Raw genomic sequence first — 56,845 nt, 5'->3', positions numbered from 1 at the left:
CGGTCTCGAGGACAGTGGCGGCAAAATGTCGGCGGCCGATGGCGAACGCATCGTACGGCTCGTCGCCCATCATGTCGGCGCCGAAGTGCATCCTGGATCGCCGCGCGTCTCGGCGGAACTGCCCGAGACGGGGGAGAGATTCGAAGGACTTCTTCCTCCCGTCGTGGCGGCGCCCGCCTTCGCGATTCGTAAGCCTGCCGTCGCGGTGTTCACGCTCGACGACTACGCCCGCGCGGGCGTGATGACAGCCGGGCAGGCCGATGCGTTGCGAAAGGCCGTGGCAGATCGCAAGAACATTCTCGTCGTCGGCGGCACATCGACCGGCAAGACAACGCTCGCCAACGCGCTGCTCGCCGAAATCGCGCACACGTCCGACCGCATCGTGCTGATCGAGGATACGCGCGAGCTGCAATGCCGCGCGCCGAACCTCGTCGCTCTGCGCACGAAAGACGGCGTCGTCTCCCTTTCGGACCTCGTACGCTCATCGCTTCGACTGCGGCCCGATCGCATCCCGATCGGCGAGGTGCGCGGCGCGGAAGCCCTCGACCTGCTGAAGGCCTGGGGCACCGGACATCCCGGCGGCATCGCCACCATTCACGCCGGCGCGGCGCTCGGGGCGCTGCGCCGTCTCGAGCAGCTCATTCAGGAAGCCGTGATCACCGTGCCGCGCGCGCTGATCGCCGAGACCATCGATGTCATCGCCGTTCTGCAGGGTCGCGGCGGCGAGCGGCGCCTCGCCGAGCTCGCGACCGTCGACGGCCTCGATCCATCCACCGGCGATTACCGAGTCCTTTCGATCGCCGCAAATGTCGCAGGAGACCAATCATGACGCCCCTTGCTCCGAATAGCCGATTTGGCCGACGCATCGCCATTCTCGCCGCCATCGTCGTCTACGAGGCGATTTATTCTTCTTCGGCCCGAGCCTCCGGCTCTTCCATGCCGTGGGAGACGCCGCTCAACCAAATTCTCGAATCCATCCAGGGCCCGGTCGCCAAAATCATCTCCGTGATCATCATCACGGTCACCGGCCTCACGCTCGCCTTCGGCGACACGTCGGGCGGTTTCCGCCGGCTGATCCAGATCGTCTTCGGCCTCTCGATCGCTTTCGCCGCCAGCTCCTTCTTCCTCTCCTTCTTCTCCTTCTCCGGCGGAGCGCTGATCTGATGAGCGGGTTCAACAGCGCCGAGGATGTGCCCGGCTTCTTCGTCCCCGTGCATCGGGCGCTGACCGATCCGATCCTGCTCGGCGGCGCGCCGCGGGCGGTTGCGATCGCCAATGGCACGCTCGCCGCGGCCATCGCGCTCGGCCTTCGCCTCTGGATTCCCGGCGCTCTGTTCTGGGCCGTCAGCCACAGCGCCGCGGTCTGGGCCGCGAAGCGCGATCCGCAATTCATCGAGGTCGTGCGCCGCCACCTGCGCTATCCCGCTTTTTTCGGCGTGTGAGGCCGCGATGCTGAACCTCGCCGAATATCGCGGCCGACCGACGAGCCTCGCCGATTTCCTGCCCTGGGCCGCCCTCGTCGCCGAAGGCGTCGTCCTCAACAAGGACGGCTCGTTTCAGCGCACAGCGCGCTTCCGCGGACCGGATCTCGACAGCGCGACGCCGGCCGAGCTCGTCGGCGTGGCCGCCCGCCTCAACAATGTGCTGCGCCGCCTCGGCTCCGGCTGGGCGATTTTTGTCGAAGCCGATCGCCTGCCGGCGCGGCATTATCCGCACGACCGCTTTCCCGACGCGGCCTCGGCGCTCGTCGACCTCGAGCGACAAAACGCCTTCGAAGAGGCCGGCGTGCATTTCGAGAGCCGGTATTTCCTGACGCTCCTCTGGCTACCGCCGGAAGAGGACGCGTCACGCGCCGAGAATTGGCTCTATGAAGGTCGCGCGCAAGATGGCGTCGACCCTTGGGAGCTGCTGCGGGAGTTCATCGATCGCGCCAATCGTGTGCTGCAATTGGTCGAGAGCTTCATGCCCGAGGCCGAATGGCTCGACGACGGCGAGACGCTGACCTTCCTGCATTCGACGATCTCGACGCGCCGTCAGCGCGTTCGTGTCCCAGAAACGCCGATGCATCTCGACGCTCTGCTCGCCGACCAGCCGCTCACCGGCGGGCTGGAGCCGCGGCTCGGAAACGCGCATCTGCGCATTCTGACCATCGTCGGCTTTCCGACCGTGACCCATCCCGGCATTCTCGACGAGCTCAATCGTCTCGCCTTCCCCTATCGCTGGTCGACGCGCGCCATCCTCCTCGACAAAACGGAAGCCGTCCGGCTGCTGACCAAGATCCGCCGGCAGTGGTTCGCCAAGCGCAAATCCGTCGCCGCCATCATCAAGGAGGTGATGACCAATGAGGCTTCGACCCTCGTCGACTCCGACGCGGCGAACAAGGCCGCCGACGCCGATGTCGCGCTGCAAGAGCTCGGCGCGGATGACGTCGGCGAAGCCTATGTCACCGCTACCGTCGCCGTCTGGGACGAAGACGCGGCGATCGCGACCGAAAGGCTCCGCCTCGTCGAGAAGGCGATCCAGGGCCGCGACTTCAGCTGCATCGCCGAAGGCGTGAATGCGGTCGAAGCCTGGCTCGGCTCTCTTCCCGGTCACGCCTACGCCAATATCCGCCAGCCGCCGATCTCGACGCTCAATCTCGCCCATATGATTCCGCTCTCCGCCATCTGGGCGGGAGCAGACCAAGACGAGCATCTTCGCGCCTCTCCCTTGCTCTTCGGCAAGACCGAGGGGTCGACGCCGTTCCGCTTCTCGCTGCATATCGGCGACGTCGGCCATACGCTGATCGTCGGCCCGACCGGCGCCGGCAAATCCGTGCTGCTGTCGCTGATGGCGATGCAGTTTCGCCGCTATGCGCGCGCGCAGATCTTCGCCTTCGATTTCGGCGGCTCGATCCGCGCGGCGGCGCTCTCCTGCGGCGGCGATTGGCACGATCTCGGCGGCGGCCTGTCTGCGGCCTCCGAGGACAGCCTGTCGCTGCAGGCGCTCGCCCGCATCGACGACGCGGCCGAGCGCGCATGGGCGGCCGAATGGGTAACCGCGATCCTCGCCAAGGAAGGCGCCGCCATCGACCCGACGGCGAAAGAGCATGTCTGGTCGGCGCTCACCTCGCTCGCCTCTTCGCCGCCCGGTGAACGCACACTCACCGGCCTCGCCGTCCTGCTCCAATCGACGGCCCTGAAGCAGGCGCTTCAGCCCTATTGCGTCGGCGGTCCCTTCGGCCGGCTGCTCGACGCCGAAGAGGAGCGCCTCGGCTATTCCAATTTCCAGGCCTTCGAGACGGAAGGCCTCATCGGCGCAGGCGCCGCCACGGCCGTGCTCACCTATCTTTTTCATCGCCTCGAACAGCGCCTGGATGGACGGCCGACCTTGCTCGTCATCGACGAAGGCTGGCTCGTCCTCGACGATCCCGCCTTCGCGCGCCAGCTGCGCGAATGGCTCAAGACCCTGCGGAAGAAGAACGCCTCTGTAGTCTTTGCTACCCAGTCGCTCTCCGACATCGACAACAGCCCGATAGCGCCGGCGATCGTCGAGAGCTGTCCGACCCGCATCTTCCTTCCGAATGAACGCGCGATCGAGCCGCAGATCACCGCGATCTATCGCCGCTTCGGGCTCAATGATCGCCAGATCGAGATCATCGCCAGCGCGACGCCCAAGCGCGACTATTACTGTCAATCGCGACGCGGCAATCGCCTCTTCGAATTGGGGCTCGGACCGATCGGCCTCGCCTTCTGCGCCGCCTCCTCCAAGATCGATCACGCCGCGATCGAGCGCATCCTCGCCGAGCACGGGCCGGATGGATTCCTGCGCGCCTGGTTGATCGAGCGTGGACTCGAATGGGCGGCCGACCTCATCCCCGACCTCACCAATCTGGAGTTCTCCTGATGGCTGCTCGTTTTCATCGTCGCGCGGCGCTGTTCGGCGCTGCGGCTCTTTGCTTCTCGCTCGTCGCCGACTCCGCGCTCGCGCAGATCGTCGTCTATGACCCGAGCAATTTCTCGCAGAACGTGCTCACCGCCGCGCGCGAGCTGCAGCAGGTCAACAATCAGATCCAGAGCCTCGCCAATGAGGCTCAAATGCTGACCAATCAGGCGCGCAATCTCGCCAGCCTGCCGCTCTCGACGCTGAGCCAGCTCCAGATCACCATCCAAAAGACGCAGTCGCTGCTCGCGCAGGCGCAGCACATCGCCTTCGATGTCCAGCAGATCGAATCCGCCTTCGCGACGGCCTATGGTTCGGCGTCGACCAGCGCCTCCAGTTCTGGATTGATGGCCACGGCGCAGACCCGCTGGCGCAATTCCGTCGCGGCCTTCGAGGATTCCTTGAAGGTCCAGGCCGGCGTCGTCGGCAATATTTCCAGCAACGGCTCCGCCATGTCGTCGCTGACCTCCGCCAGCCAGACGGCGACCGGCGCGCTCCAGGCGGCGCAGGCCGGCAATCAGCTGCTCGCGCTGCAATCGCAGCAGCTCTCCGATCTCGTCGCCGTGGTCGCGGCGAAGAGCCGCGCCGATGCGCTCGAACAATCGCGCATCACGGCCGCCGAGTCGCAAGGGCAGGAGCAATATCGGCGTTTTTCGACGCGCTCCGGCTATCAGCCGGGCAATGTCACCATGTTCCACGGCAATTGAGGCGCGGCCATGGAACGATGGGACATGTGGCGCGCCGGCGCGATCCTCATTCTGATCGCCACATTGATCGCGACGATCTCCGCGATCGATCTCGATGCGCCTGCGCCAGTCGTCCGTGACACCGGCGTCGCCTTTGTCAATGAACCAGACATTCTTTCCGCGGAGCTGCGCCGCTGCGGCGCGCTCGCGCTCCAGGATGCCGAAGACCAGCGCTGCGAGGCGGTCTGGACGGAGAACCGCCGCCGCTTCTTCGGCAGGCCGGCGCGGCCGACGCCTCCCACGGCCGCGCCGGCCGCAGCTACATCGAAAGGCGCCGCGCGATGAACAATGTCGGCGTCATCGATACATTCCTCAACACTTTCACCACCTATATCGATTCCGGCTTCGGCCTGCTGAAGGGCGAGGTCGCCTATCTCTCCTCCACGCTGATCGCGATCGACATCACGCTCGCCGGCCTGTTCTGGGCCTGGGGCGCCGACGAGGACGTGATCCAGAGGCTCGTGAGGAAGACGCTCTACATCGGCTTCTTCGCTTTCCTGATCACCAACTTCAACAAGCTCTCGGGAATCGTCTTCAATAGTTTCGCTGGCGTCGGCCTCGAGGCCGGTGGCTCTTCGGTGTCGACCGCCGATTTCCTGCGGCCCGGCCGTCTCGCCCAGGTCGGTCTCGACGCCGGCCAGCCACTGATCGACGCGGCGAGTCAGATGATGGGCTTTGCGTCCTTCTTCGCCAATTTCGTTCAGATCGCCGTGCTGATAATTTCCTGGCTGCTGATCATCATCGCCTTCTTCATTCTCTCCGTGCAGCTCTTCGTTACGCTGATCGAGTTCAAGCTGACGACGCTCGCCGGCTTCGTGCTCATTCCCTTCGCGCTCTTCAACAAGACCGCCTTTCTCGCCGAGAAGGTGCTCGGCAATATCGTGGCGTCGGGCGTGAAGGTGATGACGCTCGCCGTCATCGTCGGCGTCGGCTCGGGTCTCTTCTCACAATTCACGACGAGCTACGGCGGCGAGCAGCCGACGATCGAGCAGACGCTCTCCGTCGTGCTCGCCGCGCTCGCCATGCTCGGTCTCGGCATATTCGGTCCCGGCATCGCCACCGGCCTCGTCTCCGGCGCGCCGCAGCTCGGCGCCGGCGCAGCGGTCGGAACCGGCGTCGCCGTCGCAGGCGCAGGAATGCTCGGAGGCGCGGCGCTCGGCCTCGCCGGAAGGGGAGCAACGGCCGCCGCCTCGGGAGCCGCCGCCACCGCGCGCGGCGGCGCGAGGCTCGCCGGCGGAGCGGCGTCGGCCTATGCGCTCGGCTCGGCCGGGGAGTCCGGGCCTTCGGCTGTCGCCGCAGGGCTCGCCGGCGTCGGCAAGGCGGCGGGCGCCGTCGCAGCGGCTCCCTTCCGGCGCGCGGCCGCTCGCGCGACGAATTCCTTGGCCGAGAACTATTCCGCCGGCGCCCGCGCCGCCTTCACGGCGACCGGCGGCTCGGCGACCACAGGCGCAGGTGGTGACGGAGCAATCAGCGCTCCGCCCGGGAATGCGCCGCCCGCCTGGGCGCGGCGCATGAAGCGCAATCAGCTCGCAAGCCACGGCGCGACGACCGCCGCGCATGTCATTCAGTCCGGCGACAGCCACGGCGGCGGCCATTCCGTCGATCTCTCACAAGAGGAATAGACCATGTTCCGACGCGCCTCGGTGCGCTATGGGCGCACGCCAGAACCGGAAACGCCCTATCAGCGAGCCGCGCAAGTCTGGGACGAGCGCATCGGCTCCGCACGCGTCCAGGCGAAGAACTGGCGGCTGATGGCTTTCGGCTCTTTGCTCTTGTCCAGCGGCCTCGCGGCCGGTCTCGTCTGGCAGTCGACCCATGGGACCGTCGTCCCCTGGGTCGTGGAAATCGATCGGCTCGGCGAGGCGCGCGCCATCGCGCCGGCGACCGCCGATTACACGCCGTCCGATCCGCAAATCGCCTGGTATCTCGCCCGCTTCATCAAGGACGTGCGCGCCGCGCCCGCCGACCCGGTCGTCGTCCGACAGAGCTGGCTGCAGGCCTATGACTTCACGACGACGGCCGGCGCCGCCGCGCTCAACGATTACGCCCGCGCCAATGATCCATTCGCCAAGCTCGGCAAGCAGCAGATCGCAGTCGACGTCTCCAGCGTCATCCGCGCCTCGACCGACTCGTTCCGCGTCGCCTGGATCGAGCGCCGCTATCAGGACGGCACGCTCGCCGACACCACGCGATGGACGGCGATCCTCACGATCATAATCCAGCCGCCGACCGATGCCGATCGCCTCCGAAAGAATCCTCTTGGCGTCTACGTCAACGCCATCAACTGGTCCAAGGAGCTCGGACAATGACCCGGCCGAATTTCCTGAATGCCGGCGATCCGGCTCTGCGCATTGCCGTGAACATGCGCTTTCGGAAAGAAGGAAACGCGTCTTTCCGTAAAGCCGGCTTTGCGATTCTCCTCATCTCCGCGCCTTCGCTCGCCGGATGCGCGAAATTCATTCCGCCGGATATCGATTATGATGACGCCGCGCCGGCGCGGCTCTCCGCCGATCCGCCCGCGCCGGTGAAAATCGTCACCCTCGCCAAGCCGCTTCCCTTGCCTGGGCAATTGAAACCGCTGCATGGCGGCAAGGCGCCGCCCGAGCCTGCCGATCCGGCCGTGCGCGTCAATCAGGCCAACGCCGCCGCCCGCGTGCAGCCTATACGCGACGGATTCATCAATGCCGTGCAGGTCTATCCCTTCTCGGGCGGCGCGCTCTATCAGGTCTATGCCGCGCCAGGACAGATCACTGACGTCGCCTTGCAGGAGGGCGAGCAGCTCGTCGGCTCCGGACCGGTTGCCGCCGGCGACACGGTCCGCTGGATCATCGGCGACACGGAGAGCGGCGCGGGCGCGACCAAAAAAATTCACATCCTCGTCAAGCCGACGCGGCGGGACCTCGTCACCAATCTCGTCGTCAACACAGATCGGCGCACCTATCTGCTCGAGCTGCGATCGACCGAGAAGACCTATATGGCCTCGGTCTCCTGGCAATACCCGGAAGACCAGCTCATCGCTCTGCGCCGTCAGAACGCCATTGCGGAGTCCGCTGTGCCGATCGCAACCGGGGTCGACGTCTCCGCGCTGAACTTCCGCTACGCGATCCAGGGCGACACTCCCGCCTGGCGGCCGCTGCGCGCCTTCGACGACGGATCGAAGGTCTATATCGAATTCCCGACCGGCATTCGCCAGGGCGAGACGCCGCCGCTCTTTGTCATCGGTCCGGCCGGCGGCTCGGAGCTGGTCAATTATCGTGTCAGCCGCAATTACTACATCGTCGATCGCCTCTTCGCCGCCGCAGAACTGCGCCTCGGCGATGCGGACAGCGAACGGCGCGTGCGCATCGTCCGCACCGACGGAAGGCCTCGGTCATGACGTCGAACTCGAATGACGAGCGGTTCGCCGCGTCGCCGCCGGTCACGCCGGACCTTCGCCTGCGAGGCGAACGTCCGCGCGTGACGCGGCTATCGCGCAAGGTGCTGATCGGCATGGCGGGCGTCGTCGCCCTCGCGATTGCCAGCGCGCTCGGCTACGCTCTGCAGCCTCGCGACAGGACCGGCGCGACCCAGGAACTCTACAACACGCAAAATCGTCCCGCCGCCGACGGCCTCGCGAATCTGCCCAAGGACTATACCGGATTGCCGCGCCCGGCGCCGCCGCTCGGACCGCCTCTGCCGGGCGATCTCGGCCGGCCCATTCTGAATGCTGGCGTGGCCGCCAATACGACGATCGTCGGCGCATCGGCTTCCGATCCCGAAGCGCAGCGCCGCGCGCAGGAAGGTGAGGCTGCGCGCGTGAGCCGGCTCTTTGCTCAGACGAGTGAGCGCGAGAGGCCGATCACGCCGATCGCTCCGACCACGATTTCCGCGGCCGACGCCGGCGTCGCGGCGCCGTCTTCTGTCGACGCCGGCTCTGCCCAGAACATGCAGGATCGCAAGACCGCTTTTCTGACTGCTTCCACCGATCGCCGCACTGTCAGTCCCGATCGGCTCACCAAGCCTGCGTCGCCCTACATCGTCCAGGCCGGCACTGTCATCCCGGCCGCGCTCATCACCGGCCTCCGCTCCGATCTGCCCGGACAGATCACCGCCCAAGTGACCGAGGCGGTCTACGACAGTCCCACGGGGAAATTTCTGCTCATCCCCCAGGGCGCGAAGCTCATCGGCCAATATGACAGTTCCGTTGCCTATGGCCAAAGGCGCGTGCTCCTCGCCTGGACACGGCTCATCATGCCCAATGGAACCTCGATCGTGCTGGAGCGGCAGCCCGGCGCCGATGCGGCGGGCTATGCCGGCCTCGAGGACGAGGTCGACGATCATTGGGACATGCTGCTCAAGGGAGCCGCGCTCTCGACTTTTTTCAGCGTCGGCGCCGAAGCCGGAACGACGAACAGCGAGAACAGCCTCATCCAGGCGATCCGCCGCGGCGGCTCCAACAGCGCGAGCCAGACCGGGCAATTGCTCATTCAACGCCAGCTCAATGTCCAGCCCACTCTCACCATCCGGCCGGGTTTCCCCGTCCGTGTGCTGGTGACGCGGGATCTTCTATTGGCTCCATACAAGGAAGGAACGGCGCCGTGACGAAATTGAAGCTCGGTCCGCTCGCCGACGACAAGCCTGTCAAAATCACCGTCGAGATTCCCGCGTCTCTGCATCGCGATCTCACCGCCTATGCGGACGCGCTCGGCAGAGCCAATGGGCAAAACATCGCCGATCCACTCAAGCTGATCGTACCCATGCTTCAGCGCTTCATCGCGACCGACAGAGCCTTCGCGAAGACTCGAACGCGTACGAAACCTCAATCCGATGTCGCGGAAACCGAAAGGTCGGGATAGCGGGCGCGCAACAGATCGAGAAATGGTTGCAGCATCGGACTGCCGTTCGTCTCTTTCCAATAGGCCGCGAACTGAAGCCGCATTTGCCCACAGTCGCCATGCAGCTCGCGATGGGCCACTCCGGGGCAGACGAAGCCGACGGCGCCTTCGAGCAGCGGCGCGACGCCATAGCCGGCGCCGACGAGGCTCAGCAGCCTGTCGAGGCTCACATCCTGATAGCTGATACGCAAAGAATCCGAGCCGCCGGCCTTCACGCTCAGCAATTGCTCGAGCTCGGAATCGACGCCGCTCCGCGTCAGCAATATCCGATTGTCGCAAAGCTCCCGCCATTTGATCGCTGGCCGATTGTTGAGCGGGTGATGTTCCGGAACGGCGACGACGACCCGTTCGCCCCAGAGCGGCAGAACGCGGTCGTTCCACCTTCCGCCGCCGGAGGTCAATATGGCGACGTCGATCGCGCCGGCGACGAGCTCGCCGAGCAATCCCTCCTTGGCGCCATCGACCAAGAGAATATCCGCATCCGCGATCTGGCGGCGCAACTCCGCGAGCGTCTCCCGCAGATTGCCCGCTGAGAGCGACGAGCAGATCCCAATTCGCAATGGCCTGCGTCCGCCATTGCGTCGCGTTTTGAAAGTGAGGAAGAGGCGGTCCGCTTCGTCGACGAGGGGCCGCGCCAAATCCAAAAATTCCCGACCGACCGGGGTGAGCTTCGTTCCGCCGGTCGTGCGCTCGAACAAATCCACGCCGAGCTCACATTCGAGATCGTGCAATCGACGGCTGAGGGTGGATTGACGCGTGTTCAGCGTCTCCGCCGCTTGCCGGAGGCTTCGATGCCGCGAGGCGACAAGAGCCCATTTCAGATCTCGAAGCTCCGAATTCACCTGAAAAGCCCGGTTTCACAAGCTGATTTCCAGAATCGGATATGCCGGCGACAGGGCCGCCATCGGCCGTTCTAATGCTTCCTACTTCATTGAAAATAAATGGCCTTTTAAAGGCCGCCTATCGAGCGGCTATCGCTTTGCAAGCTATAGGTTTTTCGGCGAACGGACCCGATTCCTCCTCAATCGATGCGCCGTCCCGAACAGCCCGACCGCTCTGCGGCGCAAAGATATGGAGGCCCGCGTTTTCCAATATGCGTTGCTAAAATGTTCTAGCCGGCTTACCTTTTCCCGGCTGCAATTTCATGAGCAGCGGCCGAACGGGATGCTACCAACATCCCGCCCGGCCTGACCACAACCCAAGCTTACGTGGAGCCTGGATCATGGCTGATTCTGAAGATAGCACGACTCCGCCCGCCGTTAGCTGGCGCGCCATTCTGCGAGGAACCGGCGCTTTGCCGCCTGCGAAAAAGACGGGAGGCGCGCCGTCCGACCCCGCGCTGCAGCTCTGGCGGAACTGGCAAGCCAATCACACGCAGGTCGTCGCGCTGACGCGCCAGTGGCAGCGCATCGAGACACAACTCATTCACTCGGTGGGCTTCCCCCAGGTCACGATCCGCCTTTCCGGCGAGGAGGAGCCGAAAATCGCTCATTCGGTCGACGAGATCGAGGAGTTGCTTGCAGACGAGCCCGAAGCCGAGAGAGAAACACTGATCGCGGCGTTCGACGCGCAGCAAAAGCGATGGGACGAGGCGGCGGCGACGCTCGGCTTCGACGCCGTCGACGCGGAACTCCGAGCCGCTCTCGATAAGGAGAGCGATTTCACGGCTTCGGTCCCGACCACGAAAGCCGCCAGCCTGCCGGGCATTGCGGCCAAGCTCTCCATCGTCATTCAGCTCGGCGAGCCGAGCCCGAAAGACACGGAGTTTCCTTGGCCGGAACTGCGCTCGGCCCTGGCGGATCTCGCCCGGCTGGCGTCACCGGAAGCGGCGATCTCGCCGTTGTGACGCTCGTGCTCGGGTCCGTGGTCGCTCGACTACGGACCTGGCTTCTTTCGAGCGGTCGCGCGCCTTTGCGCTGGCCGCCGGCCTGTTCGAACAGGTTTTATGTAGACATGAACTGTCGGCCTATGAAAACTCGATCACTGCGATCAGGCCGACAGCGTCTCGACGATTTCGAAGGGAGAGACCAAATCGATTTCGATCTGCAATGGCTTTCGCAATTGCAAGCCCCAAACCGGCGCCTTCGACATCCGGCGGCGCGGCGCGAAAAAACCTGTCGAAGACGAATGGGAGCGCGCTCTCCGGGATTCCGCAGCCGCTATCGATAATCTCGATTACAGCGTCCTGTGCGGTCCACTTCGCCGTGATGGTGACTGATCCGCCCGAGGACGTATAACAAATAGAATTCTCGATCAGAATTCGCAAGAGGAGCTCCAGATCGGCTCTATTTCCCTTGATTTTCATGTCCTCATCCAAATTCACCGCCATCGTCAGACCATTGGCTTCCAGGATAGGGAAACAATCGCCGACAACGACACGTACGACGTCGCTGACGCTCATCGCTTGTTGCTCGCCCGTCGAAGGCGATTCCGCCCTGGCCATTCGCAGAAGCTGACCGACCAGCCTGGTTCCACGCCCGATCCCCTCTCGGAGGTCAGCCACGAGGTCCGGGAAGGGACGAGCCAGATTATGTTCAAACAGATTGTCGACCTGAAGCTGAAGCGCGGCGAGAGGGGTTCTGAGCTGGTGGGCCGCGTCCTCGACAAAACGGCGTTGCGTCTCGACAGCTTGTCGTTGTCGGATGATCAAAGAGTTCATCGCGCCGATCAGCGGAGCGATCTCGGTCGGAACGCCATCCGGACTGAGGACGTCTTTGGCTTCGATGCTTCTCTTTTCGAGTTCCGAGGAAAGACGGCCGAGGCCCCGCAGAACCTGATTGACCGACCAGCCGATCAGAAGCGATGCGAAAGGAATAGCGAGCACGAAGGGCAGCGTTGCGCCGATCGCCGCGCGCGTGGCGATTTCGTCCCGCGCACTCCATCGTTGAGAGATCTGCACGACGAGTTGATCGTCACTCGCGATGTAGGTCCTCCACGCTTCGTTGTCGGCCATCACATCGAAGTAACCATCGTCGGGCTGACGCGGAATACTGTTATCCGGCCCGGAAGCATAAATCAGCGTCCCCGAGCGTTCCCAGATCTGCACGACGAGCCTGTCCTCCAGTTCGTGATCATGTCTGCGCCTCACCTCTTCTTTCAGCCCTGGGCCCGCATTCATCGCGACCTCGGCCAGCTGCGCGTCCAGAAACTTGTTGGCCTCGCCCTTGGCCAGGACATAGGAGGTCGACGCCGTGGCAAGACTGACGATCGTGAGAAGCAGCGTCATCCTGACGATCAGGGTTCGACGAACAGAGCTCATGGGCCGTCCTTCGTTACCATCCAGCCCGCGCCGTAGACATTTCGTATGATGTCTTTGCCGAATTTCTTGCGAAGGACGTGGATCAGAACATCGACTGCATTGCTCTGAACCTCTTCCCCCCATCCATAGATTCGCTCTTCGATCTGGCTGCGCGACAAAATAGCGCCTGGTCGTTTCATCAGCGTATATAGGAGCGAGTACTCGCGCGCTGTGAGAACGCCCTTGACGCCACGAAATATCGCAACGCGCGTGGACGGATCGAGAATGATCTCATTGCTCACCAACAGCGAATGCGCCTGCCCGTTCACGCGGCGGAGAACGGCTCTGATCCTGGCCAGCAGCGCGCACAACGAAAAGGGCTTGACGATATAATCATCCGCTCCGAGGTCGAGGCCGTCGACCGTGCTTTCCACGCCGTCGCGGGCGGTGATGATCAATATGGGAACCGATCCACCAGCTTTGCGTGCGGCCTTGAGAACATCGAATCCTGAAATATCCGGCAGTCCGATGTCAAGCAGCACGATCGTGTGTTCGGCCTGCTCGAGCGCAGCATACCCGTCGCGCCCGTTGCGTACCCAGTCGACGGTCATGGCGTTATCGCGCAGCCCTCGGACCAACGCCTTTCCAAACATTTCATCGTCTTCGATCAACAGGGCGCGCATGTAAGGCCTTCGTTCCCATAAGAATCGCGATCGGTTTGCAACTCTGGCACTCGGCCGTTCGATATCCAGAAAGCTGAAACGATCCCGCGATGTTTCTGCTGTTCGACCGCCGGACGACGCATTATATCAGGTCCTTTCCGGCAGCAAATTTAGAATGATTGCAGCCTGAACCTAACTGTGTCCTAATTTTTCTGACGACATCTGCATAACAGCGTTCCGTAACCAAGAGGGCGCGAAACCGCAGCGACCCGAGGCGCGGAAATTCGAATGGGGTGCAGGATGTCTTCTATGAAAATAGCCCAAAGTAACCAACAACGACTGCGGTCGACGCTTCTGATTTCATCGAGCGCGATCCTCTGCTTCGCCGTCTCGGAAAGTTTTCGTCCCGCCGCAGCGCAAGAGGGTCGTCCAGCCCCGACGGAGTTGCCGCCCATCACCATAGACAATGCGAGCAATCAGGTTCGACAGACGCCCGTAGCGAACAATCAGGACGCGCGCTCTGGTCAGCAAGGCTACATTACGCGAAGCCTGTCGACCGCGACAAAGACCAGCACGCCCCTCATCGACGTTCCCCAGTCGGTATCGGTGATCACGAAGCAATTCATCCAGGATCAAGCTTTGACTTCGATCGGCCAAGCCATTCGTTACGTGCCGGGGCTCATTCCACATCAGGGCGAGTCCCATCGCGACGACCTCATTATCAGAGGGCAGCGAAGCAACGCCGATTTTTATGTGAACGGGATACGCGACGACGTGCAATATTTCCGTGATTTCTACAATCTTCAGCGATTGGAGGTCCTCAAGGGACCCAATGCGATGATCTTCGGACGCGGCGGCGGCGGCGGCGTCGTCAATCGTGTTCTGAAGGAGGCAGATGGCGCGACCGTGAGGGAGGTGACCGTCGGTGGAAATTCTTTTCCAGGTTTCAGGACATCGGTCGATGTCGGCCAGGCCGTGAATGAAAATGTGGCCGTGCGATTCAACGCGTTCTATGAGAATACCGAAAGCTACCGCGACTTCGTGCGTCTGGAGCGCTATGCCTTCAACCCGACGATCACTTTCGCCCCGACGGACAGCACGTCCATCAAGTTGAGCTATGAATACCTTCACGACTGGCGAGTGACCGACCGGGGCATCCCGTCCCAACAGCGGCCGGGGGGCATGCTTCCGCAGTATCCTTATCTGACTTCGAGGTCGACCTATTTCGGTAATCCGGATCTCAACTATGCCGTGGCCGACGTCCATATCGCCACAGGCGTCGTCGATCACGATTTCGGCGGGGGCCTGTCGATCAAGAATTCGTTGCAGTTCGCGAACTACGACAAGTTCTATCAAAATATCTATCCGGGCGGCGCCGTGAATGTGGCCGGGACGTCGGTGAATCTGACCTCATACAATAATGAGACGGATCGCCAAAATATCTTCAATCAAACGGATCTGACCTACAAGTTCGAGACCGGACCAGCGCGGCATACCGTGGTTCTGGGCGGCGAAGTCGGCCATCAAAATGGTTTGAGCTATCGGCAGGATGGCTACTTCAACTACAATCCGGCGCAGACGACGCTCGCAGTATCCCCGCTCGCCCCCGTGACCTACGCGCCTGTGACATTCCGCAATATCGCATCGGGCGCCAATAATACGTACGGGCTCGATCTCGGCGCCGCCTATCTTCAGGATCAGGTGGAGATCACCCCGTTTCTCCAACTGATCGGCGGCGTTCGATTCGATCATTTCGATTTGCAATCCCGTGATCGGCGTACGGGAGTCGTGCAGGCCAGAGCGGACAATTTCGTTTCTCCACGCGGCGGAATCGTCGTGAAGCCAGTGGAGAATCTATCGATTTACGGAAGCTATAGCGTGTCCTACCTGCCCAGCGCCGGTGATCAGTTCAGCGCATTGACCCCCGGCCTCGCGGTCGCCGCGCCCGAGAAATTCGAAAATAAGGAAGTCGGCCTGAAGTGGGACATACTGCCGAAGCTGCAGTTCACGACGGCGTTCTACGATCTGGATCGCACGAACCAGCGTTTGCCCGACCCCAACAATGCGGGATTTTTCATTCTCAGCGGCGCGACGAAGACGCGGGGGGTCGAGGTCGGCCTCACCGGCTATGTCACTGACGATTGGCAGATCTCGGGCGGCTATGCGCATACCGACGCCAAGATCAAGAGCAATACGTCGGCGTCGATCGTCGCGGGCAACCGCGTGGGGCTCGTCCCTTACAACACATTCTCGCTGTGGAATCGCTATCAGTTCACGCCGATGTGGGGGCTGGCGTCGGAGTGATCCACTACACTGATTATTTCGCGTCGTCTGACGACATGGTGAATATCCCAGGGTTCACGCGGGTCGACGCCGCAGTCTACTTCAACTTGAACGAACAGTGGAGAGCTCAGCTCAATGTCGAGAACCTGCTCGACCACCGTTATATCGCCACGGCGGATGGCAACAATAATATCACCCCCGGAGCGCCGCGAACGTTCCGTTTTTCCGTGACAGCGAATTTTTGACTCCCGAAGGGTCGGGCGGTCGTCAATACGCCGTCCGATCCATTCTCCTCGGCTTTGCGGTGCGCAGAATTTCGAATCGTTTCTGCGCCAGACATCGGCGACGCCGCCCATGTCGCTCTCCTCCGTTGCGCGCGACGCGAAGGGCGACGGCCGCGTTGACATTCGGGAATAAATCTAATGAGGCAGCCATCTTCATCAATGGCGACGACCGTCGTCCACGACGACCCGATCGTCGACGGGGCGCTCGAATGGTTCGCCCGCTTGCGCAACGAGCCGGTCGACGCGACGATGCAGGCCGCTTTCGAGCACTGGTGTTCTCTCAGTCCGCGTCATGCCCAGGAATATCGCGATCTCGAAGCGATGTGGGGATCGACCGCGTTTCGACAGGCTACGGAGTGGCTGCAGAAGAATGACGCGACGCTCGTCGAGGCGCTCGAAAGTGGTCCGCGCGCCGCGGAGGCCGGCGCGCGGTGCTGTTCGTCATAGACGCTTCGCGATATCTGCGCTCATACTGCACCGGGAGGCCGACTACACGACCGAAACGGGCGGCGGCAATACAGCGCTTTTTTGAGGAGCAGGTCCCCGGCCATCCCTTGCGGGGTCGTCGCGCGCTTCGGTCGACGGACGTACGCGGCCGCCGCCTCTGGCGGACCTCGCCCGGCTAACATCACCAGAAGCGGCGCTCTCGCCGATGTGACGCTCTTGCTCGTTCCGTGGTCGCTCGACTACGGACTTGGCGTCTTTCCAACGGCTGCACGCATTTGCGCTGGCCGCCGGCCTTTTCGAACCGGCTTTACGTCGTTCCGAGACGGGGCCGGCGACATCGCGACGTCGCCTTCCCCGGAAGCAGACGACGACGACTTCGGCTCCGCACTTTCGTTCGAAGGCGTCAGAAGCTCGAGCGCCGGGATGTTGAGAGCAGCGGCGAGGCGCTCGACGGCATCGACCGTGGCCGAATAAACGCAGCGTTCGAGCGAGCTGATGTAGGTGCGGTCCAGTTCAGCCCGATGTCCGAGCTCCTCCTGCGACAGGCCTTGAGCCTGTCGATATTTCTTCAGGATACGCGCCAGCGTCTCTCGCATTTCCATGACGAGAGCCAGCCAGCTTGAAGAGTATTTATCTACAGAGTATACTCTACAGACGGTTGCCGATGCCCGGGAGGAGGGAAGCGGCGGCGCGGCAGATGGGCAAGGTTGCCCGACGAACGTCGACGAACGTCGAGCAACCTCGCAAACCGACCGAAAGCGCGAACATGCGTGAGAAGCACCTGGGTGATGCGGTTTCATTGGCGACGATACTGTTGAGCACACGCCAGCAGTTCGGTCACGCGCTACGTGACGCTGCAATGGCGACCATCAGAGCGAGATTGAAAGGCGCACGTTCCGACCACCTCGTCATTTCCCGTAACATTCTCGAGTCGCACATCGACGACGCTCTCTATCTGATCGGCAGAGACGGGCTCGACTCGCTCGAGCGCAATGTCCGATTTGCGGTCGACGAAATGATTCGAGAGGCGTTGGAAAACGTCAGGACACGGCGAACGGACGGCTACTAACCAGGGCTCGTCGCCTTAATAACCACTTAATTTTCGCCTCGTTACACGGAGCTTGATCGGAGCGCTGAGAGGCGATTGGCGTATGCGTGTGTTGCTGGTCGAGGACGATGGCATGATCGGCCGCGCGATTTGCGAAGGCTTGGAGCAAGACCATCTCGTCGTCGACTGGGCCAGGGACGGCGAACACGCCAGACTGGCGTTGGCGACCCCGAACAATGGCTACGCCGTCCTGTTGCTCGACCTGGCGCTCCCTCGGCTCTCGGGCCTCGACCTGCTCGCCGAGCTGCGCCGCCAGGGCGACGCCATTCCGGTGCTGATCCTGACCGCCCGCGACGCGGTGGCGGATCGGGTCAAGGGCCTGAACAGCGGCGCCGACGACTATCTGGTGAAGCCCTTCGACCTGGAAGAGCTGATTGCGCGCATCCATGCCCTGGCCCGCCGCGGGGCGGGACGCGCAGCGGCGGCGATCGAATATGGCCCGATCCGCCTCGACCCCGTCACCCACGAAGCCTGGCTGCACGGGGAATCGTTGGAGCTCTCGCCCCGGGAATTCGCCCTGCTTCAGGCCCTGCTGGAGCCGCCCGGCGCCGTCCTGTCGCGCAGCCGGCTGGAGGAGCGTCTCTACGGCTGGGATCGGGAGGTCGCCAGCAACGCGGTCGACGTTCATCTTCACAATCTCCGCAAGAAGCTCGGCGGAGAGACCATCGTCAATGTGCGCGGCGTGGGGTTTCGGGTGGCGAAGATATGAACGCCTCGATCCAGCGCCGGCTTCTTCTCTGGCTCTCTCCCGCATTGCTGTTGACGGGATTGGCGTTCGCCGTTCCGACGTGGTTCAGCGTGCGCGAGGAGATCGACGAACTCTTCGACAAGGCGTTGCGCCAGGCCGCCTATTCGCAATTCGACCGCTCGGCGCGCCCGTCCGGCTCCGAAGCGCCGCCGCCGGCGGCGGAGGAGATCGATTTCGTCACGCAGGTCCGGGGCCGCGACGGGACCTTGCGGCGCAGCTCGCATCCGTTTCCCCCTCTGCCCGCCGAGACCCCCGAGGGCTGGTCCGATATCGAATGGCGCGGCTCGCCTTGGCGGATGTTCACGCTGAAGACGGCGGATGCGCTGATCCAGACGGCGCAATCCCATGGGGAACGCCGGGACACCGCCAAAGAAATCGCTCTGCGCCTGCTCACCCCGTTGCTGGTCCTGCTGCCGGCTGCGGCCGCGCTGGTCCTGTTCGGTCTCGATCGCGGTCTCGGCCCCCTCCGGATCATTGTCGAAGCGGTGCAAGAGCGCACTCCCGAGGCCCTCGACCCCATTCCCGACGACGGGCTGCCGCGCGAGGTGGGCGCGCTGGCCCGGTCCTTGAACGACCTCTTGTCGCGCCTGAACCGGGTTCTGGCGGCGCAGCGGCAGTTCATCGCCGACGCCGCGCACGAGCTCCGCACGCCGCTGGCCGCCCTGTCCCTGCAGGCCCAGGTGGCCGAGCGCGCCGATCCGGATCGGAAAGCCGCCGCCATCGCGGCGCTCCGCGAGGGTATCGCCCGCGCCAACCATCTGGTGCATCAGCTGCTGACTCTGGCTCGGCTCGATCCGGAGGCGACGCAACGCCGATTTGTTCCGCTGCGCCTGGATGCTCTCGCTGAGTCGGAGGTCGCCGGTCTCGCGCCGGTCGCCGCCGATCGCGGCGTCGATCTGGGTCTCGAGGCGGCGGAGCCCGCGGTCGTCATGGGCGACGAAGCCGCTCTCGCGATCCTGCTGCGCAATCTCATCGACAACGCCATTCGCTATTCGCCCGCCGGCGGCCGGGTGGATGTCGAGGTGAGAACGGGCGGCGACGGAATTCGCCTGGACGTCCGCGATGAAGGCCCCGGCGTGCCGCCCGAGGAAAAGCAGCGCGTGTTCGATCGTTTCTACCGGGGAGCCGCCGCCGCGGAGCCGGGCAGCGGGCTCGGGCTCGCCATCGTCCGTTCGATCGCCGACTGGCACGGCGCCGATGTCCAGCTCGAGGACAATGAGGGTGGGCGAGGCCTCGTGGTCCGGGTGCGCTGGGACGGGGCGACGCCATGACGTTTCGAAAGGTGTTTCGAAGACACCGGCGAGCGGCGCTGTGCGTTTGCGCCTGCCTGCTGTCCGGCGGCTGCGCGGTCGAAGGTCTGGGCGACGTCGGCGGGGTGTCGGCCGAGCTGGCGGCGCGCACAGGGCGCGGCCTCGGCGATGCGACGACCGGCGAAACCACATGGCCACCGGGCGTTTCGCCCGCCGACGGATTGTCCGAGGACGAGCTGGTGGCGCTGGCGCTCTGGAACAACGCCTCGTTTCGCGAGAGTCTCGCCGATCTCGGACTGTCGCGCGCCGATCTCGCGCAGGCTGGCATGCTGCCAAATCCGACCGTTTGGACATTGTTCCCGGGCGGCGTGAAACCGTTCGAGCTGATGCTCCGCTACCCTGTCGAGGCGTTCTGGCTCCGTCCCGCCCGGATGGAGATCGCCGAGCAGGAGGTGGAGCGCACGATCCAGCGGCTGGTCCAGAACGGGTTGGACCTGATCCGCGATATGCGCGTGGCCTGCGCGGAGCTCGCGTCGGCGCGCGAGCGGGCCGAGCTCGCCGCGACGATGGCGAAGCTCGCCCAGGACACAGCCGAGCTCACGCGCGCGCGGCTTCGCGCCGGCGACGCAACGGAGCTCGAGACCGCGAGCGCTCAGGCCGACGCACGCCAGGCGAAGGAGCAGCAGGACCGTTTGCGGAGCGAAGCCGACATCGCCGGAGAACGATTGCGCTCGCTCGCGGGCCTCGCCCGGGAGCATTGGCCAACCAAAATCATCGTCGATCCTCTGTCTTCGGCCGCGCCGGGCGATCCGGAAGCCCTGGTGCGAGACGCTCTCGCCGCGCGTCCAGATCTGCGAGCGGCCGAGCTCGGCGTGGAGGCGGCGGGGCGGCGCCTCGGCCTCGCGAGGGTCGAGACCTTCACCGTCACCGGCATCTTCAGCGCCAAGGACGTCAATCAGCAGACGGTGTCGGGGCCGGGCCTCGACATCGCCCTGCCTATCTTCAACCAGAACCAGGGCGGCACGGCGCAAGGGCAGGCGCGGCTCGAAAAAGCCGCCCGGTTCTATGTCACTGTCCGCGACCGCATCATGCTCGATGTCCGCGAGGCGGCCGTGCGTTTCGTCCTCGCGAAGCAAAGCCATGATCAATGGCGCAGCGGGGTCCTGCCCCTGCTCTCCAACGCCGCGCAGCGCGCCGGGCGGGCCTACGCGGACGGCCATGTGACCTTGCTGTTCGTGTTGGACGCCCAGCGCAAATTGGCCGATGCGCGCTTCAAGGCGATCGGCGCGGCGGCCGATCTCCGCCGCGCGCGCGCCGAGCTCGAACGCAGCATCGGACACAGCCTGTCCACGCCTTCTCGAATCCAGAACGCTCGCACATGAAATTTCCGCATCCACGACCTCGCAGACGAATGTCCTGCGGCCTCGCCATCGTCGCATGCCTCGACCTCGCGGCCGCCGAACCGGCGCCGGCTCGGGTCGAGAAGCCGATCAAGGAGGCGGAGCTGACGAAAGTCACGCTCACCCCCGAAGCGGCGCGGCGGCTCGGGCTGACAACCGCTCCAGTGGAGTCGCGCATTCTGCCGCGGACGCGGATATTCGGCGGCGAAATCACCGTGTCGGCGTCGACCGCGGCCCGGAGCGCCGGACAATCCGTATTCACGATTTTGCCCGTGCTGTCGCCGGCCGAACAGGTGCGGCTGGCGCAATCGCAGATCGAGGCGGATGGGCAGGTGGAGCAGGCGCGGGTCCAGTTGGAAGGCGCACAGCAGGCGTTGCGCCGCGCCGAGCAGATGCGGCGGGACAAGGTGGGCACGGAGCGGACGGTCGACGAGACGCGCGTGCAGGTCGGCCAGGCGGAAGCAGGACTGCGCACGGCGGAGGCGCGCCGCGATCTGCTCGGTCCGGCGATATTGGAGGCGGCGAGCCCGGCGGAAGTCTGGGTGCGAGTCCCCGTCTATGTGGGCGATCTTCCGAAAATCGATCGGAACGGGACTGCGCGCGTCGGAGGATTCGGCGGCGGCACGGATGCGGGGGGATCATCTGCGGTTCCGGTCGATGCGCCGCCGTCCGCCAATCCGGCGGCGTTCACCGTCGATTTGTTCTATCGGCTGCCGAACTCCGATCGCGCTTTCCGCCTCGGCCAGCGGGTCGGCGTGACCCTTCCGCTACGTCAGGAGGGCGCGACGCTGACCGCTCCCTGGTCAGCGATCGTGTATGACGCCGAGGGAGGGACCTGGCTTTACGAGCAGACCGATGCGACGACCTTCGCGCGGCGGCGGGTTCAGGTTGAGCGCGCGGTCGACGGCATGGCCGTTCTCGCCGGCGGCGTGCGGCCCGGCGCACGCGTGGCGGCGACCGGCGCCGCCGAATTGTTCGGCGTCGAGTTCGGGGTCGGCAAATGATGCACCGGCTCATCGCCGCCGCGCTTCGGCAGCGGCTCCTGACGCTCGCGCTCGCCGCGGTCCTGATCGTGTTCGGCCTGCATTCCGCGCGCGTGACGCCACTCGACGTGTTTCCCGAATTCGCGCCGCCGATCGTGGAAATCCAGACGGAAGCCCCGGGACTTTCCGTGGAGGAGGTCGAGAGCCTCGTCACAGTGCCTCTGGAGAGCGCAGTGAATGGGACCGCGGGGCTGAAGACGCTCCGCTCCAAGTCGGTGCTCGGCCTGTCTTCGGTGGTTTGCCTGTTCCGGGAAGGCTCCGACCTCACGCGGACGCGCCAATTGGTTCAGGAGCGGGTGGCTCTGGTCGCGCCGCGTCTGCCTGCCGTGGCGCGCGTTCCCGTGCTCATGCCGCCTCTCTCCTCCACGAGCCGGATGATGAAGATCGGCGTCTCGTCGCCGACCCTTTCCCAAATGGACCTCTCGGAGCTGGCGCTCTGGACGATTCGGCCGCGGCTGATGGCGGTTCCCGGGGTCGCCAATGTGGCGATCTGGGGCCAGCGGGACCGGCAGCTCCAGGTGCGCGTCGATCCGGATCGGCTGGCCGCCCATGGCGTGAGCCTGGACGCGGTGGTCCGCGCCGCCGGCGACGCGGCGGCGGTGACGGCCGGCGGGTTCCTGGACACGCCGAATCAGCGAGTGCCTATCCGCCATCTCGCGCCCGTCCAGACGCCGGAGGACTTGGCGCACACAGTGGTGCAGTTCGCCGGCGGGGCGCCGCTGCGGCTCGGCGACGTGGCGGAGGTCGTGGAGAGCCATCCGCCGCCGATCGGCGATGCGGTCGTGAACGACGGGCCGGGCCTTCTCCTGATCGTGGAGAAACAGCCCGCGGCCAATACGCTGGAGGTCACGCGCGAGGTCGAGGCGGCGCTGGAGGCGCTGCGGCCGGCCCTCGAAGGCGTGGCGATCGATGCGAACATCTTCCGCCCCGCGACCTATATCGAGCGCGCGCTCGATCGTCTGACCCATACGCTGGCGATCGGCTGCGCTCTGGTGGCGATGATCCTGATCGCCTTTCTGTTCGAATGGCGCGCCGCGCTCATCAGCATCTCCGCCATCCCCTTGTCTCTGCTGGCGGCGGCCGCCGTGCTTCATCTGCGCGGCGGCGCGCTCGACACGATGGTCCTGGCCGGACTCGCCATCGCGGTGGGGGAGGTCGTGGACGACGCCGTCATCGACGTCGAGAATGTGCTCCGCAGGCTGCGGCAGAACGAACTGGCGCAGCGGCCCCTGTCGTCCTTCCGGGTCGTGCTGCTGGCCTCCCTCGAAATGCGCAGCGCCGTCGTGTTCGCGAGTCTCATCATTGCACTGGCGTTCGCGCCGGTGTTCTTCCTCGACGGCCTCGCCGGCGCATTCTTCCGGCCGCTCGCCTGGTCCTATCTTCTCGCAATCCTCGCCTCCCTCGCGGTGGCACTGACCGTCACCCCCGTCCTGTGCCTGACGCTCCTGCCCGGCGCGCCGCGGCGGGAGGGCGACGCCCCTCTCACCCGTTTCCTGAAGCGGCGCTACCGCGCCATGCTGCCCTGGATCATCGATCGTCCCGCCGTCGTGGTCAGGACGCTTCTGATCGCTTTCGCGCTCGCGGGCCTCACGCTGCTCCGGCTCGACCAGGCCTTCCTGCCAGACTTCAAGGAGACCGATTTTCTGATGCACTGGGTGGAGAAGCCCGGAACCTCGCTCGAGGCCATGCGGCGGATCACCGAGCGCGTCAGCCGGGAGCTGCGGGCCATTCCCGGCGTTCAGAGCTTCGGCGCGCATATCGGCCGCGCGCAGGCCGCCGACGAGGTCGTCGGACCGAATTTCACGGAACTCTGGATCAGCGTCGACTCGAAAGCGGACTATGACGCGACTGTCGCGCGCATCAAATCGGTGGTCGACGGCTATCCCGGCCTCTATCGCGACGTGCTGACCTATCTTCGGGAACGTCTCAAGGAAGTGCTGACCGGGGCCAGCGGCGCCATCGTGGTGAGGTTCTTCGGACCCGATCTGGCGGCGCTGCGGGAGAAGGGCGAGGAGATCGCCCGGGACCTGGCCGGCGTCCGCGGCGTCGCCAATCTGAAGGTGGAGCCGCAGTCGCCGACGCCCCAGGCGCAGATGCGGATCCGGCCCGATGCGGCGGCGCTGTTCGGCCTGACGGCGGGCCAGATCCGGCGTGCGGCGGCGACCCTGACGCAGGGAGCCAAGGTTGGCGAGATCTATCGGGAGCAGAAAATCGTCGAAGTGGCCGTCTGGGGCGAGGAGCGCGTGCGTCATGACCTCGCGGCGCTGCGCGAGGCGGTGATCGACACGCCGTCGGGGGCGCGCGCGCCGCTGGGCGATGTCGCGGATTTCGAGATCGCCCCCGCGCCGAGCGAGATCAAGCGCGAGAACGCCTCCCGCCGACTCGACGTGACGCTCGACGTGGCCACAGGGGCCGACCTCGGCGCCGTCGCGCGGGACGTGGAGGCTCGGGTCCGGGCGCTCCGCTTTCCGCCCGGCCACCATGCCGAAATCGTCGGCGAATATGCGGCGCGCCAGGCCGCCCGCGATCGGCTGGCGTGGCTCGCCGCCGGTTCGCTGCTCGGCGTCCTGCTGCTGCTCTATGTAGACTTTCGTTCGCTCCGGCTGGTGGCGCTCACCGCGATCACGCTGCCCTTCGCTCTGATCGGCGGAGTAGCCGGGGCTTGGCTCGGCGGCGGCGTGCTGTCGCTCGGGTCATTGGTCGGTTTCGTGACCGTGCTCGGGATCGCCGCCCGCAACGGCATTCTGTTGCTGAGCCATTACCGGCGTCTCGAATTGCAGGAGAACGTGCTGTTCGGACCCGAGCTCGCGATGCGCGGCGCCGAGGAGCGGCTCGTGCCCATATTGATGACGGCGAGCTGCGCCGCGCTGGCATTGCTGCCGCTGGTCGTCCAGGGCCTGGTTCCGGGTCAGGAGATCGAATATCCGATGGCCGTGGTGATCCTCGGCGGCATATTCACCTCGACGATCCTCAATCTCTTCCTCGTTCCGGCGCTGTATGCGCGCTATGCCAGACCGAAAGTCGATGATGTCGCGCTGTCGACCATCGGCTAGAGGGCCCAAGTACAAGGGCACCCGTCAAGAGCACGCCATCGGAACAACAGGCGCGAAGGTCGCAGCGCACATCGCTGCGATCACAGCAATTTTCTCGTCACAATAACCACTATGATATCTATGCCGGCATCCGCTCCATCGCGATTTCTGCGCGCAGGCTGTCGATGTCACGGAATATCGAGGCGACCGCCATGACGCGGCCATTCTCCTTATAGGTCAGCAGGCAGTCTCGCGACGCGATGTCGCCGTCCACCTCGATTTCATCCCAGGCTTCCGCGTGGCCGACATAATTGATGACCACGTCGTAATGCTGGCTCCAGAAGAACGGGACGGCCGTGAAGACCCTTCGCGCGCCGAGCATGTTGAGCGCGGCGATCTGGCCCTGCCTTTCGGCGACGTTCCAATGTTCGACCCGAATGTTCTTGCCACTATGAGGATCCGGCCAGCGCGCGATGTCGCCCGCCGCGAAGACGCCCGGCGCGCTGGTTTCGAGAAATGCGTCGACGACGACGCCTCGATCGAGGACGAGACCGGCCGCTTCCGCGAGCGTCAGGCGAGGACGGACGCCGACGCCGCAGACAACGAGGTCGGCGTCCAACACGCTGCCGCTTCTCAGGGCGACCTGGCGTTCCGTAACGCCGGTAGCGACATCATCGAGATGGAAGACCACACCATGTCGTTCGTGCAGGCTTCGCACGAAATCGCCGATTTGCGGACCGAGCACGCGTTCCATCGGCCGCTTCTCCGGAGCCACGACATGGACGTCGAGCCCACGCGCGCGAAGCGACGCCGCGACTTCGAGCCCGATGAAGCTTGCGCCGAGCACCACGGCCCGACTCGCAGTCGGAAGACGCTCGATGATTGCCCGGCAATCCATCAACGACCTGAGCGTGCGGACATGCGGCAAATCGGCTCCGGGGATGGAAAGGCGAATGGGTTCGGCGCCTGTCGCCAGCAATAGGCGGTCGTATGCGAGCGTCGTCCCATCGGCGAGCGTCACTGTCCTCTTGTCCGGGTCGAGTTGCGTGGCGCGCGCGCCGAGATGCAAATCGACCTCGCGCTCGAGATCGAATTCATCCGTTCCCAGCGGCAGCCATTCTTCAGGGGCGTTTCCGGCGAGATAATCCTTGGACAAGTTCGGACGATCGACCGGCGGATCGGCGTCGTCGCTGACCATGACGATTTTTCCGCCATAGCCCTTGCGCCGCAGCTGCTCGGCTGCAGCGAACGCCGCCGCGCCCGCACCGATGATCACGATATTTTCCAGGCTCGTCTCGAAGGGCTCGACTTTTGGCGCGCGCGCCGACGATTTTAGGCGCTTTCGCACGAACACCTTGTCTCCCTCTCGCTCGATCTCCCAGCAAGCGAGCGGCGCGAAGGCGGGAGCATGCAGAGCTTCGCCCGTCGCAAGATCGAAGAGCGCATGATGCCAGGGACATCGAAGGACGCCGTCCTCGGCGAGGCCGTCGATCAGCGGCGCATGGTAATGCGTGCAATGTGCGCCGACGGCGAATATTTTCTCGTCGCAAACCACGACGAGAACCTCTTCCTCGCCCACGCGGCCGCTTATTTTCCCTGCGGCTGCGAGATCAGCGAGAGCGACGCCCTGCGAGAAATCAGGGCCGATCGGACTTTGCGGGTCTTCCGACATCGCTGTCTCGCTTTCTCCTTGAACGGCGGCGCGCCGTTCGCCTGAAATTTCATTCCAAAAAATATGCGAGAGTGAGGGGCCGCACAAGAGATGGACGCCGCCCCCGCGCGGTCATTTCGCTCAAACCCTGTCAAATTTATCGAAGTGGCGTCGGAGCCAAGCTTCGTCTCGCGGCCGCGCTTTACAAGCATTGTCGCTCGATTGTTGAATCGAATGTCGACCAGCCGAGACGCGATGCTCGAGGAAGGGGGAGAGCACCGAACCAGCGATGTATGTGTCATTGCCCGACCGGCCAGTTCGACCCAGGCGATCCGCGTCCGCCCGGCAGCCTTGCTCGGCCGAGCCTTCGCCCTTAGTCTTGAGAATGCCGAAGGTTCCCCCTGAGCCTGAGGTACGAGATGCGCCCCGACCGTGGATGAAGCGGCGGGGCGTTTCTTTGGACCCTCGAAAACCGGTTAGAATACTCCGTGTCGAATCGTGGCTGGCAAGTCCGGCCCTATAATCCAGTCGGCTCTCGCCGTATGTGGAAGACGTCAGGTTTGCGCTTTCGCTCGCCGGTGATAGATTGGTTCCATGCTTCGTCTGCTCCGCGCGCTTCTTCCTATGGCCGCGTTGGTCTCGCTGCTGATCGGCGCGGGGCTGGCGCCGCGCGCCGATCATGGATGCGATGGCATGAGCGCCGCGACGATGGAAGACTGCCACAAGGCCGTTGGAGACCAGCGCTCCCGGGCCGCGGATGATTGTGCGGCCATATCCTGCGTTCAGATTCCAGTGGCCGCCGGCCCGGTCGAAGCCTTCTTCCGCCTACCAGTCATGCCCTCGACGGAGGCGATCGTCGCGACGAGCGACGCCGATCCCGCCTCCCTGACCGGTTCTCCCGACCTTCGACCTCCGATCGCCTGAAGCCGCACCGCCGGCGCCGCCGCTCTCGCGACGGCCGGCTTTCCGAGCTTCAACGCAATCCGCCGCCGCTGCGGCCGGAGATCGAAACTATGCCTCCTTACGCGCCTCTTCTCGGCGCGCTCGCGCTCGCCGCGAGCGTGACCGCGTCCATGCTTCACGCTTCCCGTTCCGACGCGGCCCGGTCGGATCACCCGGCGCCGGCCGCCGCGCTCGACGATCCCATTCTCTTCTACCGAGACCCGGTGGGCGGCGCGGAGGTTTCGCGCGATCCTCGCAAGGACGGAATGGGTATGGAGTTTCTGCCCGTGCGCCGCTCGCAGATCGGGCCGCTCGCGAAGCTTCCCGACCCGCCCGCAACCTCGCGCGACGAGCCGCTCTTCTATCGCGATCCGATGGGTGGCGACGATATCTCCTCGTTCCCGCGAAAGGACGGCATGGGGATGGATTATCTGCCGGTCCGGCCGGCCGATCTGCGTGCGATCCTCTCAGAGCTCTCCACAAAGCCACGCGCGAAACGCATCCTCTATTACCGCAATCCGATGGGTCTGCCGGATGTATCGGCTATTCCGAAAAAGGATTCGATGGGCATGGATTACACGCCCGTCTATGAAGGGGAGGACGTCGAGGTCGATGGCAGGCTGCGCATCGCGCCCGGAAAAATCCAGCGCGCGGGCGTGCGCGCAGAATTGGTCCGGCGCCGGCCGCTCGTCGCCAGGATTCGCGTGCCCGGCTCAGTGCAGGTCGACGAGCGCCGCGTCGCCGTGGTCGCGACGCGCTCCGAGGCTTTTGTCGAGAAGGTCGCCGATGTCACGACAGGCGCGCGCGTCTTCAAAGGTCAGCCGCTGGCGCGGCTCTATTCGCCGGCCATCGCCGCTGCGGCGGCGGATTATCTCGCTTTTGCGAACGCTCGGAGCGGGGACACGGGTTTGCTCGAGGGCGTGCGGAGGAAGCTCGAGACGCTGAACGCGCCGTTGGAATTCATCGCCGAAATATCTCGCAGCCGCCGCGTGCCGGCGAGCGTCTCCTGGCCCGCGCCGCGCGACGGCGTCATTCTCGAACGCAGCGCCGTCGACGGAATGAAGGCGGAAGCCGGGCAAGTGCTTTTTCGGATCGCCGATCTCTCCGTCGTCTGGGCGCTCGTCGACGTCGCCGAGCAGGATTATGCGCGGCTGCGCGTCGGCCAGCCTGTCGAGATCAGAGCGCGCGGCCTTCCCGATCGCGTGTTCACGGGCAAGGTGACAGTCGTCTATCCGCAGATCAATCGCGAGACGCGCACGGCGCGCGTGCGCATCGAGCTAGCCAACGCCGATCTGACCCTGCGGCCCGACATGTATGTCGAGGCGGAGATTCTGGCCGGCGACGCGGAGCAGATCGTGACCGCGCCCGAGAGCGCGGTGATCGAGACCGGCAAGCGCGCGCTCGTGCTGCTCGACAAGGGCGATGGGCGTTTCGAGCCGCGCGAGGTGACGCTCGGCCGGCGCGGCGAGGGATTCGTCGAGGTAAGGAGCGGGCTCGACGAGACGGACCGGGTGGTGACGGCGGCCAATTTTCTCATCGACTCGGAAAGCAATCTGCGGGCGGCGCTGCAGACGCTCGCGGGAGCGGAGACGGAGCGATGATCTCCCGTCTCATCGCCTGGTCGGCGCGCAATCTCGTCCTCGTCTTTCTCGGCGCAGGTTTTGCGGTCGGGGCGGGAACCTATGCGCTGCGCACGCTGCCGCTCGACGCGCTTCCCGACCTGTCCGACGTGCAGGCGATCGTCTACACGGAATATCCGGGGCAGACGCCGCAGGTGGTCGAGGATCAGGTCACCTATCCGCTGACGAGCGCGATGCTGACCGTGCCGCGCTCCAAGGTGGTGCGCGGCTTCTCCTTCTTCGGCGTCTCCTTCGTCTATGTGATCTTCGAGGATGGCGTCGATCTCTATTGGGCGCGCTCGCGCGTGCTCGAATATTTGAGCGCCGCGGCCAAGAAGCTGCCGCAGGGCGTGACGCCGACGCTCGGTCCCGATGCGACCGGGGTCGGCTGGGTCTATCAATATGCGCTCGTCGCCAAGGAGATGACGCTCGCCGAGCTGCGCTCGCTGCAGGATTGGACATTGCGCTACGGCCTCTCTAAGGCCGAAGGCGTGGCGGAGGTCGCGAGCGTCGGCGGCTTCGTCAAGCAATATAATGTCGTCGTCGATCCGAATCGGCTGCGCGCGCTCGGCGTCTCCTTGAAGCAGCTGCGCGAGGCGATCCGCGCCAGCAATACGGATGTCGGCGGCCGCACGGTGGAGCTCTCAGAATTCGAGTTCATCGTGCGCGGCCGCGGCTATCTGAAGAGCGCCGCCGACATTGAGCACATCGGCCTGCGCGCGGAGAACGGCACGCCGCTGCTGCTGCGCGACGTCGCGCGGGTGGAGCTCGGGCCGGACGAGAGGCGCGGCGTCGCCGAGCTCGACGGCGAGGGCGAGGTCGCGAGCGGAATCGCGCTGCAACGCTATGGCGTCAATGCGCTGAGCGTGATCGACAATGTGAAGGCGGCGCTCGCCCGGCTCGCGCCCGCGCTGCCGAAGGGCGTCGAGATTGCGACCGTCTATGATCGCTCGCAGCTCATTCATGCGGCGATCGAGACATTGCGCGGGACACTCGTCGAGGAGAGTGTCATCGTCGCCCTCGTCTGCGCAGCATTCCTGCTGCATTTGCGCAGCGCGCTCGTCGCGGTGATCATGCTGCCGGTCGGCGTGCTGATCGCCTTCGCGGCGATGAAGGCGCTCGGCCTCGGCTCCAACATTATGAGCCTCGGAGGCGTCGCCATCGCCATCGGCGCGATGGTCGACGCCGCGATTGTGATGATCGAGAACGCCCACAAGCATCTGGAGCGCGCGCCGCCGGAAAAGCCCCGCATCGACATAGTGATCGAGGCGGCGAGCGAGGTCGGGCCGGCGCTGTTCTTCAGCCTGCTCGTCATCACCGTGTCCTTTCTGCCGATCTTCACGCTGGAGGCGCAGGAGGGAAGGCTGTTCGCGCCGCTGGCTTTCACCAAGACTTTTTCCATGGCGGCGGCGGCGCTGCTCTCGGTGACGCTGGTTCCGGCGCTGATGGTCGTCTTCGTGCGCGGAAGCATCATGCCGGAGACGAAAAATCCGATCAATCGCGCGCTGATTTTTCTCTATCGCCCGATCATCGCGCGCGTCCTGAAGGCGAAGACGGCGACGATCCTTCTCGCATTTCTCGCGATCGTCGCGACGATCGTTCCGGCGCGCCAGCTCGGCGGAGAGTTCATGCCGACGCTGGATGAAGGCGCCTTGCTCTATATGCCGACGACTCTGCCCGGGCTCTCCGTCACCAAGGCCGCGGAGCTGCTGCAGACGCAGGACCGCATCATCAAATCTTTTCCCGAGGTCGCGGCCGCCTATGGCAAGGCGGGCCGCGCCGCGACGGCGACCGATCCGGCGCCGCTCGAAATGTTCGAGACGGTCGTCAGCCTGAAGCCGAAAGATCAATGGCGGCCGGGAATGACGACAGACAAGCTCGTCGCCGAGCTCGACGCCGCTCTGCAATTTCCCGGCGTCTCCAACGCCTGGACCATGCCGATCAAGGCGCGCGTCGACATGCTCGCGACGGGCATTCGCACGCCGGTCGGCGTGAAGATCTTCGGCCGCGATCTCGCGCAGATGGAGCGCGTCGCAAAGCAAGTCGAGGCCGTGCTGAAGCGCGTTCCCGGCACGGCGAGCGCCTATGCCGAGCGCGTCAACGGCGGCTATTTCCTCGACATCGTCCCCGATCACGCGGCGCTCGCGCGCTATAATCTGATGATCGGCGATGTGCAGGAGGTGATCGCCACCGGGCTCGGCGGCGAGACGATCACGACGACGGTCGAAGGGCGCGAGCGCTATGGCGTCAACATCCGCTATCCGCGCGAGTTCCGCTCCGATCCGCAGACGATCGCGAGAGAAGTGCTCGTCCCGCTGCCGCGCAGCGGCGCAGTTCCTCTGGGTGAAGTCGCGAGGATCGAGCTCACGCGCGGGCCGACGTCGATCCGCACGGAGAACGGCCAGCTCGCGGTCTATGTCTTCGTCGACGTGCGCGACCGCGATCTCAGCTCCTATGTCGCCGAGGCGCAGAAAGCCGTTGCGCAATCGGTTTCTTTTCCCGCTGGAGCCTATGTGACCTGGAGCGGGCAGTTCGAATATATGCAGCGCGCCGAGTCGCGATTGAAGCTCGTCGTTCCACTGACGCTCGCGATCATCTTCCTGCTGCTCTATCTCAATTTCCGTCGCTCGACGGAGACGCTGATCGTGATGGCGTCCTTGCCTTTCGCGCTCGTCGGCGGCGTGTGGGCGATGTGGATGATGGGCTTCAATCTCTCGGTCGCCGCTGCGGTCGGATTCATCGCGCTCGCCGGCGTCGCCGCTGAGACCGGCGTCGTCATGCTGATCTATCTGGATCAGGCCATGAAAGAGATCGCCGCCGAGCGGGTCGCGCAGTGCCGCGCCTTCACGCGCGCCGATCTGCACGAAGCGATCATGCGCGGCGCCGTCGAGCGCGTGCGCCCGAAGATGATGACGGTCACGGCCATCATCGCCGGCCTGCTGCCGATCCTCTGGAGCCATGGCGCGGGCTCGGAGGTCATGCAGCGCATCGCGGCGCCGATGATCGGCGGCATGGCGTCCTCGACGGCGCTGACGCTCGTCGTCATTCCGGCGATCTATGCGCTCGTCAAGGGCTTCCGCTTGCCTCGCGCCGGAGTCACTTCGAACGCAGGCCGAGCAGCACGCGGCCGTCCGGTTCGGAATTGACGCTCGATCCCGTGACGGCGGAGGGCTTCGACGCGAGCGCCCGCGCGCGCAGGCGAGAGGCGTCGACGCCGAGCCGCGTCAGCGCCAGGACGACCGCCTCCGCCCGCTGCTTCGACAGCTTCTTGGCGTCGCCATGGACGGCGACGATCGCTCTGGCGCGGGGATGGGTCGCCAGAACATCGGCGATCGCCTGCAATCGCGATTGCGCGGAGGGCTGCAGTCTGGCTTCGCGCGGCACAAATGCCACGCCGTCGAGCTCGAACCAGGCGAGCTTTCGCGCTGGCGGCGTTTCGCTCTCGAGATAGGCGCGCAGCTTCGACTCCACCCCTTCGCCCGCAGCGACGCCGGATCGCGCATCCGTCTTCGGCGCTTCGGCTGGTCGCTCCACGACCGAGGGCGCCGGCTCGCGCTGCGCCGGAGACGGCGGCGTCTCGGCGACGGGGAAGAGCGGCCGCCAGTCGCGCCACGCCAGCCCCGCCGCGATCGCCAGCGCGGCGGCCGTCGCCCCCGCCAACGCCAGACGTCTCGATCGTTCCGGGCGACGCGGCGCGCCGGCGGCGGCCGGCTCGTCGATTTGCGATCGGCGTAATCGCAGCGAATTGGCGATCACGCTCACCGATGAGAGCGCCATGGCGGCGGCGGCGATCGTCGGCGACAGCAGCAGACCGAAGGCGGGATAGAGCGCGCCGGCGGCGATGGGCACGCCGGCGGCGTTGTAGAAAAAGGCGAAGAAGAGATTCTCGCGAATGTTGCGCATTGTTGCGGCCGAGAGGCGCCGGCCGCGGACGATGCCCCGCAGATCGCCTTTCAGCAAGGTGACGCCGGCGCTCTCGATGGCGACATCGGTTCCCGTCCCCATGGCGATCCCGACATCGGCGGCGGCGAGCGCCGGCGCGTCATTGACGCCATCGCCCGCCATGGCGACGATGCGGCCGGACTCTCTCAGCCGGCTCACCACCTTGCTCTTGTCCTCCGGGAGGATCTCGGCTTCGACCTCGTCGATGCCGAGCCGCTTGGCCACCGCGCGCGCCGTCGTCCAATTGTCGCCCGTCAGCATGACGACGCGGACGCCGTCTTTCCGCAATGCTCGAAGAGCGGCGGGCGTCGTCTCTTTGATGGGATCGGCGATGCCGATCACGCCGACGACGGCGCCGTCGATAGCGACGAAAATCGCGGTGGCGCCGTCTTCCCTGAGCCGCTCGGCTTCCGCATCTGCGGCGCCGGCGTCCACGCCGATCTCATCCAGGAAGCGGCGATTGCCGATGGCGAGCGACCTGCCCTCGACTACGCCCGTCACGCCTTTGCCGACCGGCGAATCGAAATCCTTCGCCTCGGAGAGCTCGAGCCCGCGCGCGAGCGCGGATTGCACGATCGCCTGCCCCAGTGGATGCTCGCTAGCCCGTTCGAGGCTCGCGGCGAGGCGCAGGATATCATTTTCGGCGAGCCCCGCTGTCGGTCGGACGTCCGTCACGCGAGGCTTTCCTTCCGTCAGCGTGCCGGTCTTGTCGACGACGAGCGTGTCGATCTTCTCGAAGCGCTCCAGCGCCTCGGCGTTCTTGATGAGCACGCCGCTCTGCGCGCCGCGTCCGACGCCGACCATGATCGACATGGGCGTCGCGAGGCCGAGCGCGCAGGGGCAGGCGATGATGAGGACAGAGACCGCCGCGACGAGGCCATAGGCCATGCGCGGCTCCGGTCCCCAGAGGGCCCAGGCGATGAAGGCGAGAATGGCGACGCCGATGACGGCCGGCACGAACCAGCCGGAGACCTGATCGGCGAGCCGCTGGATCGGCGCGCGGCTGCGCTGCGCCGCGGCGACCATGTCGACGATGCGCGCGAGCATCGTGTCGCTGCCGACCTTGTCGGCGCGCATGACAAAGCCGCCGCTCTGGTTGAGCGTGCCTCCGATGAGCCGGTCGCCGGCGTTCTTGGACACTGGCAGCGACTCGCCCGTGACCAGGGATTCGTCGATCGAGCTGCGGCCGTCGAGCAGCTCGCCATCGACGGGAATCTTTTCGCCGGGCCGCACGCGAAGGCGATCGCCGACCACCACTTGCTCGAGCGGAATGTCCTCGTCCGAGCCATCGGCCGCGACGCGGCGCGCGGATTTTGGCGCGAGATCGAGCAGAGCGCGAATCGCGCCGCCGGTCTGCTCTCGCGCGCGCAGCTCCAGCACCTGGCCGAGCAGCACGAGAACGGTGATGACGGCGGCGGCCTCGAAATAGATCGGGACCGAGCCATCCGCATTGCGGAAGGCCGCGGGAAACAGCGACGGCGCGAAGGTCGCGAGCACGCTATAGGCCCAGGCGACGCCCGTGCCCATGGCGATGAGCGTGAACATGTTGAGATTGCGCGTGACGAGCGACCGCGCCGCCCGCGCGAAGAACGGCGCGCCGGCCCACAGCACCGCCGGAGTCGCCAGAGCGAATTGAATCCAATTGGAGGTCTGCGGCGGAACGAGATGGTGAAGGCCGAAGAAATGTCCGCCCATCTCCAGAACGAGGACTGGAACCGCGAGAGCGAGGCCGATCCAGAAGCGCCGCGTCATGTCGACGAGCTCCGGGCTCGGTCCTGTCTCGACGCTCGCGAGGACGGGCTCGAGCGTCATTCCGCAGATCGGACAATTGCCGGGCTGCAGCTCACGAATCTGCGGATGCATTGGGCAGGTGTAGATCACATCCTGCTGCGAGCCGCGCCCAGCGCCATCCCCGAGCGTGGTCTTCGCCGGAGTAGGCGCCCGCTCCTCATGCGAGTGGTGATGGGCATGCTCGTCGGCCATCGGAGAACCCTTCAGAAACAACGGGGCTGGATCGCGGCGGGTCATCGATTGAAAAACCAGAATACGACGCTCAGCGCGACGCTGACGATCAGCGATGTCGTGATGGGAATATAGAGGCGGAAGTCGCCGTGTTCGACCATTATGTCGCCGGGCAGGCGGCCGAGGCCGAGCCGCTCGCCGATGAGCCAGGCCAAGCCGACGAGGATCAGAACAAGGCGCGTTGAGCTTCGAACAATGCGCGTAGTTCGGCGCGCAGATCGGCAGGCAGCTCTGCGAGTCTGGCGGGATCGAAGCTCGGCGTCATGTCGGCGAATCTATCGCAAGCAAGGCGCCGAATGAAGCCGAAGTTGCGATCAGTTCGCCGCGGTCGGCGTCGCCACGATCCGCTCGCCGACGCGCTTCCAGTCGAGCCCGTCGAATAGAGCTTCGAACTGCACCCGGCTCAATTGCAGGACGCCGTCGCTGACCTGCGGCCAAGAAAAACCGTTATCGCCAAGACGCTTGTAGATCAGCACGAGTCCGGTTCCGTCCCACAACAAAATCTTCAAGCGATCCCTTCGCTTCGAGCGGAACACGACTATGAGGCCGGAATGCGGATCGAGTCCGAGCTTGTTTTGCACCAGAGCGGCCAGCGCATCATGCCCGCAGCGAAAATCGACGGGACGCACGGCGAGCACGATCCGCAACCCTTGCGACGGAATGATCACGCGCCACGCTCCAGCGCCGTCATGATCTCGGCGATGCGCGTCGACGCGGTGTCCTGCTCCAGCCGCAACACGACCTTGCCGACGACGATCTCGATCTTCGCATCGCTCTCATTACGAACGGACGGCTGCTCGAGCTCGATCTCCACGAACTCCGCGGGACCGTCGGTCACAAGCGCGAGCCGCCCGGTGCGCGCCTGGCGGCGCCATTGCGTCAATTGCTGCGCGTATATCCGATATTTGCGGGCGACATCGGCGACGCGCGCTCCAGGCGCGAGGCTTTCTCGCACGATCCGGCCCTTCAGCTCCTTCGACCACAGCCGATTGCCCGAACGTGAACGACGAAAATCCACACGTCCCACAAATCCCGCGCCAAAAGCCGTATCGACCGTCGCATTCTCATTCATCTTCGGATCCTTCCAGAGACATGGCTGTCCCTCCGAAGAATCTCACATCCAAAAGTCCTTCCGAACCCGAAGAATCAATGGGGTCACAACGGCGCTTACGATGCAACATATGATCGATGAAATCGAAATCGATTTGAAAAGCGCGCTCTCCGAAGGGAATGGGCGACGTGGTCAGGCCGCGCGCCGTCACATAGAGGGCCACATGCCAGGAATGGTTGAGCCAAGGGGTGAACGAAAGACGGATCTTGCCGACGATCTGTGTCCATAATTGCAGGGTGACGCAAGTGTCTCGCCATCGCTCATAGGGAAGGCTCGGCCAAATTTCCCGATCGGTTCCGGGAGCGCTCATCTCGGCCTCCGGCTCGAGCAAGGCGGCGACCGCGACCGCCGCTGCTGTTCATGTAGGCGCAGGGCAAGACCCGCACATCGACGGGCGAGCGCTCAAAGCCGGATTTGGCCACTCGTAGTGACCGGCGGGCCTTGAGATTTGGACTTGATTGGGAGCGCCGCCATAACGTCTCTCTGCGGTCGGCCTGAACGGAGAGGCAGCGTAGTCGTCGCCGGAGGAATAATCGATGCAAGAACACAGGGCTCCCAGTGTCCGCGACCTCTTCAGCCCGGTCGCAGTCGGGCCGTTGCAGATCGAGAACCGTATCGTTACGGCTCCCCTTGACTCGCAGTCGCGCCCGCGCAGGGAACGCGCCGAACAAGCTCAATGCTCTCTACTACGCCCAGTTGCATAGCCGAGAGAAGAATGCGGTCGCCGGTCCAGGATGTCGATCAGCAATCGCTATTGATGCTGCACCGGCGAGGACACTGCTCATTCGCCAACGCACCATTGCTCTCTGCGTTCACTTGTTCGAATGCGGCGTCATCGCGCCCGAGGGGTTACGCAACGTCGAGGACGAGTCCGCAGGACTCGGCGGTTGAGCCGGGAGCTTTGTTTCGTGCAGATCGCGGCGGAGGCCGTCGGCGATCATTATCGAAGCGCTCGCACCTTCGATTAGCGCAAAGACGGCCCAAATTGTCAGCATCACCTTCGGAAAGACCAAGGCGGCGGCATTCCCTTTGTTGTGGTCGTGCGGATCTCCGAACGGTCTCGGATATCGCAGCGTCGCTTCAAACAAATTGCCCGAGCATTCTCCGGCACGAAATTGCTCGTAGTGACCTTTCAGGTACTCGAGTTGGTTCTGCGCCGCCTGAACGCCTTCATTGGTTTTGAGGCAAAAAAACACGGCCAAGCAAGAGAGGAAAAACATCAAGGCCAAAACGCTGCCAGAGAACAGATGATCGACCTTGTCCCTCTCGAAGTCCTTGAGCGCGGTCAAAAGAACGCCCTGCGTCGCGAGGATGCCGCCGCTTAGGACGATAGACCACTGATTCCGGTAATTCATAAGCGTGTTTTCGCGCTCCATGTTTCGCCAGACCGCCTCGTAGATCTTCGAGTAATCCGGTGGAGCGCTTACTGTGGCTTTTTCGACCGTGGGTCGGTCGTTTACAACGTCACTCATCTTATCCCATCCTGGGAGCGGGTGTAGTTTCTCCTATTTGACGAAGAATGATGTTCGGAGGTCAAGCGATTTTATAAAAAGCGAGGGGGGCTTCGGGTGGCTTTCGAGCGTGCCTCTTCGGAGATCGGGTCTCGAAAAGCTCGAATCTTTCAGCGGAGCATGCATTCTAGCAGGCTCGCCAACTGCCCCACGGCGCGGGAGGAAATTGAGTGCAGACAACTGGAGAAAGTCTGGACCTGGATCGTGCGGTCGAGAGACGACGGCCATCGATGATGGGCGTGACCGCCACGCCCATCCGCCCGAGAGTGGCCCGACGCTCGCGCCGAGCCGTCGGTGAGCCCACTTTAGGAAGGGCCCCTATGCTCAAACTCGAGGACTTATCTCCTCCCGAGATCGAGACAAGAGCGCTCTGCTCTTTGCCCCGCGAACGAAAAGGCGGGCATGCCGCTCAGATCTGAGCTTCAGCTTACGTTCGGGCATCGCGTCCAGTTCGCAACAATGCGGCAGACGAAGACTCCTGGAATCGAACGTGCGGCGAGGGCCTGCGTCTATTCCGTCGAGCGTGCGGCGTCGGCAGGGAAGTCAACCCCTCGCGACAGCTACGGCCCGATCCGACGGTCGTAGCTCTCGCCATAATTCTGGAGGCGAGGTCGGCGCGCGCTTTCATTTGAAGTGGTGTCGCTGGGGACGGCAATTGCGCGGGCGGAGCGGAGACGTCGGGAGAGGTTTCTCCCGATTGGATAGCCTGATCGTGCGGGCAGTGACGACGGCCGCTCGATTCATGTTGGAGATTTCACCCGTCTTTGCCTTATGCTGGCCTCGACTCGAAGAGATTGGCCGAGACGGGAGCAAGAATGGAATCGTTCCACTGGGAGGGGTATCGAGAGGCGCTGTTGTTTCTCGCGACGGGTGGGATCATCGCGCCGCTGTTTCATCGTCTGCGCATCAGCCCGATTCTCGGCTTTCTCGCCGCTGGCGCCGCCCTCGGGCCGTTTGGCCTCGGCCGATTGGCGCATGAGCACGAGTTCCTCGCGTCTTTCACGCTGACCGACATCGAGAGCATCTCGCGGATCGCCGAATTCGGCCTCGTCTTCCTGTTGTTCACGATCGGGCTGGAGCTCTCCTGGGAGCGCCTCGCGCGCATGCGCGTTCTGGTGTTCGGCTTGGGGCTGGCGCAGGTCCTCGCCTGCGGCGCCGCGCTCTCGGCCATCTCGGTTTATGCGGGCGGCCTCGGCGCCGCGCCCGCCATCATCCTCGGCGCGGCGCTGGCCATGTCCTCGACCGCGATCGTCATTCCAGTGCTCGCCGAGCGGCGGCGGCTCAACCGCGCGGCGGGGCGCGCCTCCTTCGCCGTGCTGCTGATGCAGGACCTGATGGTCGCGCCGCTGCTGTTTCTCGTCTCCTTCCTCGCCGATCCGGAGACGAGCCGGCAGGGGCTCGGCTCGCTGCTCGCCTTTCTGCCGGCGCTCGCCGCCATGGGGCTGCTCATCGTCGCCGGACGCCTGCTGCTGCGGCCGCTGTTCCGGCTGGTGGCTGCGGCCGATTCGACCGAGCTGTTCATGGCGGCCTGCCTGCTGGTGATCATCGGCTCCGGCGTCGCCAGCGCGGCGGACGGCTTCTCCATGGGCCTCGGCGCCTTCATCGCCGGCTTGCTGCTCGCCGAGACCGAGTTCCGCCGCGAGATCGAGGTGACGACCGAACCGTTCAAGGGCCTTCTGCTCGGCCTCTTCTTCGTGTCGGTCGGCGCCGGTCTCGATCTCGGGCGTCTCGTGGCCGATCCCGTGCCCGTGCTCGCCATCGCCGGCGGGCTGATCGTGGTCAAGGCGGCGATCACCTTCGGCCTCGGCCGCGCCTTCCGCCTCGAGGCGCCGGTCGCGGCGGAGACGGCGCTGCTGATCGCGCCCGGCGGCGAGTTCGCCTTCATTCTTCTGACCGGCGCCATCGCCGGCGGCCTCGTGCCGCAGCGGCTCGGCGGCGACGCCATGCTGGCGGTGACGCTCGGCATGTTCATCGTGCCGGCGCTGGGCCGGCTCGGCGAATGGCTGAACCCAGGCAAGCGCAAGCAGGACATCGAGGCCGAATACGGCCATCTCGCGCCCGAGGGCGATGTCGCCGCGGGCCGCGTCGTCATCGTCGGCTATGGCAGGGTCGGCGCGCTGATCGGCGAAATGCTCGGCCGCCACGACATTCCCTTCGTCGCCATCGACAATCAGGTGAAGCTGGTCGCCGAGAAGCGCGACGCCGGCGTCGACATCTTCTGGGGCAATTGCATGCGGCGCGAGTTCCTGCTGCGCTCGGGCGTCGCGCAGGCGCGGGCGCTCGTGGTGACGGTGGAGAAGGCGGATGCAGCGGAGGAGATCGTGCGCGTCGCCCATGAGGCGCGCGCCGACATGCCGATCGTCGCGCGGGCGCGTGACGCCTCCCATGCGACGCATCTCTATGAGCTCGGCGCCACCGATGCGATCCCCGAGACGATCGAGGCGAGCCTGCAGCTGGCCGAGACGGTTCTGGTCGATGTCGGCGTGCCGATGGGCTACGTGATCGCCTCGATCCACGAGAAGCGCGACGAGTTCCGCAAGCTGCTGCAGCCGACTGGCGAGGAGGCGCGCCGCAAGCACGCGGCCCGCGCCTCGGTGAAGCTGAAGGAGATGAAGAAGCGCCGCACGAGCCTGCCGGCGCCGGCTCCGCGGGAACAGGAGGAGGGGTCTTAGGCCATTCCTTCGCGCGGAGTATGTTTCTTTCGACGCGCGGGGAGCGAGGGAGTTAAAGTGCGTCAGCGATGCTTCTCGCGCAAAAACGCCGCGCCGTTACCTCCACGGTCGGGGCGCTTCTCCGTTGGATCTCGATGGAATCGGAACCAAGCAGCAGAAGCATATAGGTTAGGCGTCCAGCTGCGAGTCGCGCCGAGCGCCACGACGAGAACAGGATCAATTGTCGCGATCTGTTTGCCGAGCCATCATACTCCATTCCGTCGTATGTGGAGCCCCCGCTTTTCCCCGAATTGGTGCCAGGCTGCCTGGCACCCTGCACTTGGTGACTTTCGTCCGAGCGCATAGATTTCGCTTGGAGTGGTGGGGATGCCCAGTGCTCTAAGCAAAAGCGGCTCTCGAAGAGCCGTCTCTATTTATCTGAATTTACCTGATATTTTTTGGAGCGGGCGAAGGGATTCGAACCCTCGACCCCAACCTTGGCAATGAGGGGCTGGCGCTTCACCCGATTCGAGGATTCGAGCGGCTGAACCGTCACGTGTTGAGCGCAACCACCTGGGCCATAATCGCGCGAAGGCGGGCAGCATCTGAATCCTCCTTCGACAGCCGTTCAGCCAGAACACGGATCATGTCGGCGTCGAGCTCTGGAAGCGCCTCACCTGTCTCAGCATCTTGCGCCTCAATGGCCTTCCCCTCCAACGCAGCCGCCAGCAACTTTTCGACGCGCTTGGCCGCCTCGAGCGAAGGGTCGCGTTGGACATGAGCGTAAATGGCCGTTGACCTGAGATTCGCATGTCCCAGGATCGCGCCGGTCAATGCCAATGCTTCGCCGCTCGACGTGGCAGTCGATCCGAGCGTGTGTCGAAGCGTGTGCGGAGTGACCCCCGGTAAGCTGGCGAGCTTTGTCACCTCCGCCCAGACATTGCGCGTACCCTGGTAGTAGCCGTCACCTTTCTCGGCCGGGAACAGATAGCCTTCCTTGCCGTCCTTCAACAGTCTCTGCAACAGCGCCGCTGCCGCCGGGCCAAAAGGGCGGATCGATTTCCCGGTTTTGGTATCATCGAACTCGAAGAGGTTGCTCCCGAGTTTGACCTCATGAGCCTTGAGAGCAGCGATCTCGTTACGGCGGCAGCCGGTCAGCGCCCACAGGCGGGCGATTGCCACTCCTTTCGGATTGGCACCTTCTTTCTCGACCGTATCGAACGCTTCGCCCAGGCGAGAGACCTCGTCCAGCGTCAGAAATCGCTCGCGTCGGTTATCTGTCTTTCTAACGGAAGCGTCTTCGACGGGGTTCTTTGTCACGAAGCCATGCCGGCCACCGAAGCTGAACACCGCCGACAGGTCGCGTACGACCTTACGAGCCGCGCCCTCGCCACCGCGCACTATGAGGCGTTTGCGCGGGCCGACCTTTTCGTCCTTGGCCGTCTTGCCGGCCGTAACGTCCGCCACGAAGGTCTCAATATCGCCGGACGTGACCTCGCTCGCTCGCCGGTGACCGAGAAGAGGTTCCACGTGATTGCGCAGCCGCGCCATCGTGTACTGCTTGGTAAGCGGCTTCATAGGCTTACCCTTGTGGATGCCGCGCTGGATAAAGCAGCCATGCTTTTCATAGAAGTCGAGCAGCTCCCGCATCGTCTTCTCGCGGCGCTTCTCCTGCACCTCGCCGGCGGGATCATTACCGCTGGCCGCGGCGCCAAGCAGAACTTTCGCCTTTTTCCTCGCTTGCTCGACCGTCAGCGCTCCGAAGCGTCCGACGGTCAGAAAGCGCCTCGGCGCGGACCGGCCGCCCCCATCGGTGCGATAACGGATGATAAACGTCTTCGTACCGCTCTTCTCGACTCGCAGCCCGAAACCCGTGAGATCGAGGTCCCACAGGTCATACCGGGCGTCGCGGGCCTCCGCCTTCTCGACTACCAACTTGGTCAACCGGACGCTGGATGATCGGTCCATCGCACGCCTCCGTTCGCATTTTCTCGCGGATGCGAGATTATATTGGTGTCCACATGGTGTCCACCGTGATGAAAAATTCAAGCGCGGCGGAGCGTAGCCCAGCGAGAGCGCTTTCATCAAAATAGATGTTTTTCCAATATTTAGCGTACTCAGGAGAAACCTATGCGGCCTCGTCGTAGGATACACACAACCTTGCCAAGGTTGGGGTCGAGGGTTCGAATCCCTTCGCCCGCTCCAAAAATTATCAATGAAAATCAGATAGCTAGAAGTGGCCCTTCGGGGCCGTTTCTGCTTAGATTGCCTCAACTCTTGGTTGCTCCAAACGGAATCTATGCACTCGAATCAAAACCGCCGGGCGCGGGTTTCGGCCGCTTTGGCTCGGAGACCGCCTGATGTCGAGCGCGGTGACGGCATCGTTCACGAGAATGTCGGCGGTTCGTGCATTAGGCCGCATGCAGACAGCAAGCTCCAACTCCACGCCGCCGATAGCAAAGCGGCGTGAGTCGCCCGGCCGACATTTTTCGGTGCATTCACCCCGCTGACGGCCTCCCGTCGGGTTTCTCGCGCTTCTTCTTCCGTGGAGTGGCTGAGTTCGGCTGTCCGCTGCCAACTAGCTTGCATCGTATCGAACGCGAGCGTTTTGGATGTTCTCCTGATTGCTGTTCGCCCACGTAACGAGAGCCATTACGGGCGCAAGAAGCGTCCGTCCCACATTCGTCAACTCATAATCCACGCGCGGCGGAATGGTGGGAAACAATGTCCGCTTCACCAACCCGTCACGTTCCAGTCCGCGCAAGGTAATCGTCAGCATTCGTTGTGAGATGCCGTTGATCTGACGCCGCAGCTCATTGAACCGAACTGGTCCATCTTTGAGCGTTACGATGATGTACAGGCTCCATTTGTCGCCGACGAGATCAAGGATTTCCCGAACCATCCGGCAGTCGTCACCTTTGCTGGGGGTAGGAAAATCAATGTCACTAAGTGTCATTGGAGTGCCTTCTTGCGAGGGACATGGTAGTCACCTTAATAGTGTTGGTAACAAGAGTTTACCACCCTGTTCACGTGAGCAACCATGACCAACATCCTGCTCGTCACATCGAGCCCTCGTGGCGCCGAGAGTCTGTCCACCCGCTTCGCGACCGAGATCGCCGAAGGCTTCAAGGTTCGCTTGGGCGGCGCCCATTTGACTCGCGATCTCGCGGCCAACCCACTGCCTCATATCGCGCAGGCATATATTCACGGCCGCATCGCGGCCCCCGAGGCGCGCACGCCCGAGCAGGTCGAGGCGGTCGGCCTTGCCCAGGAGCTCGTCGATGAGGTGAAGGCTGCTGACGTGATCGTCTTGGGTTCGGGCATGATCAATTTCGGCCCGTCGTCGCAGCTCAAGGCCTGGTTCGATCACATCACTTGGCCGGGCGTGACCTTTGATTATAGCGGAGCCGGCAGGCCGCAGGGATTGCTGACCGGCAAGAAGGTCTATCTCGTCACCGCCGCAGGCGGCGTCTTCTCGGAAGGCGACTGGGCCCCCTTTGATTTCCAGACCGGCTATCTGCGCCACCTCTTGGGCTTCATCGGCCTGACCGACATCGAAATCGTCCGAGTGGAAGGCACCGTCTTCGGTCCTGAGGCGGCCAAGGCCGCCATCGCAGCCACCGAAGCCCAGGTTCGCTCGATCTTGGAAAAGGCCTCCTGAAGGCGAGCGACTGCTCAGGCTGTGAGCGCGAACTTGCAAGTCAACAGCGAGAGCAGTTGCTCCAAGCCAAAAGACCACAAGGAAGATGAGATGAAGATTGCTCTCTTTGGAGGGACCGGACCAACCGGAAGACACATCATCGAAGAGGCGCTTCGGCAAGGATATAAGCTGTCCGTCTACACGCGGGACGCCGGAAAGCTCTCGTCCTTTGGCAGCAAGATCGAAGTCGTCGTCGGCGACCTAAACAATCGCGAAGCGATCAAAGCGTGCGTCGCGGGCGCAGACGCGGTGATCAGCGCGCTGGGGCCAAACAGTCTGAAAGCGCGCGAGAAGCGGCCGATTATGCGCGGCGTCAGCACGATCATCTCTGTCATGGAAGAGCTGAACGTTCGTCGCCTCATTCAGATTTCGACGGCCAGCTATCGTGATCCGAAGGACGGTTTCGACTTCAAGGCGCAAGCATTCGTCATGTTGTTCAAGCTGATCGTTCACAACGCCTATGACGACATCAAGGCGACCGCTGAACTGGTGAGCAACTCACACCTCGATTGGACGCTGGTTCGGATTCCCAACCTCAAGGATGGCCCCGCAACAGGCCAAGTGGACGTCGGCTGGTACGGCAAGACGAAGCTCGGCATGAAGCTGTCCCGCGGGAATCTCGCGAAATTCCTGGTCGATCAGGTTGCGGCCAAGGAGTTCGTGCGCGTTGCGCCGGGGATAGCCGATCGCAGCTGAGGGCGGATGGCTCATCAATTTGCGGGCATGCGCGCTGCGACTGCCGCCGATGCACCACTCGATCCGGCATGGTGGCCCGTAACTTCGAGCGCGGTTCGTTGCGGCGTTCAGGAGCGGCAGACCAAACGCGTCGAGAGCGAGGAGAAATCTGTGCCATTCTAGCCCGTCTTATTCATGAAGGCGCTGTTGGAAGGGTGGCGAGCGTAGCATAGATCACTGAAACGGCGTAGGATTTGGTTGTTGACACCAACCCTTTCCCGCTGCACCGGCCTGCCACGCCCGCCATGACAGACGATACGTTCCCCGCCTTCTCGTTTCCAGCCGTCCAGGGCAAGAAAATCACAGCCGCTTTCGACGGCGGCCGCATCTCCTCGGACGGCGGCGTCATGCTGCTCGCCATGGCGGAGCGCCGGCTCGGCGTCGCCGAACGGCTGGCGCGCTGCTTTCCCGATCGCCGCGATCCTGCGCGCATCACCCACACGCTCGCCGATATGATCCGCGCCCGCATCTTCGCGATCGGCTGCGGCTATGAGGACGCCGACGATCTCGATTTTCTGCGCTCCGATCCGGCGTTCAAGCTCGCCTGCGGGCGCCTGCCCGACACGGGCCGCGATCTCGCTTCGCAGCCGACGCTGTCGCGGCTCGAGAACGCGCCGGCCCTGCGCGACGTGATCCGCCTGACCTATGCGCTCGTCGACCAATGGATGGCCTCCTACGAGAAGCCGCCATCTTCGGTCACACTCGACATCGACGACACCTGCGACATCGCGCATGGCCATCAGCAATTGTCGTTGTTCAACGCCCATTATGACGAGCGCTGCTTTCTGCCGATCCATGTCTATGACACCGAGCAGAGCCGTCCCGTCGTTATGATCCTGCGCCCGGGCAAGACGCCGTCCGGCGTCGAGGTGAGAGCGCATCTGCGCCGGCTCGTGCGGCATATCCGCAAGTCTTGGCCGACGACGGGCATCCTGTTTCGCGGCGACGGGCATTATGCGCGGCCCGAGGCGATGGCCTGGTGCGAGGATCACGGCGTCGATTACGTCTTCGGCCTTCCCGGAACCAAGCCGCTGTCCAAGAAGGTCGAGGAGACGGCGGACGCCGTCCGCGTCGAGCGCGCCCTCGACGACAAGGACGTCGTGCGAGGCTATGCCGAGACGCGTCACCGGGCCAAGTCCTGGGACAGAGAGCGCCGCGCGATCGCCCGCATCGAGGCGACGCGGCTCGGCCTCGACATTCGCTTCATCGTCACCAATCGCGCGCATGGCGCGCCGCAATGGCTCTATGAGAGTCTCTACTGCGCGCGCGGACAGGCGGAGAATCTCATCAAGCTGCACAAGACGCAGCTTTGCTCCGATCGAACCTCGTGTCGTTCGGCGCTCGCCAATCAGGTGCGCCTCGTCCTGCACACCGCCGCCTATTGGCTGATGCTCGGCGTGCGCGACGCGATCCCGCGCCCGCGCGACCTCGCCAAAGCCGAGTTCTCGACTCTGCGCCTGCGATTGCTGAAGATCGCCGCGCGCGTGATCGAGACCGCGAGCCGCGTGCGCCTCGCCTTCGCCGCCGCCTGCCCCGAGGCCGATCTCTTCTGCTCCATGCCGGCGGCGCTGCTCATGCCCGCAGGACCATGATCGACGGGGCGGCGCGCCCCCTCTCGTCTCTCCCATTCCTCCCAACGCGTTCCCGAAAGTGCGATCCTCGAAGCGGTGAAAAAGCCGAACGCCCCCGCGCGGCCCGCGAGCCGAACGGCCCGACGATGCAAAAAATCGGACCGTCACGAATAAGAGGGGCTAGGGGTTTACGGCGGCCGATGTGCCCGATCAGTCAGGCAAGTGCTTCATCGTCACGGTGGCCAGTACGGGCAAGCGCGCGCCGTTCGGCAGGCTGACTTCCATGGCGCCGCGCCGCCCGCTCTTGCGGCTCGCTCGCGCCGGCGTGGCGGCAATCTTCGCGACCGGCGCCGACGACGGCGCCAGAGCAGGACGCATCGGGGCGGGTTTCAACTCCAGCAACTCGACGGGAACGAAGGTCTGCGCGGCCAGTTCCGGCGACATTATTCTCGCCGCCGCCGTCTCCTTCGGCGGCGCGCGTCGGGGCGATCCAGCCAGCCTTCCCGCGAACGCCGCACCCATTTGAAAATCAGATTGGCGTTCAGTCCATGTCGCCGCGCGACCGCAGCGACAGACGCCCCAGGCGCCAACGCTTCCGCGACAATCCGCTGCCGTTCCTCGAGGCTCCACGTGCGCCGTGTGCCGCCATCCTTCGCCGCCGACATTTGGTGTCCACCTGTTCAATGGTGGACACCTAACCCACTCCAAATGCGTTCCGGTAGGCGGTCGTCAGATCACGCTTACCCTCGATCGCGGCGAAGATCGGCTGCACGGGCGAGACGTTGCGGAACTGGGTTCGCCAGACGGAGCGCGATTCCGGCGCCCGCCCTGGCGCGACGACGGATGAACGCGAGCGGATCAAGGCGCTGGAGCGGGAGAACCGCGAACTGCGTCAGGTCAATGAGATCCTGCGCAAGGCGTCGTCTTATTTTGCGGCGGCGGAGCTCGACCGCCGCTCGAAACAATGATCGCCTTCATCGACGCTCATCGGGAAGCGCACGGGGTCGAGCCGATCTGCAAGCTCTTGCCGATCGCCCCTTCCACCTATTGGGCGCATGCGGCGCGCCGGCGTGACCCTGCGAAAGCCTCGGCCAGAGCGCGCCGGGACGCGGTCCTTCGCAAGGAGATATGGCGCGTCTATGACGAGAACTTCCAGGTCTATGGCGTGCGCAAGGTGTGGAGGCAGTTGGACCGGGAGGGCGAAAAGGTCGCGCGCTGCACCGTAGCGCGGCTTATGCGGAGCATGGGTTTGCAAGGACCTGCTCGTCATCCTCGAACGTATCGACGCTATGGGCGGCAAGTTCCGCTCGCTCACCGAGGCGATCGACACGTCAGGCCCGCAGGCCGCATGATGATGCAGATGCTCGGCTCCTTCGCCGAGTTCGAGCGCGAGATGAATCGCGAGCGCACCCGCGACGGCCTGCGCGAAGCCCGCGAGAAGGGCCGCGTTCCCGGCCGAAAGCCTCGGATTACCGCCGAGCAGAAGAACGAAATCGTCGAAGCTTAGCGTCCGGCTGAAAATCCGCCGCCGAGATGGCGCGGCTCTTCAAGATTCACCGCGCGACCATCTCGCGCTTCGTCTCCCACGCCCGCGCCGCCCAAAAGCCGGCCTCAAAGCCTTAGCGTAGGATTTCGGGAAAATTCCACGATGACCCCATGATGCGCGATGGAGCTTCGGCGCGGGGGGAGCGTTACGGGCTTTGAGTGCCTGGTGACAGGTCCGTCTGCGTGGCGGTGGCCGGAGCGACACGCGCGCTTGGCGCGGGGGTTCGTCAAAGCCCGGCTCTGCTGCCATGTCGCGGCTTTGGCGAGTCAGCCGTGGAAGGGGGGGAGGGCCCTTTCCGGCCCAGGCGCGAGGCCGGGACCGAAAAGGGCACGTCGTTGCTAACGTCAGACGTAAAAGCGCGAATAGTCCTTCGGATCCAGCGAGTTCGCAGCGGTTTGCACAACTTCGGCAAGCGATCCTTCCGGTGTGGGGGCGCCCGCCTTCATCAGATCGATGGCGGCAAGCTGCTCGTGCACCTCTTCCCAGTTATTCGGAACCTGCGTTTCCTTGCCCTGCCAGATGATATCCTGGTTAAGGTCTGTGAAGGGCCGAGCCACCTCTTCGTAACGCTTGAAGCCGATCTCATGGTCGCCCCGCGCCTCGGCCAGTTCGCCCGCGAGCACGTAAGACATCACGAAGGCTGCGCTGGTGCCTTGGCCCGTGAACGCGGTTGGGCCGGCTGCGGCATCGCCGACCAGCGTGACCCGCCCCTTGGACCAGGTCGGCATCTTAATCTGCGAGGCCGAATCGAAGTAGAAGTCCGTAGCCTTGTCCATTTCGTCGAGCAGGCGCGGGATTTCCCAGAACATCTTGTCACTCATGAGCCGGCGGACCATGGCCTTCTGTGCCGGGATGTCGCGGTTGTCGAACTTTTCGAACGCACCGTTCATGAGGAAAATTCCACGCGTCTGCTGGTTGTCGCCATATTGCTGGATCCCGCCAAAGAATCCCGGACGCATATGCCAATCCCACTTGCGATAGAGGCCGCGATAATTGGGGATGGTGAACACGGAGATGTAGCGGTTCCAGAAGTGGGCAAACTGCGATTCTTCGCCGAACACCAGGTGACGGACGTTGGAATGGGTCCCGTCCGCGCCGATCACGAGATCATAACGCTCCTTGTCGCCATTTTCGAATTCGACATCGATACCATCGGCATCTTCCGTGAGCTTGGTGATGGAATTGCCGAATTTGAACTGCACCTTGTCCTTGATCTTGTTGTACAGCAGGGCGGCGAGATCGTCGCGCAGCACCTCAATGTCGCCCGCGATACCGCCACCAGCACCAAAGTTGCGGTCCATTGAGGCAACGACGTTATCGTCATCATCGTAAAAGCGAACGTCCTCGAGTTTGGTATCCGCTGCCTGCAGATCTTCGAGGATGCCCATCTTCCGGGAGATGTGAATGGCCGAACCGCGCACGTCGATGGCATAGCCGCCCGGACGAACGGTCGGGTGGCGTTCGACGATGGTGACATCGAACCCGTAGCGCTGCAGCCAGAAGACAAGCGACGGACCGGCGGCGCTGGCGCCGGATACGAGGATCTTCTTGTTCTTGAGCGGTGAGTCGGGGTTGGTCATTTTTCTCTCCTCTTAAAGCGGGCCCGATCGCCGACAGGCATAGGGGCATGGCCTTGAAGCGGCATTAATGGTCGCCCAATTCTCAGACAAACGCGGGCGAACGATTGTCAGTGACCCAATACCAGCTTTTATCGTTGGCCGAAAGGGCATCCAATATGGCCAATAGGGAAAAATTTGGTATACCAATGCCATGAAGGAGGGTCGCGCCGTGAAGAGTGAGCGTGTCGTTCTCATCCGGGAACATGTTCGAAAGGCTATCGAGAGCGGGGCGATCGGCGTCGGTCAGAAGCTGCCGACGGAGCGCGAGCTTGCCGCGCAGTTCGATGTGCCCCGCAGCGCCGTGCGGGCGGCGATCGTCCCGCTGGAGTTCGCGGGGATCGTCAAGCGTGAGGTCGGTCGCGGAACCTATGTGCTGGCGCCCATGGCCAGGCAGGCGCCGCAGGGTGACGAAGAGGTTGATGCGAGCCCGACCGACCTGCTCGACGCGGCGATGAGCTGCTACCCCGCCATTTGCGAAGTCGCGGCCCTAAGGGCAACGCGCGCCGATCTGCAGGCAATCGAGGAATGCCTCGGGAGGGTCGAAGCGGCGCGCGACAATGAGGAATATCGCCGCCATGATGCGGCATTCCACATGGCCATTGCGCGCGCGACGCATAACCGTCTGCTGGTCGAGCTTAATGCCGTCATCGATCGCGCACTGGGACGGATGCACTGGGGTGACATCGAACTGATCGAGGGCGATTTTCACGACCACCGCTTGATCTTTGAGGCACTGATGAAGCGGAACGCGGATCTCGCGCGCAGGCGCATGGTGGCGCATCTGGCAGGCGCCAGAATGGTCGTAGCCTCCCACGCCGCAGCTCCCAACCCCTGACATACACCAATACGCCGCACCAGGCGCTGTTGCGGCCGACTCGGATGCGATCCCGAGAGCGGCTGCATCATTCTCGGGGATGTTTGCGGAACAGGAGCCCGCGCGTGATCGATTTGGCGCCGTTGCGAGCCAATCCGGAGTATCCCTACGCCGTGGGCCACCTTTTCGAGATCGATGGAATAGAGCGAAACTGCGCAGCTAAGTCGGCTTTATGAGCGAGGCAAGCTGCACAGCATGTTATTCGGCGTGCAAAATTGACCCCCATACGAGGGGAATCGGCGTCGAAAATTGACCCCCTCTGGTGAAGGCCGGACAGTCCTCCCGCTTTGGTTGCAAGGGCGGGTGGAGGGGGATGTTGATTGTGGAGACGATCGGGCGAATCCGTCGCGAGCATTTCATCAAGGGCAAGACGATCAAGGAGATCGTCCGCGATCTGGGCATTTCACGGAACACGGTCCGCAAGGCATTGCGCTCGGAGGCGACCTCCTTCGCCTATGAGCGCGACAATCAGCCATTGCCCAAGCTCGGACCTTGGTCGGAGAAGCTCGACGAGCTGCTGGCGGAGAATGAGAAGAAGGCGGCGCGCGAGCGGCTGACCCTGATCCGCGTTTTCGAGGACTTACGCGGGCTGGGCTATTCGGGCGGCTATGACGCCGTGCGTCGCTACGCGCGCAAATGGCGCAGCGAGCAAGGCGCGGCGACGGCCGCCGCCTATGTGCCGCTGAGCTTTGCGCCGGGCGAAGCCTATCAGTTCGACTGGAGCCACGAGATCGTTGTGCTCGACGGCGTGACGACGACCGTGAAGGTCGCGCACATGCGTCTGTGCCACAGCCGCATGCTGTTCGTTCGCGCCTATCCGCGCGAGACGCAGGAGATGGTTTTCGACGCGCATGATCGCGCCTTTACCTTCTTCAGGGGCGCCTGCACGCGCGGCATCTACGACAATATGAAGACGGCGGTGGAGGCGATCTTCGTCGGCAAGGAGCGCAAGTTCAATCGACGCTTCGCACAAATGTGCAGCCATCATCTCGTCGAGCCGGTCGCCTGCACGCCGGCGTCCGGCTGGGAGAAAGGCCAGGTCGAAAATCAGGTCGGCCTGGCGCGGGAACGGTTCTTCACGCCGCGCCTGCGGTTCAAGACCTATGAGGATATGAACGCGTGGCTTCTCGATAAATGCGTCGGCTACGCCAAGGCGCATCCGCATCCCGAGATGCCGGACAAGACGATTTGGCAGGTTTTCGAGGAAGAGCGGCCGAAGCTCGTCCCGCTGCGCGGACGGTTCGACGGATTCCACGAGCTGACGGCGTCGGTGTCGAAGACCTGCCGCGCAAGCAAGTGTACGCAGCTTGCGCAAGCGCAACTGCTATGCGCTTCGACAACAATAAATATTCGGTCAATGCGAGCGCCGTCGGCGCCCCGGTCGAGATCCACGCCTACGCCGACCGCATCGTCTTCCGTCAAAAAGGGCGCGTCGTCGCCGAACATGCGCGCGCTTTCGGGCGCGGCGCGACGATCTTCGATCCCTGGCATTATATACCGGTTCTCGCGCGCAAGCCCGGCGCGCTGCGGAACGGCGCGCCATTCAAGGATTGGGTGCTGCCGGGCGCGATCGAACGCGTGCGACGCAAGCTCACCGGCGACGACGGCGATCGACAAATGGTCAAGATTCTGGCCGCCGTCGTCGACGATGGATTGACCGCTGTCGAGGCAGCCTGCGCGGAGGCGCTCGGCCAAGGCGTCCATTCCGCCGACGTCATTCTCAACATTCTCGCCCGCCGGCGCGAGCCGCCGCCACCTCCGGCGATCCCCACACCCCAGTCGTTGACGCTGCTGCACATGCCGCTCGCCGACTGCGCCCGCTATGATCAATTGAGGAGAACGGCCTGATGGAACGCACGCAGCTCTTCGATCTCATGGGAGAGCTCAAGCTCTTCGGCATGAGGAGCGCCTATGACGAGGTGATGTCGACGGGCATAAAGCGGCAGCATGAGCCGCCGCGCATCGTCGGCGATCTTCTCCAGGCGGAAATCGCCGAAAAACATGCGCGCTCGATCAAATATCAGATGACGGTCGCGAAGCTGCCATTGGCGAAGGACGTCGAGGACTTCCAGTTCGAGGGCGCGCCGATCAATGAAGCTCTGGCGCGCGATCTCGCAGGCGGCGGCTTCCTCGACCAACAACGTAATTGCGTTCTCGTCGGCGGAACCGGCACGGGGAAGACTCATCTTTCGATAGCGATCGCCAGAAGCTGTATTCGCGCTGGAAAACGTGGCCGATTCTTCAACACCGTCGAGCTCGTCAACCGGCTCGAGAGCGAAGCGCGAGGCGGTCGTCAGGGACGCTTTGCGGACTATCTCACGAGAATGGACTTCATCATACTCGATGAGCTCGGCTACTTGCCGTTCGCGCAGTCGGGCGGACAATTGCTCTTCCATCTGATCAGTCGGCTCTACGAACGAACCTCGATCATCGTCACCACCAATCTCGCTTTCGGCGAATGGCCGAGCGTGTTCGGCGATGCGAAAATGACCAGCGCGCTGCTCGATCGCCTCACCCACCATTGCGACATCGTCGAAACCGGCAACGAAAGCTGGCGCTTCAAGAACCGCGCCTGATCCTCCCGATCACATCGCGAACCGAAACGCACTCGCCCCGGCTGCGCAATCCCGCCAGCTCCGCCGGGGCGAGCGCTCGCGTTCCGCCCTACGCCAAATGGGGGTCAATTTTGAACGCCGATCGGGGGTCAATTTTGGATGCCGATTGACACAGCATGGGTCGGATGACATTGATCACGGGCGGCGAACGGCGGCGCTGATGGAGAAACGAAGACCGGACGCGGATATTGGGAGAACGCCGACGTTGGTCGGAGGACTTCAAGGATCGAGCGATCACCGCGTCGCTGGAGCCCGGCACGAATGTCTCGGCGACGGCGCTGGCGCGATCGCTCGATATCACGCCGTCGCAACTTTTCGGATGGCGACGCGCCGCCGCTCTCCGCGCGGAAAAGATGGAGCGCCAGGCGCCGGCGGAGCCGCGTGCGGCAAAGACGCGGCGTGTGGAGATAGAACTCGGCGGGGCGGTCGTGCGGGTGAACGCGGATATTTCGGAAGCCGACTTTCAGCGGCAGCTTATGCCACGCGAACAGCATGCGGGAGGTCACCGAAAAGTCGCCGCCGCAGGCCTGACATCGCCAGCGCCGATGCGCGCCGCGCCGGCAATCGTAGCAGACCGTGCAGCCGCAGTCCGGGCATACGGGCTTGCCATCGGTCGCCGGCCAGCGCAGCCGCACGAAAACATTCGCCGCGCCTGGGTCGGACATGCGCATGACTTGCCGATACTGAGAGATCGAGCGGCGGGTGACAGGAGAAAATGCTGAGCCATAGCGCCTTCGCCTGAGAGAACATAACAGGAACACTCTCGGCGAGATGGCGACCGCTGTCAAGCGGTGGTGGCGGTTGCCACATAAGATCGGAAAAACTGTACTGCGATTGCCTCTGGCTGTCCTCCAACATATCTTGTCTAGATTCAGCAATGACGCCAAATCGCTGCTCCCGCAAAATTGACGCCGTCAAGGTAGCGCGATCGCCGCTGCCGTACAGCTCGGGAGCAATGACTATGGTGGATGCAATCTTTTCAGACCGACAAAGAGTGGCGCTACTCTGGCTGACGACAGCGCTCGGCGGGTTGATTTACGCCGAGATCGTCTCGGTGTCTTATCTCAACGCCTATGTCAGGGGAAAAGGAGCTATGGAGGCCGAGACCTTCGACGGCCCCGCCCTGTGGGCGCTCAGCATCGCCTATGCGATTTGGATTGTGCCGGCGTTGCTCGCGGTGATCGGCCGCGGCGCTATCGCCAATTGGACGATCCTCGTCGTCGGCAGGTTTCTCGTGCTGACCAACACGCTCGACAGCATCGGCGACGGGATACGTGACGGCGGTCACATCACCGCGACTGGACTGATCGCGATCACCTTGCCCGGCCTATTCGCCTTGCTGGCGTCCTGGCGGCTGCTGCGCAACTCGGGGGCCTGAAGCCCTATCTAGGCCCGCTTCTGCCGATTCAGCAGATAGCGCCCCGGCGGCTTGCCCAGCGCTTTGCGGAACATGGTGACAAAGCTGCTGGCGCTCTCATATCCGAGATCGAGCGCGATCGTCTGGACAGCCTCTCCGGCGGTCAGGCGCTGGATGGCGAGTATCACGTGCAGCTGCCGGCGCCAGCGGCCGAAGCTCATGCCGATTTCGTCCTTCAACATGCGGCTCAGGCTGCGCTCGCTGAGAGCAATGCGCGACGCCCATTCCGCGAGCGTGGCGCAATCCGCCGGGTCGGAGAGCAATAGCTCCGCGAGCTTCTTCAGCCGCGGGTCGGCGGGGACCGGAAATCGGAGGTCCTCGACCGGAGACGCGGCGAGCTCATCGAGGAGAACCGACACGAGACGACCGTCACGGCCTTCGACCGAATAGGCTTCCGGCAGCTCCGTGGCCCGAATGAGCAATTGCCGCAGCAGGCTCGACACGGCGATCGTGCAGCATTCGAGCGGAAGATTTTCGGCCGCTCGGGGATCGATGAAGATGCAACAGCACTCGACGTCGCTGGAGCCGAAAACGGTGTGCGGAAGCCCACCGGGAATCCACACGGCGCATTGTGGCGGCACGATCCAGACGCCGTCATCGACCTCGCAATTGATGATGCCGCGAACGGTGTAGAGCAGCTGCGCTTTCTCGTGATGATGCTGTTGCGACATTTCCCATCGCTCGAGGTTGCCCACGAAGCTCAAGGCGACGAGAGCGCGAGGAACACTGTCGACATGCGCAGGCGGCACGCTTCCGACGTCGAGACGCATGAAAAGCCTCTTTTGGTTGATCGGTCATGGCCGGATCAGAGCATATAAAAGCGGACTTGCGCAATATCGCCGTGATGCCGATAGCCTGTTCAGCGAGAACGAGCACGGCGCAGAGATCAATCTCGGAGCGCTGTCTCACCGAGGCGCTCGGCGCGTCGCGTTCTGGCCGGATTGGAATATATTGTTGCATCCTTGCGCAATGACGCCGTTCCTTTGAAGCCTTACCTTGTTCGCCGTGATGGACCGGGACTGAGCGAGCGCTCGGGTCCTCTTGGTAGGAGCCACCCTCATGAACTTGGACACGACCCAATTTCCGCTGGTCTGGATGCAGGACGCGCCTGAGGAGCCGCATGACGACGACGGCGCTTTCGCTCTCTTGGAAGAGCTGCTGCAGCGTGGCGAGCCCATCGTGCTGTTGACCGAAATAGGCGAGCGTTCGCTCGATCATGAGCACACCCAGGACGAGAAGAAGAGAACAGCGCTCTGGATGAAGAAGCACCGGCAGGAGCTGAAGCTGGTGAGAGCGATGGTCGCGATCGAACCCAGCACGGCGAAGCGGCTGGCGATGAAGTCGTTCTCGATCATGTTCGAGAAATTCTGGGGCTATCCGATGCTGATGGCGAGCAGCCGGGAAGAGGCTCTGAAGATCGCTCGGAGGCTGGTCAGCGAAACCGAGCCGGGATCATTTGTGACGACCGATGGAACAGCTTGAGCGCAGTATCGAAGCTGCTGTGCCCGAGCGTCGCAGATCTCGATCTAGTCAAGTCCGGGCCGCGGCTGCGCCTGGGCGGGGCTCCATGCGCGACCGCCGCGCATCCTCGAAGCGCCCGGATCCGCGCGCGTCCAGTCTTCCCGACGCGCGCCGACGGGCCGCCCCGCCTAGCGCCGTCTGCGCGCTCGACGCCAAAATGCCGAGGCAAAGCTTTGAACATACGGAGCCTCACGCAGTTTGCAATTAATATAAACTATTGAGTTTGCGATATCTTTATACTCGGAGTAGTCCTTCTTCGACGCAAGTCTTCGGCGCCCTCGGAGTCCCTTCGATCACTCTGCTCGGCCGCCGCCGAGCTGCTGAGAGAAGGATGCAAACGTGCCGCTGGTCGACTGCACGAGCGATTTCGATCCCGACCCGATCGCCGGTCCGATTATCGTCGCAGGATTTGAAGCGCCGGCGGCGAGCTGGAGTCGACCGGTTCACGAGCATCGCAAAGGTCAGCTGGTCTATGCGGCGCGCGGTGTCGTCACCTGCGAAACCGGTAGCGGCGTTTTTGTGATTCCGGCGCATAGCGCGCTCTGGATTCCGGCAGGCGTGTCCCATTCGGGCGGCGGCAGTGGCGGCGCCGAATGCTATTGTCTGTTCGTGGAGCGCGAGTGGGCGCAGAAGATGCCGAGCGCCTGCTGCAGCGTCGATGTCTGCGCTCTGTTCGAGGAATTGCTCCGCCATGCCGCTCGGCAGTCGCTGGCGCTGAAGGACAGCGGCGTCGAAAGACGGCTGGCGGAGGTGATCATCGAC

Annotated in this window: 46 protein-coding genes, 8 pseudogenes and 1 other annotated feature (2 of these 55 running past the window's edge); of the genes and pseudogenes, 35 read left to right on the top strand and 19 right to left on the bottom strand. The window is 64.0% G+C overall.

All coding sequences use genetic code 11. The annotated features are described in order from the left end of the window. The 11 genes in view from trbB to CQW49_RS14960 are tightly spaced (at most 9 nt apart) and all read left to right on the top strand, a layout consistent with a single transcriptional unit that may run on beyond the window. Positions 1-829, top strand: the 3' portion of a protein-coding gene (gene trbB, locus CQW49_RS15010; RefSeq protein ID WP_003611846.1) for a P-type conjugative transfer ATPase TrbB. The gene continues 158 nt to the left of window position 1, outside the view; 829 of the gene's 987 nt are visible here — the last part of the coding sequence; the start codon falls outside the window, past its left edge; its stop codon occupies positions 827-829. Then, positions 826-1,164, top strand: coding sequence for a TrbC/VirB2 family type IV secretion system protein (locus tag CQW49_RS15005; RefSeq protein WP_003611847.1), 339 nt, complete (start codon positions 826-828; stop codon positions 1,162-1,164). Before trbB ends, CQW49_RS15005 begins: the two co-directional genes overlap by 4 nt. Next, positions 1,164-1,442 (top strand): VirB3 family type IV secretion system protein, encoded by a 279-nt coding sequence (locus tag CQW49_RS15000; protein ID WP_003611848.1) that lies wholly within the window; start codon positions 1,164-1,166, stop codon positions 1,440-1,442. The genes CQW49_RS15005 and CQW49_RS15000 overlap by 1 nt, the downstream gene beginning before the upstream one ends. A 7-nt stretch (positions 1,443-1,449) precedes the next feature. Then, complete coding sequence (trbE, locus tag CQW49_RS14995) at positions 1,450-3,885, top strand: conjugal transfer protein TrbE (protein WP_003611849.1); 2,436 nt, start codon at positions 1,450-1,452, stop codon at positions 3,883-3,885. Then, positions 3,885-4,628: a P-type conjugative transfer protein TrbJ gene (gene trbJ / locus CQW49_RS14990; RefSeq protein WP_003611850.1), complete on the top strand. Its 744-nt coding sequence runs from the start codon at positions 3,885-3,887 to the stop codon at positions 4,626-4,628. The genes trbE and trbJ overlap by 1 nt, the downstream gene beginning before the upstream one ends. A 9-nt stretch (positions 4,629-4,637) precedes the next feature. Next, positions 4,638-4,952 (top strand): putative entry exclusion protein TrbK-alt, encoded by a 315-nt coding sequence (trbK-alt, locus tag CQW49_RS14985; protein WP_003611851.1) that lies wholly within the window; start codon positions 4,638-4,640, stop codon positions 4,950-4,952. Continuing rightward, positions 4,949-6,289, top strand: coding sequence for a P-type conjugative transfer protein TrbL (gene trbL, locus CQW49_RS14980; RefSeq protein WP_065083637.1), 1,341 nt, complete (start codon positions 4,949-4,951; stop codon positions 6,287-6,289). The genes trbK-alt and trbL overlap by 4 nt, the downstream gene beginning before the upstream one ends. Positions 6,290-6,292: 3 nt before the next feature. Further along, positions 6,293-6,976, top strand: coding sequence for a conjugal transfer protein TrbF (gene trbF, locus CQW49_RS14975; protein ID WP_003614930.1), 684 nt, complete (start codon positions 6,293-6,295; stop codon positions 6,974-6,976). Next, a complete protein-coding gene (gene trbG, locus CQW49_RS14970) occupies positions 6,973-8,043 on the top strand; it encodes a P-type conjugative transfer protein TrbG (protein ID WP_003614931.1) in 1,071 nt (356 codons plus the stop codon). The genes trbF and trbG overlap by 4 nt, the downstream gene beginning before the upstream one ends. Continuing rightward, a complete protein-coding gene (locus CQW49_RS14965; RefSeq protein WP_003614932.1) occupies positions 8,040-9,248 on the top strand; it encodes a TraB/TrbI/VirB10 family type IV secretion system protein in 1,209 nt (402 codons plus the stop codon). Before trbG ends, CQW49_RS14965 begins: the two co-directional genes overlap by 4 nt. Then, entirely contained in the window at positions 9,245-9,502 is a 258-nt protein-coding gene (locus CQW49_RS14960) for a DUF2274 domain-containing protein (RefSeq protein WP_003614933.1), read from the top strand. Before CQW49_RS14965 ends, CQW49_RS14960 begins: the two co-directional genes overlap by 4 nt. On the opposite strand, the gene CQW49_RS14955 is transcribed toward CQW49_RS14960, so the two are convergent. Further along, a complete protein-coding gene (locus CQW49_RS14955) occupies positions 9,466-10,383 on the bottom strand; it encodes a LysR family transcriptional regulator (protein ID WP_040566420.1) in 918 nt (305 codons plus the stop codon). The two genes, CQW49_RS14960 and CQW49_RS14955, sit on opposite strands and share 37 nt — an antisense overlap. A 380-nt stretch (positions 10,384-10,763) precedes the next feature. On the opposite strand from CQW49_RS14955, the gene CQW49_RS14950 reads away from it, so the two are divergent. After that, positions 10,764-11,387, top strand: coding sequence for a hypothetical protein (locus tag CQW49_RS14950; RefSeq protein WP_003613662.1), 624 nt, complete (start codon positions 10,764-10,766; stop codon positions 11,385-11,387). A gap of 120 nt (positions 11,388-11,507) precedes the next feature. Here CQW49_RS14950 and CQW49_RS14945 read toward each other — a convergent pair whose 3' ends face one another. Both CQW49_RS14945 and CQW49_RS14940 read right to left on the bottom strand, forming a co-directional pair. After that, the gene (locus CQW49_RS14945; RefSeq protein ID WP_003613661.1) at positions 11,508-12,800 is read right to left on the bottom strand and encodes an ATP-binding protein; all 1,293 of its coding nucleotides are present in this window, start codon (positions 12,798-12,800) and stop codon (positions 11,508-11,510) included. Next, positions 12,797-13,462, bottom strand: coding sequence for a response regulator transcription factor (locus CQW49_RS14940; protein ID WP_003613660.1), 666 nt, complete (start codon positions 13,460-13,462; stop codon positions 12,797-12,799). Before CQW49_RS14940 ends, CQW49_RS14945 begins: the two co-directional genes overlap by 4 nt. A gap of 288 nt (positions 13,463-13,750) precedes the next feature. Here CQW49_RS14940 and CQW49_RS14935 point away from each other — a divergent pair. Together CQW49_RS14935 and CQW49_RS14930 are read left to right on the top strand one after the other, a co-directional pair. Continuing rightward, positions 13,751-15,969, top strand: a pseudogene (locus CQW49_RS14935) (TonB-dependent receptor). A 198-nt stretch (positions 15,970-16,167) separates the two neighbouring features. After that, positions 16,168-16,455, top strand: coding sequence for a FecR/PupR family sigma factor regulator (locus CQW49_RS14930; RefSeq protein ID WP_003613658.1), 288 nt, complete (start codon positions 16,168-16,170; stop codon positions 16,453-16,455). A gap of 239 nt (positions 16,456-16,694) precedes the next feature. Here the strand turns inward: CQW49_RS14930 and CQW49_RS14925 are convergent, their stop codons facing one another. Next, complete coding sequence (locus CQW49_RS14925; RefSeq protein WP_081735692.1) at positions 16,695-17,057, bottom strand: helix-turn-helix domain-containing protein; 363 nt, start codon at positions 17,055-17,057, stop codon at positions 16,695-16,697. A 95-nt stretch (positions 17,058-17,152) separates the two neighbouring features. On the opposite strand from CQW49_RS14925, the gene CQW49_RS14920 reads away from it, so the two are divergent. From CQW49_RS14920 to CQW49_RS14895, 6 genes are all read left to right on the top strand, one after another. Further along, on the top strand, positions 17,153-17,524 hold the full coding sequence (locus CQW49_RS14920) for a hypothetical protein (RefSeq protein WP_244441294.1): 372 nt from the start codon (positions 17,153-17,155) through the stop codon (positions 17,522-17,524). A gap of 82 nt (positions 17,525-17,606) precedes the next feature. Further along, positions 17,607-18,272 (top strand): response regulator, encoded by a 666-nt coding sequence (locus tag CQW49_RS14915; RefSeq protein ID WP_003613657.1) that lies wholly within the window; start codon positions 17,607-17,609, stop codon positions 18,270-18,272. Beyond that, a complete protein-coding gene (locus tag CQW49_RS14910; RefSeq protein WP_003613654.1) occupies positions 18,269-19,582 on the top strand; it encodes an ATP-binding protein in 1,314 nt (437 codons plus the stop codon). Before CQW49_RS14915 ends, CQW49_RS14910 begins: the two co-directional genes overlap by 4 nt. Beyond that, positions 19,579-20,943 (top strand): TolC family protein, encoded by a 1,365-nt coding sequence (locus CQW49_RS14905; RefSeq protein WP_003613652.1) that lies wholly within the window; start codon positions 19,579-19,581, stop codon positions 20,941-20,943. The genes CQW49_RS14910 and CQW49_RS14905 overlap by 4 nt, the downstream gene beginning before the upstream one ends. A gap of 29 nt (positions 20,944-20,972) precedes the next feature. Further along, positions 20,973-21,965, top strand: coding sequence for an efflux RND transporter periplasmic adaptor subunit (locus CQW49_RS14900; RefSeq protein ID WP_040566428.1), 993 nt, complete (start codon positions 20,973-20,975; stop codon positions 21,963-21,965). Beyond that, on the top strand, positions 21,962-25,057 hold the full coding sequence (locus CQW49_RS14895) for an efflux RND transporter permease subunit (RefSeq protein ID WP_003613648.1): 3,096 nt from the start codon (positions 21,962-21,964) through the stop codon (positions 25,055-25,057). The genes CQW49_RS14900 and CQW49_RS14895 overlap by 4 nt, the downstream gene beginning before the upstream one ends. 118 nt (positions 25,058-25,175) lie before the next feature. Here the strand turns inward: CQW49_RS14895 and CQW49_RS14890 are convergent, their stop codons facing one another. Next, complete coding sequence (locus CQW49_RS14890) at positions 25,176-26,708, bottom strand: FAD-dependent oxidoreductase (protein ID WP_003613646.1); 1,533 nt, start codon at positions 26,706-26,708, stop codon at positions 25,176-25,178. 573 nt (positions 26,709-27,281) lie between these two features. Here CQW49_RS14890 and CQW49_RS14885 point away from each other — a divergent pair. From CQW49_RS14885 to CQW49_RS14875, 3 genes are all read left to right on the top strand, one after another. Further along, positions 27,282-27,611: a hypothetical protein gene (locus CQW49_RS14885; RefSeq protein WP_024749648.1), complete on the top strand. Its 330-nt coding sequence runs from the start codon at positions 27,282-27,284 to the stop codon at positions 27,609-27,611. Positions 27,612-27,700: 89 nt separating this feature from the next. Further along, positions 27,701-29,230: an efflux RND transporter periplasmic adaptor subunit gene (locus CQW49_RS14880; RefSeq protein WP_003613643.1), complete on the top strand. Its 1,530-nt coding sequence runs from the start codon at positions 27,701-27,703 to the stop codon at positions 29,228-29,230. Then, entirely contained in the window at positions 29,227-32,394 is a 3,168-nt protein-coding gene (locus CQW49_RS14875) for an efflux RND transporter permease subunit (RefSeq protein ID WP_003613641.1), read from the top strand. Before CQW49_RS14880 ends, CQW49_RS14875 begins: the two co-directional genes overlap by 4 nt. Here the strand turns inward: CQW49_RS14875 and CQW49_RS25630 are convergent. The 7 genes and pseudogenes from CQW49_RS25630 to CQW49_RS14845 form a co-directional block, all read right to left on the bottom strand. Beyond that, positions 32,345-32,575 (bottom strand): annotated as a pseudogene (locus tag CQW49_RS25630) (OmpA family protein); the annotation flags it as partial. The gene CQW49_RS14875 and the pseudogene CQW49_RS25630 sit on opposite strands and share 50 nt — an antisense overlap. A gap of 387 nt (positions 32,576-32,962) precedes the next feature. Next, a pseudogene (locus CQW49_RS14870) lies at positions 32,963-35,173 on the bottom strand (copper-transporting P-type ATPase); the annotation flags it as partial. Positions 35,174-35,214: 41 nt separating this feature from the next. After that, entirely contained in the window at positions 35,215-35,367 is a 153-nt protein-coding gene (locus CQW49_RS14865; protein ID WP_244441293.1) for a DUF2905 domain-containing protein, read from the bottom strand. A 159-nt stretch (positions 35,368-35,526) separates the two neighbouring features. Then, complete coding sequence (gene tnpB, locus CQW49_RS14860) at positions 35,527-35,880, bottom strand: IS66 family insertion sequence element accessory protein TnpB (protein ID WP_003613638.1); 354 nt, start codon at positions 35,878-35,880, stop codon at positions 35,527-35,529. Then, positions 35,877-36,284 (bottom strand): IS66-like element accessory protein TnpA, encoded by a 408-nt coding sequence (gene tnpA, locus CQW49_RS14855; RefSeq protein ID WP_003613637.1) that lies wholly within the window; start codon positions 36,282-36,284, stop codon positions 35,877-35,879. Before tnpA ends, tnpB begins: the two co-directional genes overlap by 4 nt. Before the next feature lie 103 nt (positions 36,285-36,387). After that, positions 36,388-36,633: pseudogene (locus CQW49_RS14850) on the bottom strand (DUF5996 family protein); the annotation flags it as partial. Between the two features lie 502 nt (positions 36,634-37,135). Beyond that, complete coding sequence (locus CQW49_RS14845; RefSeq protein WP_003613634.1) at positions 37,136-37,795, bottom strand: hypothetical protein; 660 nt, start codon at positions 37,793-37,795, stop codon at positions 37,136-37,138. A gap of 854 nt (positions 37,796-38,649) precedes the next feature. On the opposite strand from CQW49_RS14845, the gene CQW49_RS14840 reads away from it, so the two are divergent. Further along, positions 38,650-40,506 carry a cation:proton antiporter domain-containing protein gene (locus CQW49_RS14840; protein WP_003613633.1) on the top strand — a complete coding sequence of 619 codons (1,857 nt, stop codon included), beginning with the start codon at positions 38,650-38,652 and terminating at the stop codon, positions 40,504-40,506. A gap of 531 nt (positions 40,507-41,037) precedes the next feature. Here CQW49_RS14840 and CQW49_RS14835 read toward each other — a convergent pair. Both CQW49_RS14835 and CQW49_RS14820 read right to left on the bottom strand, forming a co-directional pair. Further along, positions 41,038-42,453: a site-specific integrase gene (locus tag CQW49_RS14835; protein WP_003613632.1), complete on the bottom strand. Its 1,416-nt coding sequence runs from the start codon at positions 42,451-42,453 to the stop codon at positions 41,038-41,040. A 610-nt stretch (positions 42,454-43,063) separates the two neighbouring features. Beyond that, positions 43,064-43,441, bottom strand: coding sequence for a winged helix-turn-helix transcriptional regulator (locus CQW49_RS14820; RefSeq protein WP_003613631.1), 378 nt, complete (start codon positions 43,439-43,441; stop codon positions 43,064-43,066). 84 nt (positions 43,442-43,525) lie between these two features. On the opposite strand from CQW49_RS14820, the gene CQW49_RS14815 reads away from it, so the two are divergent. The 3 genes from CQW49_RS14815 to CQW49_RS14805 all read left to right on the top strand — a co-directional run bounded on the left by CQW49_RS14815 (position 43,526) and on the right by CQW49_RS14805 (position 46,512). After that, positions 43,526-44,146 carry an FMN-dependent NADH-azoreductase gene (locus tag CQW49_RS14815; protein ID WP_003613630.1) on the top strand — a complete coding sequence of 207 codons (621 nt, stop codon included), beginning with the start codon at positions 43,526-43,528 and terminating at the stop codon, positions 44,144-44,146. A 90-nt stretch (positions 44,147-44,236) separates the two neighbouring features. After that, the gene (locus tag CQW49_RS14810; protein WP_003613629.1) at positions 44,237-44,881 is read left to right on the top strand and encodes an NAD(P)-dependent oxidoreductase; all 645 of its coding nucleotides are present in this window, start codon (positions 44,237-44,239) and stop codon (positions 44,879-44,881) included. A gap of 284 nt (positions 44,882-45,165) precedes the next feature. Then, on the top strand, positions 45,166-46,512 hold the full coding sequence (locus CQW49_RS14805; protein ID WP_003616184.1) for an IS1380 family transposase: 1,347 nt from the start codon (positions 45,166-45,168) through the stop codon (positions 46,510-46,512). A gap of 189 nt (positions 46,513-46,701) precedes the next feature. Here the strand turns inward: CQW49_RS14805 and CQW49_RS25625 are convergent, their stop codons facing one another. Both CQW49_RS25625 and CQW49_RS25620 read right to left on the bottom strand, forming a co-directional pair. Continuing rightward, positions 46,702-46,935 carry a hypothetical protein gene (locus tag CQW49_RS25625; RefSeq protein WP_003615980.1) on the bottom strand — a complete coding sequence of 78 codons (234 nt, stop codon included), beginning with the start codon at positions 46,933-46,935 and terminating at the stop codon, positions 46,702-46,704. Continuing rightward, positions 46,935-47,156, bottom strand: coding sequence for a transposase (locus CQW49_RS25620; RefSeq protein ID WP_081735689.1), 222 nt, complete (start codon positions 47,154-47,156; stop codon positions 46,935-46,937). Before CQW49_RS25620 ends, CQW49_RS25625 begins: the two co-directional genes overlap by 1 nt. Positions 47,157-47,231: 75 nt before the next feature. Here CQW49_RS25620 and CQW49_RS14790 point away from each other — a divergent pair. Continuing rightward, a pseudogene (locus tag CQW49_RS14790) lies at positions 47,232-47,998 on the top strand (IS3 family transposase); the annotation flags it as partial. Then, positions 47,414-47,530, top strand: a sequence feature (AL1L pseudoknot). Its footprint overlaps the pseudogene before it by 117 nt. A 383-nt stretch (positions 47,999-48,381) precedes the next feature. On the opposite strand, the gene CQW49_RS14780 reads toward CQW49_RS14790, so the two are convergent. Continuing rightward, positions 48,382-49,617 carry an FAD-dependent monooxygenase gene (locus CQW49_RS14780; RefSeq protein WP_003615976.1) on the bottom strand — a complete coding sequence of 412 codons (1,236 nt, stop codon included), beginning with the start codon at positions 49,615-49,617 and terminating at the stop codon, positions 48,382-48,384. A gap of 208 nt (positions 49,618-49,825) precedes the next feature. On the opposite strand from CQW49_RS14780, the gene CQW49_RS14775 reads away from it, so the two are divergent. From CQW49_RS14775 to CQW49_RS25150, 4 genes and pseudogenes are all read left to right on the top strand, one after another. Next, positions 49,826-50,491 carry a FadR/GntR family transcriptional regulator gene (locus CQW49_RS14775; RefSeq protein ID WP_003615974.1) on the top strand — a complete coding sequence of 222 codons (666 nt, stop codon included), beginning with the start codon at positions 49,826-49,828 and terminating at the stop codon, positions 50,489-50,491. A 352-nt stretch (positions 50,492-50,843) separates the two neighbouring features. Continuing rightward, positions 50,844-52,445 (top strand): annotated as a pseudogene (istA, locus tag CQW49_RS14770) (IS21 family transposase). Next, a complete protein-coding gene (gene istB / locus CQW49_RS14765; protein WP_024750120.1) occupies positions 52,378-53,106 on the top strand; it encodes an IS21-like element helper ATPase IstB in 729 nt (242 codons plus the stop codon). The pseudogene istA and the gene istB overlap by 68 nt, the downstream one beginning before the upstream one ends. Positions 53,107-53,333: 227 nt before the next feature. Continuing rightward, positions 53,334-53,483 (top strand): annotated as a pseudogene (locus tag CQW49_RS25150) (transposase); the annotation flags it as partial. A gap of 240 nt (positions 53,484-53,723) precedes the next feature. Here CQW49_RS25150 and CQW49_RS25615 read toward each other — a convergent pair. Continuing rightward, a pseudogene (locus CQW49_RS25615) lies at positions 53,724-53,810 on the bottom strand (hypothetical protein); the annotation flags it as partial. Positions 53,811-54,106: 296 nt separating this feature from the next. Here CQW49_RS25615 and CQW49_RS14755 point away from each other — a divergent pair. Next, positions 54,107-54,523 (top strand): hypothetical protein, encoded by a 417-nt coding sequence (locus CQW49_RS14755; RefSeq protein ID WP_003614944.1) that lies wholly within the window; start codon positions 54,107-54,109, stop codon positions 54,521-54,523. An 8-nt stretch (positions 54,524-54,531) separates the two neighbouring features. Here CQW49_RS14755 and CQW49_RS14750 read toward each other — a convergent pair whose 3' ends face one another. After that, positions 54,532-55,332 carry an AraC family transcriptional regulator gene (locus CQW49_RS14750; RefSeq protein ID WP_003614943.1) on the bottom strand — a complete coding sequence of 267 codons (801 nt, stop codon included), beginning with the start codon at positions 55,330-55,332 and terminating at the stop codon, positions 54,532-54,534. Positions 55,333-55,621: 289 nt separating this feature from the next. Here CQW49_RS14750 and CQW49_RS14740 point away from each other — a divergent pair, with 289 nt between their 5' ends. Beyond that, positions 55,622-56,044, top strand: coding sequence for a hypothetical protein (locus CQW49_RS14740; protein WP_003614942.1), 423 nt, complete (start codon positions 55,622-55,624; stop codon positions 56,042-56,044). A 378-nt stretch (positions 56,045-56,422) separates the two neighbouring features. Then, positions 56,423-56,845: the 5' portion of an AraC family transcriptional regulator gene (locus CQW49_RS14735; protein WP_003614941.1), read on the top strand. The gene runs 384 nt beyond the window's last position; 423 of the gene's 807 nt are visible here — the first part of the coding sequence; the start codon lies at positions 56,423-56,425; its stop codon lies off the right edge, out of view.

The organism is Methylosinus trichosporium OB3b, from assembly GCF_002752655.1.
Lineage (GTDB): Bacteria > Pseudomonadota > Alphaproteobacteria > Rhizobiales > Beijerinckiaceae > Methylosinus > Methylosinus trichosporium.
Note: the sequence above shows the minus strand (reverse complement) of the source record. Positions and strands in the feature narration are given on the sequence as shown.

Bases quoted from the DNA above. Each gene is read 5' to 3' on its own strand.
- CQW49_RS14925 (WP_081735692.1), bottom strand. From the start codon at position 17,057: ATGGAAATGCGAGAGACGCTGGCGCGTATCCTGAAGAAATATCGACAG.
- CQW49_RS14965 (WP_003614932.1), top strand. From the start codon at position 8,040: ATGACGTCGAACTCGAATGACGAGCGGTTCGCCGCGTCGCCGCCGGTC.
- trbK-alt (WP_003611851.1), top strand. From the start codon at position 4,638: ATGGAACGATGGGACATGTGGCGCGCCGGCGCGATCCTCATTCTGATC.
- CQW49_RS14875 (WP_003613641.1), top strand. From the start codon at position 29,227: ATGATCTCCCGTCTCATCGCCTGGTCGGCGCGCAATCTCGTCCTCGTC.
- CQW49_RS14805 (WP_003616184.1), top strand. From the start codon at position 45,166: ATGACAGACGATACGTTCCCCGCCTTCTCGTTTCCAGCCGTCCAGGGC.
- CQW49_RS14840 (WP_003613633.1), top strand. From the start codon at position 38,650: ATGGAATCGTTCCACTGGGAGGGGTATCGAGAGGCGCTGTTGTTTCTC.
- CQW49_RS14900 (WP_040566428.1), top strand. From the start codon at position 20,973: ATGTCCTGCGGCCTCGCCATCGTCGCATGCCTCGACCTCGCGGCCGCC.
- CQW49_RS14815 (WP_003613630.1), top strand. From the start codon at position 43,526: ATGACCAACATCCTGCTCGTCACATCGAGCCCTCGTGGCGCCGAGAGT.
- CQW49_RS14890 (WP_003613646.1), bottom strand. From the start codon at position 26,708: ATGTCGGAAGACCCGCAAAGTCCGATCGGCCCTGATTTCTCGCAGGGC.
- CQW49_RS14750 (WP_003614943.1), bottom strand. From the start codon at position 55,332: ATGCGTCTCGACGTCGGAAGCGTGCCGCCTGCGCATGTCGACAGTGTT.
- CQW49_RS14930 (WP_003613658.1), top strand. From the start codon at position 16,168: ATGGCGACGACCGTCGTCCACGACGACCCGATCGTCGACGGGGCGCTC.
- CQW49_RS25625 (WP_003615980.1), bottom strand. From the start codon at position 46,935: ATGTCGCCGGAACTGGCCGCGCAGACCTTCGTTCCCGTCGAGTTGCTG.
- CQW49_RS14950 (WP_003613662.1), top strand. From the start codon at position 10,764: ATGGCTGATTCTGAAGATAGCACGACTCCGCCCGCCGTTAGCTGGCGC.
- trbF (WP_003614930.1), top strand. From the start codon at position 6,293: ATGTTCCGACGCGCCTCGGTGCGCTATGGGCGCACGCCAGAACCGGAA.
- trbL (WP_065083637.1), top strand. From the start codon at position 4,949: ATGAACAATGTCGGCGTCATCGATACATTCCTCAACACTTTCACCACC.
- tnpA (WP_003613637.1), bottom strand. From the start codon at position 36,284: ATGAATGAGAATGCGACGGTCGATACGGCTTTTGGCGCGGGATTTGTG.
- CQW49_RS14920 (WP_244441294.1), top strand. From the start codon at position 17,153: ATGGGCAAGGTTGCCCGACGAACGTCGACGAACGTCGAGCAACCTCGC.
- CQW49_RS14895 (WP_003613648.1), top strand. From the start codon at position 21,962: ATGATGCACCGGCTCATCGCCGCCGCGCTTCGGCAGCGGCTCCTGACG.
- CQW49_RS15000 (WP_003611848.1), top strand. From the start codon at position 1,164: ATGAGCGGGTTCAACAGCGCCGAGGATGTGCCCGGCTTCTTCGTCCCC.
- CQW49_RS15005 (WP_003611847.1), top strand. From the start codon at position 826: ATGACGCCCCTTGCTCCGAATAGCCGATTTGGCCGACGCATCGCCATT.
- CQW49_RS14885 (WP_024749648.1), top strand. From the start codon at position 27,282: ATGCTTCGTCTGCTCCGCGCGCTTCTTCCTATGGCCGCGTTGGTCTCG.
- CQW49_RS14780 (WP_003615976.1), bottom strand. From the start codon at position 49,617: ATGACCAACCCCGACTCACCGCTCAAGAACAAGAAGATCCTCGTATCC.
- CQW49_RS14945 (WP_003613661.1), bottom strand. From the start codon at position 12,800: ATGAGCTCTGTTCGTCGAACCCTGATCGTCAGGATGACGCTGCTTCTC.
- CQW49_RS14755 (WP_003614944.1), top strand. From the start codon at position 54,107: ATGGTGGATGCAATCTTTTCAGACCGACAAAGAGTGGCGCTACTCTGG.
- CQW49_RS14940 (WP_003613660.1), bottom strand. From the start codon at position 13,462: ATGCGCGCCCTGTTGATCGAAGACGATGAAATGTTTGGAAAGGCGTTG.
- CQW49_RS14740 (WP_003614942.1), top strand. From the start codon at position 55,622: ATGAACTTGGACACGACCCAATTTCCGCTGGTCTGGATGCAGGACGCG.
- istB (WP_024750120.1), top strand. From the start codon at position 52,378: ATGGAACGCACGCAGCTCTTCGATCTCATGGGAGAGCTCAAGCTCTTC.
- trbG (WP_003614931.1), top strand. From the start codon at position 6,973: ATGACCCGGCCGAATTTCCTGAATGCCGGCGATCCGGCTCTGCGCATT.
- CQW49_RS14910 (WP_003613654.1), top strand. From the start codon at position 18,269: ATGAACGCCTCGATCCAGCGCCGGCTTCTTCTCTGGCTCTCTCCCGCA.
- trbE (WP_003611849.1), top strand. From the start codon at position 1,450: ATGCTGAACCTCGCCGAATATCGCGGCCGACCGACGAGCCTCGCCGAT.
- CQW49_RS14835 (WP_003613632.1), bottom strand. From the start codon at position 42,453: ATGGACCGATCATCCAGCGTCCGGTTGACCAAGTTGGTAGTCGAGAAG.
- CQW49_RS14810 (WP_003613629.1), top strand. From the start codon at position 44,237: ATGAAGATTGCTCTCTTTGGAGGGACCGGACCAACCGGAAGACACATC.
- CQW49_RS25620 (WP_081735689.1), bottom strand. From the start codon at position 47,156: ATGTCGGCGGCGAAGGATGGCGGCACACGGCGCACGTGGAGCCTCGAG.
- CQW49_RS14905 (WP_003613652.1), top strand. From the start codon at position 19,579: ATGACGTTTCGAAAGGTGTTTCGAAGACACCGGCGAGCGGCGCTGTGC.
- CQW49_RS14845 (WP_003613634.1), bottom strand. From the start codon at position 37,795: ATGAGTGACGTTGTAAACGACCGACCCACGGTCGAAAAAGCCACAGTA.
- CQW49_RS14880 (WP_003613643.1), top strand. From the start codon at position 27,701: ATGCCTCCTTACGCGCCTCTTCTCGGCGCGCTCGCGCTCGCCGCGAGC.
- CQW49_RS14820 (WP_003613631.1), bottom strand. From the start codon at position 43,441: ATGACACTTAGTGACATTGATTTTCCTACCCCCAGCAAAGGTGACGAC.
- trbJ (WP_003611850.1), top strand. From the start codon at position 3,885: ATGGCTGCTCGTTTTCATCGTCGCGCGGCGCTGTTCGGCGCTGCGGCT.
- CQW49_RS14915 (WP_003613657.1), top strand. From the start codon at position 17,607: ATGCGTGTGTTGCTGGTCGAGGACGATGGCATGATCGGCCGCGCGATT.